Raw genomic sequence first — 56,468 nt, 5'->3', positions numbered from 1 at the left:
GCCCTCCAGCGCGGGGAGGTAGTTCTCGTCGGCCGCGAGAGCGCGGGCGTAGTGGGTGAGCGCGGTGGCGTAGTCGCCCTGGTTCCAGGCGAGCTGGCCGAGCTGGGCGCCGACGTAGGCGATGTCGCCGGGCGAGCTGGACGCGGCCAGCGCACGCTCCAGGACACGGCGGGCGGTGGTGACGTCGCCGCGCAGCTCGTGGACGTAGGCGTAGCGGGTGAACACCGGTACCCCGGGCCGCCGTTGGTCGGCAGTGCGGGCCGCGGCGTCGGCGTCGTCATAGCGGCCGAGCTCGACCAGGGCGTCGATCCGGGAGCTCAGGGCGCGTTCGTTGTAGGGGTTCTGCTTCAGCGTCCGGTCGGCGAAGGACAGGGCGCCGGCGAAGTCGTGGCGCGCGGCGGCGAGGGCCGCCCGGCCGGCCAGGGCCTGGTCGTTGTCCGCGCGCAGGGCCAGGGAGCGCTTGAGGGCCTGCTCGGCCTGCGGGTAGCGGGAAGGGTCGCCCTTGGTGCGGGCCTGTTCGACGTAGGCGAGCCCGAGGGTGGCCCAGCCGCCGAAGTCGTGCGGCTGGGCGCGCAGATGCGTCTGGAGGGCGGTGATGCTCGCGTCGAGGTCGCCGTCGGCGAGCAGCCCGGGGGAGACCGCCGCGGCCGCCGCCACGGGCAGCCCGCGCTGTTCGTGTACCGCCCCGAGCGCGACCGCCCCTGCGGTGAGCGCGACGGCCAGCATGGCGGCGCACGCCCCGAGGTGCACGGCCCGCCAGCGACGGCCCGCCGCGCCCACCCGCCGTACGGCGGCGACCCGCTCGTCGCCGGCGTCCGGCACCGGTTCCGCGGGCAGGGCGGGCTCGTCGCTCAGACGGGCCTCCGTCTGCGGCTCAGCCGGCCGGGCCGGCTCGTCGGACGTGCGGGCCTCGGCGGGTCCGACGGCGTCGCGCGCCTCGGCTTCCGTTGCGGTGCCGGAACCGGTGGCGCCGGTCCCGGGAGCGTCGTCCCCGCTCGTGGCGCGCCGGGCCTCCGGCTCCGACGCCGGCCGGCCCGTGGCGGGCTCCGGTCGTCGTGCCTGAGGTGCCGGCCGGCCGGCATCCGGTTGCCCGGGCTGCTCGCGCTCGCCGTCGTTCGTCCGCGGGGACATGCCCTCTCCTAGGTCAGCTGGATGGTTCGGTGTGCCGGTGTGGGGGTGGCGCGGCCCGCGCCGTGGGGGATGAGTTACGCGGGCCGCGCCAGTCGGTGGGGCAGGACCGGGGAGCGCAGGTTTCTCCCCGGTCCGCTGAGGGAGGGCCTAGTAGGCCCTGCGCCGCCCGCGCCACCACATCAGGCCGCCGCCGATGAGGAGGATGCCCGCCGCGCCGGCGCCCGCGGAGGAGGCGATCAGCGCGGTGTTGCTCTCCGAGCCCGTCAGGGCGTCGCCGAGCTGGCTGCGGACGTCGGCGCCGCTCTTGGCGGTCGCGCCGCGCGAGCCCTCGGTCGGCAGGGCCACGTACGGGAAGGACTTCTCGAAGCTCTTGTCGTTCTTGTCGACGGCGTCGCCGAGGTCGTTCTTGGAGCCGACCAGCTCACCCTCGACGACCTGCAGGGAGGCGTCGATGACGTCGTCGGTGAGGCGACGGCCGTTCGGGAAGCCCGCGTTGTCGCCGTCCAGGACGCCGAGCCGCTTGGGGCTGGCGGTCGGCTTGATGGAGGTGTTGAGGCGCAGTTCCTCCGAGGGCGTCACGTAGGGCGGCTGGTTGAGGCCCTTGACGCCCTTCAGGAACACGTCGACGAGGTCGTTGCGCGGCTCGGCCGGCGCCTTGATCTTGTAGATCGCCTCGATGAGCTTGGGCAGCTCGGGGTTGGTGACGTTCTTCAGGAACTGAGCGTCGCCCTTCGGCTGGGACGCGTTGAAGCGGTCCTTGTCCTTGATCGGGTTGACGACCTCGTTGACCAGCGGGTTGCCCAGGCGGGAGACCTGCGTGTAGTAGCCCTGGGCGTTCTCGCGCTGGGTGGTCGACCAGACGCCCACGATCGGCTGGTGCTTCGCCTCGGTGATCATGTCGCTCGGGACCTGCAGCGCGATCGAGTTGACGTTGTAGCCCTTGAGCGTGTCGTTGCCGACCTCGGAGAGGTTGCCGCCGTACAGCAGGTCGAAGACGCGCAGGTCCAGGAAGAACGGGTCGTCGGCCTGGCCGGCGAAGGTCTTGGCCCCGTTGGGCAGCTTGTAGATCGCCTGGTCGCGCAGCTTCTTGTAGTTGGGCATCGACGCCTTGCCCACGTTGGACGGGGCCACCGGCACATCGTCCGCGATCTTCGTCCGGTGCTGGACCTTCCCCTTCTTGAGCTTGATCAGCTCGAGGTCGTACGTCTGCGTGACGTTCAGGTCGGGGTCGTACAGACTGTCGACGGCGCCGGTGTTGTAGAGGAACGTCTTCTTGTTCTTCGTGTTCGTCTTGAACGTGTACCGGAAGGTCAGGTCCTCCTTCGCGTCACCGTTGTTGTCGATGTGCAGGTCGTACTGGGCGTCCTCGGCGAACGGGAAGAAGTTCGGGCCGCCCGCGGGTTCCTCGAACGGGATCCAGTTCGCGACGATGGTCGTCGTGTCCGGGTGGTCCGGGCTGACGAAGGCGTACACGTCCGTGTTGTCGTACTGGGGAGTGCCCGAGATAAGAGGAGCCTCACGGTGGCTGGAGGCGTAGGCGGCCCCTGGTGCCAGCGTGGCGGCGCCGGCGGCTGCGAGCCCCCCGGCGGCCAGTGCACCGCATATGAGGGTCGCGACGCTCCTGCGTCCGTTGCCGCTCCTGGAGATAGCTGTCATGCCGTCCGTCCTCTGTGCCAAGTTGCCTGACGGACAGTGATACGGACCGGAGGGGGTGTTCGGATTGGTCGAAACCAAAAAACTTTTTATTTCCTGCTCACCCGCGTTTTCGGCCCTCCCATCCGTACCCCCTCGACGGAGGTGTGTGCGTTGCGGATGCCGGGTGTGACGGGGCGGCCAGGATGCGGGGGCCGCAGGGAGGGGGACGGCATGGAGGCGGACGAGCTTCTGGTGCTCGTGGCGGGAGGCGATCAGAAGGCCTTCGAACAGCTCTACGGGCTGGTGTCCGGGCCGGTGTTCGGGCTCGTCCGGCGGGTCGTGCGGGACCCCGCCCAGTCGGAGGAGGTCGCGCAGGAGGTCCTTCTGGAGGCCTGGCGCTCCGCCGGCCGCTTCGACCCGAGCCGTGGCAGCGCCCTCTCCTGGATCCTCACCCTCGCGCACCGCCGCGCCGTCGACCGGGTGCGCAGCGCCCGTGCCGCGGTGGACCGCGAGCAGCGTGAGGGACGCCGCTATCACGACCCCGCCTTCGACCAGGTGACGGAGGAGGTCGAGGCCGGACTGGAACGCGAGTGGGTGCGCCGCTGCCTCGACCGTCTGACGGCTCTGCAACGGCAGTCCGTCACCCTCGCCTACTACGACGGCTACACGTACCGTGAGGTGGCCGACCGGTTGTCGTTGCCGCTGGGCACGGTCAAGACACGGATGCGCGACGGCCTCACGCGGATGCGCGACTGCCTGGGAGGCGCCGTATGAGCATCCTCGGGATCTTCCGCCGGGAGGATCTTCACTCGCTGGCCGCCCCCTACGCGCTCGACGCACTCGAAGGGGACGAGCGGCGCCGCTTCGACAGGCATCTGAAGTCCTGTGAACGCTGCTCGGACGAGGTGCGGGCGCTGACCGAGGACGCGGTGCGGCTCGCCTGGTCGACCGCCGCCCCGCCGCCGGCCGCCCTGCGCGACCGGGTGCTCGCCGCGGTGCAGAGAACCCCGCAGGAGTCCTCGCGCGCCCCGGCCCGGGAGCACGCGCCCCAACTGCCCCCGCACGTCTGGGGCACACAGCCTCCGCCCAAACGCTCCCGAGCGCCCCGCGCGCGCCGCCCGCTGTTCGTGCCGTTCGCGACGGCCACCGCCGCCGCGGCCCTCGTCGTCGCCTCGCTGTTCGCCGTCCAGGCCGACCGGACCCGGGACGAGCTGAACGCCGAGCGCGCCCAGGCACGTGAGATCGCCCACGTTCTCGCAGCTCCCGACGCCCGGGCGAGCACCGGGCGGGACGCCCGGGGCCGCAGTATCGGAGTGATCGCTTCCGCCGCGGACGGCGAGGCGATCGTGACCTTGAGCGGATACGGCGGTCTTCCGGCCGGGCGGGTGCATCAGCTGTGGCTCATGCGCCCCGGCGCGCAACCGCACTCCCTGGGGCTCTTCGCCGCCGACACGCCCTTGGTCGCCACCGGTCTCGACCAGGCCGCGACGTCACTGGCTGTGACCGTCGAGCCCGACGGGGGATCGCCGCAGCCCACTACACAGCCGGTTGTCCAACTCACCCTGAAATCGGTCGGATTCGGAGAGTGATCGCGGAGGAGTCGTCAACCCCCTTATGGGGAAGGTGAATCCTGTGAGCTCGATACATGTGTGCCTCGACGGGGCGATAGGGTTACCCTGCCCGGGCCGGGTGGACTCGTACGGGTGGGGAGTGACATGGAACAGATAACGATGCACAGCAGGGCGAGGGTCCCCGCGATCACCTGCGGGAGCAGCGCGACCAGTTCGCGGCTGGACCGACATCTCTCGGTACTGGCGGGTCCCGCCATTCCGCAGCGCGAGACGCTCGAGGCGACCTCGCTCATGCGCGAACTGACGGCCCGTGAGCCCGTACGGGACGCCGGCTCGAGGACGGTGCGGGCACGGGTGAGCCGCGTCTCGCTCTTCGCCCCCCTGCGTCGCCTGCGCCGCTCGCTCTTCGGCGGGCACAAGCACTGACCGTCCGGCCCGCCCGCCCCTGCTGAGTCCCGCGCTCAGGCGGTCACACCGTCCCGGCGCAGCACTGCGATCTCCTCGTCCGTCATCCCCACGGCACGCAGCACTGCTTCGGTGTGCTCCCCGAGCGCGGGCACGTCCCCCATCTGCGCCTCCGTCCCGCCCGGCAGTGTGATCGGGGGCAGCAGCGCCCGCAGCGGCCCGACCGGCGTCCCCACCTCCCGCCACCGTTCGCGGGCCGCCAGCTGCGGATGCTCCGCGACCTCGGTCAGATCTCTCAGGCGGGCGCAGGCGATGCCGGCGCCCTCCAGCCGCGCCACCGCCTGGTCGGCGCCCAGCGCGCCGAGCGCCTCCGCCACCAGCGCGTCCGTGTCCTCCCGGTGCGCCACCCGTGCCGCGTTCGTCGCATACGCCGGATCGGCGCCCAACTCGGGTCGGCCGAGCACCTGTTCGGCCAGCCGCCGCCACTCCCGGTCGTTCTGCACCGACAGCAGCACCCGTCCGCCGTCCGCCGTCGGGTAGGCGTCGTAGGGCGCGATCACCGCGTGCGCGAGACCGGTGCGCCGCGGCGGGACGCCTCCGTGCATCGCGTGGTGGAGCGGGTGGCCCATCCACTCCGCCAGCGACTCCAGCATCGACACCTCCACCGGGCCGCCTCGCCCGGTCGTGCCCCGCCGCACCAGCGCGGCCAGCACACCGGAGAAGGCGTACATGCCCGCCGCGATGTCCGCCGCCGGGATGCCCGCCTTGACCGGCTGCCCGGGCGTCCCGGTGACCGACACCAGTTCCGCCTCGCACTGCACGAGCATGTCGTAGGCCCGTTTGTCCGCGTAGGGGCCGCCGGCGCCGTACCCGGAGACGTCGACCGCCACCAGTCGCGGGTGCGCCGCGCACAGGGTGGCCGCGTCCAGGCCCAGCCGGGCCGCGGCCCCCTGTGCGAGGTTCTGCACGAACACGTCCGCCCCGGCGATCAGCCGGCGCACCACGGCCAGGCCGCGCGGATCCTTCAGGTCCAGCGCGATCGACTCCTTGCCGCGGTTGCACCACACGAAGTGCGAGGCGAGTCCGCCGGCGGCCGTGTCGTAGCCGCGCGCGAAGTCCCCGCCGTCGATCCGCTCGACCTTGATCACCCGGGCGCCGAGATCGGCGAGCTGACGGGTGGCGAAGGGCGCCGCGACGGCCTGCTCGACGGCGACGACGACGAGGCCCTCGAGGGGCAGGGGCTCGGGACGGGGCAGGCACGGGGCCTCGACCTCGGACTGAGGCTGGGTCTGGGGGCGGGACTTGTGCTGGGGCGGCTGGTCCATGGGGTGGATCATGACGTCCGGCCGCCCGGTCTGTCATGCGGGAGCCCCGTCCCGGCCGGGCGTCGCGGGCCGGTGCGCCTTTCCGGTCCCGCACTAGAGGAGGGCGAACTGGCCCTCCGGTCCCTCCTCGTGGTGGTCGAGGACCGTCGCCGGGTGACGTGCCGCGTCGGGGACGGGCAGGACGCCCGCCGCGTGCAGCTCCGCCGCGGTGACCGTGTCCGGGTCGGCCGCGGCCGGCTCGGCCCGCCGCGTGCCCGCTTCCGCGAGCAGCGCCAGCACCGTGATCAGCTCCAGCAGCTCGGAGGTCCACGTCTGCTGCCAGGCCGCCGGGCGGATCGCGGCCAGCGTCCCCGGCTCGGCCTCCTGGGCCGTCCGCGCGGCGAACCACTGTTCCAGGACCCGGACCCCGGGCTCCGACTCGGCGTCCCACGCCTCGGGCGGGACGGGCGAGACCCGGCCCTCGTCCAGCCGGAGCGTCTCCTCGTCGCGGTCGTACCGCAGGGTGAGCGGGCGGGCCGGGATCGGGGCGCGGACGTAGGGCCGGCGGCCGCCGGGCAGTTTGGGCCGCTCGCCGTGCCGTCTCAGCAGCCACAGCGCGCGCCGGCCCGACTCGACGCCGTGCGCCCACAGTTCCCGGTCCCGGGTGAGCGGCACGGTGAGATCGGGGCGGACGGCGGCGAGGGTCCACGCCAGGAAGTCCACCGGATCGGGGGAGTGGCCCAGCCGGCGCAGCAGGTCGGGCAGGCCGGGCGCCAGGTTCGGCTCCGCGCCGCCCGGCCGCCGGTACAGCGGCCGGATCCGGCCCCGCCGCAGCAGGGGCAGCACGGAGGTCGCCAGCAGGGGCCGTGTCGCCGTCTGCGGCGTCTCCACCACGAACACCTGCGCGTCGTCCGCGACCCGCCACAGCTCCGGCCGGGCGCTGTCCAGGAGACGGTGATCGGGGATGAGCCACTGCTCGTCGAAGGGCGCCGCCAGCACCCGTACGGGCTCGGGGCAGGGGCCGGAGGCGCGGGCCAGCCGTTCGGTGCCGCCCGACCGGCCGGGCAGCTGTCCGACCGCCGTGTGCAGGGTGCGCGAGCGCGTCGGCTCGAACAGGGCCTCGCGCTCGGGGCCCTCGGCCTTCAGCAGGGCGTCCCAGCGGGCCTTGAGGCACGCCGGATCGGGCGATGCCGGCCATCCCCGGCCGAGCCGCGGCGGTGCGACGGACCACGGCATGAGGTCCGCCAGCGGCGGGGCGTCGTCGGGCGTCACGCTGGGCATGTTACGACGGCCCGGCCGCGTCGCGGTCACGTCGCGTCGAGGGTGACCGTGAAGGAGAAACGGTCCCCGCGGTAGTGGATGACGGCCGCGTCCAGGGCCCGGCCGTCGGTGTCGTAGGTGACGCCCGTGTAGTGCAGGATCGGGCTCAGCAGCGGGACCCGGAGCAACTGCGCGGTCTCCGGGTCCGCGAGCCGCGCCTCGACCGTGTCGGTGATGCGGCCGATGTCCACGCCGACGACGTCCCGCAGCACCTTCGTCATCGGCCAGCGGACCAGATCGGCCGGATCGATGCGGGCGGCGAGCTCGGGACGGACGTAGTTGCGGGCGTGGTTGGTGGGCTCGCCCGTGTCCTCGTCGCTGCGCAGGCGGTGGTACGTGCCCACCTCCGCGAGGTCCGGGAAGTGCTCGGCGACCTCGGCGGGGACGGCCGCCCGGCCGTGGTCCAGCAGCTCGGTCGCCATCCCGGACTGCTGGGCCACGATCGCGTCGACCGAGCCCAGCAGCCGGACCGGGGTCCCCCGGCGCGCCGTGGGCTCGATGAACGTGCCGCGGCGGCGGTGCCGGCTGATCAGCCCCTCGTCCTCGAGCTCCTTCAGGGCCTGCCGCATGGTCAGCACGCTCACTCCGTAGTGCCCGGCCAGCTGCTCCTCCGTCGGCAGCCGGAGGGGATCCCGGGGTGAGCGGCCGAGTATCGAGGCGCGCAACGACTGCGACACCTGGTACCAGAGCGGCAGCTTTCGGGTGAGGACGATCGAGTCCGGGGCGAAGGAGGTCACTGGCCTATCCGTACCGGTCGGGAACGTTCAGTGCAATGTGCCGTCGGGTGTTCCGGCGGACGGACGGAAGTGGCGCTCGAGGCCCTGCCACACGTCGTCGTAGCGCTGCTGCAGATGATCCGCCCGCGCCGCCTGCGGGGTGAGGACGAGCGGCCAGCGCGTCTCGAACATGAACGCCAGCCCGTCGTCGACCTTGTGCGGCTTCAGGTCGGCCGTGCTCGCGCGGTCGAACGTCTCCCGGTCCGGGCCGTGCGCCGACATCATGTTGTGCAGGGAGCCGCCGCCCGGCACGAAACCCCCCTTCCCGGCCGTCTTGGCGTCGTAGGCGCCCTCGATCAGGCCCATGTACTCGCTCATCACGTTGCGGTGGAAGTACGGCGGCCGGAAGGTGTCCTCGCCGACCAGCCAGCGCGGGGCGAAGACCACGAAATCCACGCCGGCCAGGCCGGGGGTGTCGGACGGGGACGTCAGCACGGTGAAGATCGACGGGTCCGGGTGGTCGTAGGAGACCGACCCGATGACGTTGAAGCGGCGCAGGTCGTACACGTACGGCACGAGGTTGCCGTGCCAGGCGACCACGTCGAGCGGGGAGTGGTCGTAGGTCGCGCTCCACAGGTGGCCGCAGAACTTGTTGACCACCTCGACCGGCCCCTCCACGTCCTCGTACGCGGCGACCGGCGCCCGGAAGTCGCGCGGGTTGGCGAGGCCGTTGGCGCCGATCGGCCCGAGGTCGGGGAGCCGGAAGGGGGCGCCGTAGTTCTCGCAGACGTAGCCGCGGGCCGTGTCGTCCAGCAGGTCGACGCGGAAGCGGACCCCGCGCGGGATCAGCGCGACATGGCCGGGTTCGGCGTGCAGCAGTCCGAACTCCGTGCGCAGCAGCAGGCCGCCGTGCTCGGGGACGATCAGCAGCTCGCCGTCGGCGTTCCCGAAGACGCGGTCCATGTCCGCGTTCGCGTGGTAGAGGTGCACGGCCATGCCGCTGCGCTGGGCGGCGTCCCCGTTGCCGCCGACGGTCCACAGACCCGCGAGGAAGTCGGTGCCCCCGGGCGGCTCGGGCAGCGGGTCCCAGCGCAGCCGGTTCGGATCGGCGACGGTCTGGGTGAAGGGCCCGGTGCGCAGCGCCCCGTCGGGGGCCCGGGTGAAGGCCGGGTGCGCGGCCGACGGGCGGATCCGGTACAGCCAGGAGCGGCGGTTGTGGGCGCGCGGCTCGGTGAACGCCGTTCCGCTGAGCTGCTCGGCGTACAGGCCGAGGGGGGCGCGCTGGGGCGAGTTGCGGCCGTCGGGCAGGGCTCCGGGGACGGCCTCCGAGGCGTGTTCGTTGCCGAACCCGCAGAGGTGGGCCAGCCCCTCGGCCGTCTTGCGTGCGTCCCCGCTGCTCATCATGGCTCCCTTGCCGGCTGATTCCTATGCATCACCGTAGGATTGCGGTTTCCCGGATGCAAGAGGTCCGCCGGTCCTCCTCTCGGAGGACGATCACGGCACGGCCGGAACCAGACTTCAGGGGGATCCGTGGGCGCGAGCCGGTGCTCTAGTGTCCGGACCATGTCGTGGACGCGCCCCCTCCCCGCCGCGCTCGCGGTCTGTGTCCTGTTGGTGACCGGATCCGCGGGCTGCGCCTCCGGTGACGCGCGCGGACAGGGAACCGCGGCGTCGCCCTCGCCCGTCGGCAAGGTCCTGGACCACACGGACGACGACGGGCGCCACTACCGGCAGGTGGCGAGGAAAGGGGCTCCCGAGGTCGGTGTGGAGGTCCAGCCGGACGGCTCCGGCGGCTGGGACGTGCGGCTGAAGCTGGCCAACTTCCGGTTCTCGCCGGCGGGAGCACCGCAGCGGGCCGTCACCGGACGCGGCCTCGCCCGGCTCTACGTCGACGACCTGCCGGTCGCCGACCTGCGCACCCTGGCGTACCGCATCCCGGCCGGCTATCTCCCGCACGGCACCCATCACGTCACCGCCCGTCTGTACGCGGACGACGCGACGGTCTGGGCGGTGGAGGGCAAGCCGGTGGAGGCGACGGCCGACGTCACGGCGTCGGAGTCGTCGGCCGTGTCCTCCGCCCCGCCCGGCGGGCTTCCGGCAGGGTCGCCGAGCGGGACGCCGACGGGGTCGCCGTCCCCCTGAGCGTGGTTGAGTGCATCAGGCATGTTTCTTCGTACCCAGAGGTGAGGTTCACTCGGCCGCCGCGGAAAGGCATCATGAAGTCCGTGCCCCAAGCGACATCGCTCCGTCGTGCGCCCGTGCAGCGGCGCAGCGCCGAACGGCTGACCAGGATTCTCGACGCCTGCGCCGACCTGCTGGACGAGGTCGGCTACGACGCCCTGAGCACCCGCGCCGTCGCGGAGCGCGCCGGCGTCCCCATCGGCTCCGTCTACCGCTTCTTCGGCAACAAGCGGCAGATGGCGGACGCGCTCGCGCAGCGCAATCTCGAGCACTACTCCGAGCGCGTCACCGAGCGCCTGCGCGGAGCCCGGCCGGGCGACTGGCGGACCGCGATGGACGCCGTGCTCGACGAGTACCTCGCCATGAAGCGCACCGCGCCCGGCTTCTCCCTGGTCGACTTCGGCAACCAGATCCCGGTCGGCGCGCGGCACGCCGAGCCCAACCACCGGGTCGCCGACCGCCTCACCGAGCTGCTCGCCGGCCACCTCGGGCGCGAACCGGACGACGATCTGCGCCGGGTGTTCCTGATCGCCGTGGAGGCCGCGGACACCCTCGTCCACCTCGCCTTCCGGGTGGACCCGGAGGGGGACGCGAAGGTGATCGACGAGACCCGCGAGCTGTTGCGGGCGTATCTGGCGCGCGTGCTGGACTGACCCGCCCGCCCGGGGGCCGCCCCCGGGTGCGTGGGGACGACGCTTTCCGCCCGGCCCTCCCCAGAAGGCATACCGCTCGGTATGCTCGGCCGGGACGAGGCAACGCCGCCCCCAGGAGGACCCGTGTCCCGCACCGCCCTGCGAATCTGCCCCCTGTGCGAGGCCACCTGCGGGCTCACGCTGACCATCGAGGGAACGCGGGTCACCGGCGCCCGCGGCGACCGGGAGGACGTGTTCAGCAAGGGCTTCATCTGCCCCAAGGGCGCCGCCTTCGGGGCCGTCGACGGCGACCCCGACCGGCTCCGCTCGCCCCTCGTCCGCCGTGACGGCGAACTGCGCGAGGCCACCTGGGAGGAGGCCTTCGACGCGGTGGCCGCCGGGATCCGGCCCGTCGTCGAGCGGCACGGCCCGAACGCCGTCGGCGTCGTCCTCGGCAACCCCAACGTGCACACCGTGGCCGGCGGTCTCTACCCGCCGCTGCTGGTCGGCGGGCTGGGCACCCGCAGTCTGTTCACCGCCTCCACGGTCGACCAGATGCCCAAGCACGTCTCCAGCGGACTCCTCTTCGGCGACGCCCATGCGATCCCCGTCCCGGACCTCGACCGCACCGACCACCTCCTCCTCATCGGCGCCAACCCCCTGGAGTCCAACGGGAGTCTGTGCACCGCCCCCGACTTCCCCGGCAAGCTCAAGGCGCTCAAGGCCCGCGGCGGCACCCTCACGGTGATCGACCCGCGCCGCACCCGCACCGCGAAACTCGCCGACCGCCACATCGAGATCCGGCCCGGCGCCGACGCGCTGCTCCTCGCGGCCATGGCGCACGTGCTGTTCGAGGAAGACCTGGTGCACCTCGGGGACTTGACCCCGCATGTCGAAGGAGTCGCCGAACTCCGCGAGGCGGTAAGGGACTTCACCCCCGAGGCGGTGGCCCCCGCGTGCGACGTCGACGCCGGGGTCGTGCGCACGCTCGCACGGGAGCTCGCCGCCGCCCCGACCGCCGCCGTGTACGGCCGCATCGGCAGCTGCACGGTCCCGTTCGGCACCCTCGGCAGCTGGCTCGTCGACGTCCTCAACATTCTCACCGGCAACCTGGACCGGCCCGGCGGCGCTCTCTTCCCACAGGCCGCCACCGACCGCACGCCCCGCCCCGCCGGCCCCGGCCGCGGCTTCCGGCTCGGCCGCTGGCACTCCCGGGTCGGCAGGCACCCGGAGGCCAAGGGCGAACTGCCGCTCTCGGCGCTGGCCGAGGAGATCGACACCGTCACCGAGGAGGGCGAGCCGATCCGTGCGCTGGTGGTGGTGGCCGCCAACCCCGTGCTGTCCGCGCCCGACGGCGACCGGCTCGACAAGGCGCTGGAGTCGCTCGACTTCATGGTCAGCGTCGACCCCTACCTGAACGAGACCGCACGCCACGCCGACGTCGTCCTGCCGCCGCCCCCGCCCTCCCAGAGCCCGCACCACGACTTCGCCTTCAATACCCTGGCCGTGCGCAACCAGGTCCGCTACTCCCGCCCCGCCGTCCCGCTGGAGCCCGGCCGGATGGCCGAGACGGAGATCCTCGCCCGGCTGACGCTGGCGGTGACCGGCATGCACGGCGCCGACCCTTCGGCCGTGGACGAGCTGGTCGTCGGCCAGACCCTCGGCAAGGCCGTCGAGGAGCCGCACTCGCCCGTGCACGGCCGTGCCCCGCAGGAGCTCGCCGCGCAGCTCACCGGGGAGAGCGGCCCCGAGCGACGGCTCGACATGATGCTCCGCCTCGGCCCCTACGGCGACGGCTTCGGCGCCCGCCCGGACGGGCTGAGCCTCGCCCGGCTCCTCGAGAGTCCGCACGGCATCGACCTCGGACCGCTGCGTCCGCGCCTGCCGCAGCCGCTGAAGACGGTCTCCGGCCGGATCGAGCTGCTGCCGGCGCCGATCGCCGACGATCTCCCGCGGCTGCGCGAGTCCCTGGAACGCAGGCCGGACGGGCTCGTGCTGGTCGGCCGCCGCCATCTGCGGTCCAACAACAGCTGGATGCACAACGTCCCCGCCCTCACCGGCGGCACCAACCGCTGCACGCTGCAGATCCACCCCGAGGACGCCGAACGGCTGGGCGTGCGCGACGGCGCGCCGGTGCGGGTGACGGGCGGCGGAGGAGGAGTCACCGCGCCGGCCGAGGTCACCGACGGCGTGCGGCGGGGCGTCGTCAGCCTGCCGCACGGCTGGGGCCACGACCGTCCGGGCACCCGCCTCGGCCATGCCGCCGCCGACCCCGGAGTCAACGTCAACCAGTTGCTCGACGGCAGTCTCCTCGACCCCCTGTCGGGCAACGCGGTCCTCAACGGAGTGCCGGTCGAAGTGGCCGCGATCCCGGCGCTCTGACCTGAGCAAAGCTGTGACCTGGAGTTTTGCGCTTATTGCTCGCATGTCAACGTCTTGTTAACGCTGTTCGAACGGACCTAACGTCAACGCACCGCCGACCCCCAGGTGGGATGTTCAAGGGCGAACGTTAGGTATCCATTCATGTTGACCATCCTCGGCTTCGCGATGATCGCGACCTTCCTGGTCCTGATCATGCTGAAGAAGATGTCGCCGATCGCGGCGCTCGTCTTGATCCCGGCACTGTTCTGCGTCTTCGTCGGGAAGGGCGCCAAGCTCGGTGACTACGTCATCGACGGCGTCACCGGCCTCGCCCCCACAGCGGCGATGCTCATGTTCGCGATCGTCTACTTCGGTGTGATGATCGACGTCGGCCTGTTCGACCCGATCGTCCGGGGCATCCTGAAGTTCTGCAAGGCCGACCCGCTCCGCATCGTCGTCGGCACCGCGCTGCTCGCCGCGATCGTCTCCCTCGACGGCGACGGCTCCACCACCTTCATGATCACCGTCTCGGCGATGTACCCGCTGTACAAGCGCCTGAAGATGAGCCTGGTCGTGATGACCGGAGTGGCCGCCATGGCCAACGGCGTGATGAACACGCTGCCCTGGGGCGGCCCCACCGCCCGCGCCGCCACCGCGCTCAAGGTCGACGCCAGCGACATCTTCGTGCCGATGATCCCGGCGCTCGCCGTGGGCCTCGTCTTCGTCGTCGCCCTCTCCTACGTCCTCGGCCGTCGCGAGCGGGCCCGGCTCGGCGTGCTGACCCTGGACGACGTGCTGGTGGCGGAGAAGGCCGAGCAGACCGAGACGGTGCTCGTGGGGGCGGGCGGTTCCGGCGCCGGCTCCGGCAAGGCGGCCGCCCCGGCCGGCGGCTCCGGCGCCGCGGCCCTCGACGGCCCCGGCGAGGGCGACGCCGAAGGCGAGGACGACGACGGCTTCCAGGGCCTCGACCCGCACCGCGCCACCCTGCGCCCCCGGCTGTACTGGTTCAACGCGCTGCTCACGGTCGCGCTGCTGACCGCCATGATCATGGAGTACCTGCCGATCCCGGTGCTGTTCCTGCTCGGCGCCGCGCTCGCGCTCACCGTCAACTACCCGCACATCCCGGACCAGAAGGCCCGGCTCGCCGCCCACGCCGACAACGTCCTCAACGTCTCCGGCATGGTCTTCGCGGCCGCCGTCTTCACCGGCGTCCTCCAGGGCACCGGCATGGTCGACCACATGGCCACCTGGATGGTGGACGTCATCCCCGAGGGCATGGGCCCGCACATGGCCCTCGTCACCGGCGTGCTGAGCCTCCCGCTCACCTACTTCATGTCGAACGACGGCTTCTACTTCGGCGTCCTGCCGGTCCTCGCCGAGGCGGGCGCGGCGCACGGCGTCACCCCGCTGGAGATGGCCCGCGCCTCGCTCGTCGGCCAGCCCCTGCACATGTCGAGCCCGCTGGTCCCGGCCGTCTACGTCCTCGTCGGCATGGCCAGGGTCGAGTTCGGCGACCACACCCGCTTCGTGGTCAAGTGGGCCGTCCTGACCTGCCTGACGATTCTCGGCGCGGGCATCCTGTTCGGCATCATCTGACAATCCGGTGGAGGAACGTGTGAGGCCCGGCAGGAATCGCGGCTGGCTGCTCCGTCTCGTCATCGCCTTCGGCTTCGCGCAGGGGGCGGTGTCGATGGCGCGGCCCGCCGTCTCCTACCGGGCCCTCGCGCTGGGCGCCGACGAGGGGGCCGTCGGCGTCGTCGCGGGCGTCTACGCGCTGCTGCCGCTCCTCGCCGCCGTCCCGCTCGGCCGGCGCACCGACCACGGCCGGTGCGCCCCCCTGCTGCCGGTCGGCGTGGCCCTGATATCCGGCGGCTGCGTGCTCAGCGGGCTCGCCGCCTCGCTGTGGACGATGGCCCTGTGGAGCGGAGTGATGGGCCTCGGGCACCTGTGCTTCGTGATCGGAGCCCAGTCGCTCGTCGCCCGGCAGTCCGCGCCGCGCGAACAGGACCGCAACTTCGGCCACTTCACCATCGGCGCCTCCCTCGGCCAGCTGGTCGGCCCGGTGGCGGCCGGTGCGCTGATCGACCGTGCCGACATGGCGGGCAGCAGCGCGCTCGCCCTGCTCGTGGCGGGTGCGGGCTGCGCCGTCGCGTTCACGTCGCTGTGGCGCATCGAGCACCGCGACCCCGAGCCCGACTCCCGCGCCGGGCAAGGGGATCGGGTCCCCGTCCGGCGCATCCTGCGGGCCCGGGGCGTGCCCGGCGGCATCCTCATCAGCTGCTCCGTGCTGTCCGCGACCGACATCCTCACCGCCTACCTGCCGGTGGTCGGCGAGCACCGCGGCATCGCGCCGTCCGTCGTCGGGGTCCTGCTCAGCGCCCGCGCGGCCGCCTCCATCGCCTGCCGGCTCGTCCTCACCCCGCTGCTGCGGCTGCTCGGACGGACCGCGCTGCTCACGGTGACCTGTCTGCTGGCGGCGCTGCTCTGCGCCGGCATCGCGCTGCCGGCCCCGGTCTGGGGGCTGGGCGTGATCCTCGCGCTGCTCGGCTTCTGTCTGGGCGTCGGGCAGCCGTTGTCCATGACGACGGTCGTCCGGGCCGCGCCGGACGGCGCCCGTTCCACCGCGCTCGCGCTGCGCCTCACGGGCAACCGGCTCGGCCAGGTCGCCGCGCCGGCCGCCGCGGGCCTGGTGGCCGGGCTCGCGGGCGTGGCCGCGCCGTTCGCGATGCTGGGGGCGCTGCTGCTGCTCTCTTCGGGGGTGGCCCTCAGGTCGCCTCGGGAGGTCCGCGGCGTGGAGGGGGCGGGGGCGGACCCGTCCGCCGGTCGCCGGCCGGGGTCGGGGTTGCGCCGGTCGAGCGACGTCTGACGGCGCGTCGGGCGGCGGTCCCACCGTCGGGGCCGCCGATGTGAAAGAGAGTCAGATGCAAGAGCGATTTGTATGAAAATCGTCCTGACTCGGAGGAATGCGCATGTCCAGCTCGACGCTCCCGCCCGCCTTCGGCGCCCGCCTCGGCGCCACGGCTCTCACGGTGCTCGCCGCGGCGGGGTTCACCGCCCTCGCGGCACCGTCGGCCGTGGCCGTCGGGGAGGCCGGCGACATCAGGATCCACCGTGAGCACGTGCCCCCGGGCGTCTCGAAGGACGACCCGGTGGCCTGCCGGTTCTACCTCGACGCCGCCAACTTCGGCGAACTGCCGGCCGTCACCTACACCATCAAGGCGCGGCCCCCCGTCACCGGCACGGCCACCGTGACCGGCACCATCACCCTCACCAACGGCGCCGGCCACACCGACACCCTGGGACTGGCCGAGGGCTCGTACACGCTCGAGTGGGTCCTTCCCGCCGGGACGCCCCCGCCCACCACGAAGGTCTTCAAGATCCACTGCGATGAGGGCCGGCGCGGCGGGAACGAGGGCCCGAACCGCCCGATCACGGACGACGGCCGGGAGTTCGGGGCCGCGAACGGCCAGGGCGGTGGGGGCCAGAACGGCACCGCGCAGGCCGCCGACGGCCGGGAGAGCGGGGGCCGGGAGAGCGGGGGCCGGGAGAGCGGCGGCCGTGAAGGCGGCGCCCAGGGCGGCGGCGCCTGGAACGGCGAGAAGGGCGGCCCCGAGGGCGGCGTCCACGCGGGCGGCGGCGGTCTCGCCGACACCTCGCAGGCCTTCACCCCGCTGGCCGCCACCGCGGCCGTCGGCCTGGTGGCCGTCGGCGGGGTCGCCTACTTCCGTCTGACCCGCCGGCGCAACCATGGTGCCGCGTAGGCGCGGACGCAGGCCCTGGCACCGGACCCGTCTCTTCCGTCTCACCAGGACGACCGTGCTCGCGGTCGTCCTGGTGACGGCGGCAGTCCGGTGCGGGGGGCACGACGCCCCGGGCGCGCCGCCCGGGGGCGGGCGGACGACGGCCCACGGGTCCGTCGAGGGCCGGACCTCGGCGGGCGGCTCCGCGGAAGAGGGCGGGAAGGGACCGGAGAGCGCCGGACCGCCGCCCCGCCCGCTGCCCCGGTCCCCGGCGACCGTCCTGCGGGTGCCGTCCCTCGGCATCGACGCGCCGATCGTCCCGTTGCGGCTCGACCCCGACCGGCACCTCGGGACGCCGCCCCTCGACGAGCCCAAGCTCGTCGGCTGGTACGCGGGCGGCCCCACCCCGGGCGAGCGGGGCGCCGCCATCGCGGTCGGACACCGTGACACCAAGACCGGTCCCGCGGTCTTCGCCGGCCTCGCGCGCGTGGCCCGGGGCACCAGGATCGAGGCCCGGCGCGCCGACGGCCGCACCGCCGTCTACACCGTGGACCGGGTCCGGGTCTTCGACAAGGACACCTTCCCCGACAAGGAGGTGTACGGCCCGACCCGCCGGCCCGAGCTGCGCGTGCTCACCTGCGGCGGCCTCTTCCGGCGTGCGACCGGGTACACGAGCAACGTCGTCGTCTTCGCCCACCTGACGGCGACCCGCTGATCCGGCGCAGGGACGCCCCACCGTCCCCGCCCGGCCCCGGGACCGTGCGGAACCAGGCAGTCCGCGCAGTCGCCCGCCGGGAGCCCCCGTCCCGTCGCCCTCACCCTCCCCGCCGCGCACGGTCCGTAGGCTGCCGCGACGCGGCAGCGGCCTCGCGTTCGGCCCGCCCGAGCGGGGCGGGACCGCGGAACCGGTTGTGCATCGCGCCCGGCGAGTCCCCCGTGCCGCCCGGTCCAGGGGCCGCGGGCAGGTCCCGGCCGGCACGGTGACCGATCGGCTCGCCCCCGGACCGGCCGCGGACGCGGGCGAGTGGCCGGACGTCGTTCCCATGCTCCTCTGGCGCCGAAAAACTAACGACGCTAGTTTAGGTCGCGGACGACGAGGACCGCCCGGAGGGAACGCGATGAAGGCACACGACGGCATCTACCTGGACGGCGTGTGGCGCCCGGCCGCGGGCCAGGACGTCATCGAGGTCGTCGACCCGGTGGACGAGCAGGTGATCGCCCGCGTCCCGGCGGGCGTGGCCGCCGACGTCGACGCAGCGGTGCGCGCCGCCCGCGCCGCCCTCCCCGGCTGGGCCGCGACTCCGCCCGCCGAGCGAGCCGCCCGGCTGGGCGCCCTCCGGGACGTCCTCGCGGCCCGCAAGGACGAGATCGCCGAGACGGTCACCGCCGAACTCGGCTCACCGCTCGCCTTCTCCCAGGCGGTCCACGCGGCGGTGCCGATCGCGGTCGCCGCCTCCTACGCGGAGCTGGCCGCGACCCACTCCTTCGAGGAACGGGTCGGCAACTCCACGGTCCTGCACGAGCCGGTCGGTGTGGTCGGCGCGATCACCCCCTGGAACTACCCGCTGCACCAGATCGTCGCCAAGGTCGCCCCGGCCCTCGCCGCGGGCTGCACCGTGGTCCTCAAGCCCGCCGAGGACACCCCGCTGACCGCCCAGCTGTTCGCCGAGGCGGTCCACGAGGCGGGCGTCCCGGCCGGGGTCTTCAACCTGGTCACCGGTCTCGGCCCGGTGGCCGGCCAGGCCCTCGCCGAACACCCCGGCGTCGACCTCGTGTCCTTCACCGGCTCCACGGCCGTGGGGAAACGGATCGCGGCGACGGCGGGCGCGGCCGTCAAGAAGGTCGCCCTCGAACTCGGCGGCAAGTCCGCCAACGTCATCCTGCCGAGCGCCGACCTCGCCCGCGCGGTGAACGTCGGCGTCGCCAACGTGATGTCCAACTCCGGCCAGACGTGCAGCGCCTGGACCCGGATGCTCGTCCACCGCGACCGGTACGAGGAGGCCGTCTCGCTCGCCGCCGCCGCGGCGGCCAAGTACGGCGACCGCATCGGCCCCGTCGTGAGCGCCCGGCAGCGCGACCGCGTGCGCGGATACATCGAGCGGGGCGTGGCCGAGGGGGCGACGCTGGTCACCGGCGGCCCCGAAGCCCCCCGCGAGCAGGGCTACTTCGTCAGCCCCACGGTCTTCTCCGACGTCACCCCCGACATGACGATCGCCCAGGAGGAGATCTTCGGCCCGGTGCTGTCCGTCCTGCGCTACGAGGACGAGGACGACGCCCTGCGGATCGCCAACGACACGGTCTACGGGCTCGCCGGCGCGGTCTGGGCCGGCGACGAGGCGGAGGCGGTGGCCTTCGCCCGCCGCATGGACACCGGCCAGGTCGACATCAACGGCGGCCGGTTCAACCCGCTCGCCCCCTTCGGCGGCTACAAACAGTCGGGCGTCGGGCGCGAGCTCGGCGCGCACGGGCTGACCGAGTACCTCCAGACCAAGTCCCTGCAGTTCTGAGGAGTCCGAAGTGGTCCGCGCCGCCGTACTTCCCGCCGTCGGAGCTCCGCTGGAGATCGTCGGCATCGACCTCCCGGAACCCGGCCCGGGCCAGGTCCGCGTCCGTCTCGCCGCCGCCGGGGTCTGCCACTCCGACCTCTCCCTGTCGAACGGGACCATGCGGGTGCCGGTCCCCGCGGTGCTCGGCCACGAGGGCGCGGGCACGGTCGTGTCCGTCGGCGAGGGCGTCGCCACCGTCGCGCCGGGTGACCCGGTCGTCCTCAACTGGGCTCCCTCCTGCGGCACTTGTCACGCCTGCGGGCTGGGCGAGGTCTGGCTGTGCGCCAACGCCCTGAACGGCTCGGCGGACGTGTACGCCCGCACCGCCGACGGCAGGGACCTGCACCCGGGTCTGAACGTCGCCGCGTTCGCCGAGGAGACCGTCGTCCGGGAGTCGTGCCTGCTCCCCCTGCCGGACGGCGTTCCCCTCGCCGACGCCGCCCTGCTGGGCTGCGCCGTCCTCACCGGCTACGGCGCCGTCCACCACAGCGCGCGCGTCCGGGCCGGCGAGACGGTCGCCGTCTTCGGCGTGGGCGGCGTCGGCCTCGCCGCCCTCCAGGCGGCCCGGATCGCGGGCGCCGCGACGGTCGTCGCCGTGGACGTCTCCCCGGAGAAGGAGGGGCTGGCCAGGGCGGCGGGCGCCACGGAGTACGTGGTGGCCTCGGCGGACACCGCCCGCGAGATCCGCGCCCTCACCGGCAAGCAGGGCGTCGACGTGGCCGTGGAGTGCGTGGGCCGCGCGGTCGCCATCCGCACGGCCTGGGAATCCACCCGGCGCGGCGGCCGCACCACGGTCGTCGGCATCGGCGGCAAGGACCAGCAGGTCACCTTCAACGCCCTGGAGCTCTTCCACTGGGGCAGGACCCTCTCGGGCTGCGTCTACGGCAACTCCGACCCGGCGAAGGACCTCCCGGTGCTCGGCGACCACGTCCGGGCGGGTCGTCTGGACCTCGGCGCCCTGGTGACGGAGCGCATCGCCCTGGAGGACATCCCGGGGGCCTTCGACAACATGCTGGCCGGCAAGGGCGGCCGGGCACTCGTCGAGTTCTGACCACCCGCCCCGGCGTGCCCGGTCGGCCCGGGCGGGCGCGGCCCCCGGATCGCCGCCGGGAGGGCGTTCCCGGCCCCGACCCGCCCTGCTCCGGCGGTCGGGCGAGGCGGCGGGACGCTAGCGCGGGACCCGAGCCGGGAGCGGACAACGGGTGGGACGGCCGGGCGCGGCCGGCCGGGACAGCGGGCGGGCGGCTCGTCGGGACAGCGTGCGGGTGGCCGGGGTCAGCCGGTCCGGGGGCCGACCTCCCGGTCGGGCCCCGGCTCCGGAGCCCCCGCTTCCCCCGCCCCGGCCGCTCGCGCTTCCCCCGCCCCGGCCGCTCGCGCGGCCCCCGCCTCCCGCGTCCGCGGCACGTGCGGCACGCGCGGCGTGCGGGGCTTCGACCGCGACACGGCCACGCCGGCCAGGCAGAGCGCACCGCCGGCCAGGGTGAGCGCCCCGGGCACCTCGCCGAGCGCCAGCCAGGACATCAGGACCACCAGCGCGGGCACCGCGTACGTGGTCGCCCCCATACGGCTCGCGGTCGTCCGCGCCAGGGCGTACGCCCACGTGGTGAAGGCCAGCGCGGTCGGGAACACGCCCAGATAGACCATGTTGAGCGTGGCGGAGACCGGCGCGTCGGCCGCGTCGTGGGCCAGCTGCCCCGCGAACGGCAGACACACCACCGCCCCGACGACGCACCCGAACGTCGTCACCTGCAGCGCGCTCGCAGGGCCCAGAGCCGGCTTCTGCGCGACCACGCCGCCCGCGTAACCGAAGGCGGCGAGCAGGCACAGCACCACGCCGAGCACCGACGAACCGCCTTCGCCCGACATCGACAGCCCCACCGCGACCGCGCCGGCGAAGGACACCGCCATCCCGGCCAGCAGCCGCGGCGGCATCGCGTCCCCGAGCAGCCGTGCGCCGAGCAGCGCGATGAGGATCGGCCCGATATTCACCACCAGCGCCGCCGTCCCCGCGTCCACCTGCTGCTCGCCCCAGTTGAGGACGACCATGTAGAAGCCGAACCAGAGCACCCCCGACACGGCGATCCCGCGCCAGGCGGACCGCGGCGGCAGGCCCGCACGCCGTACGGCGCAGATGACCCCCAGCACCACCGCCCCGGAGAGCAGCCGGCCGAGCGCCAGCGCCCCGGGCGAGTAGGCGTCGCCCGCGCTGCGGATCGACACGAAGGCCGAGGCCCACAGCACGACGGTCACGGCGGCCGCACCGGCGGCGAGCATCTCGGTACGGCGTTCGGCAGGCCGGGAGCTGGTCATCATGGTCCTCAGGCTAGGTGGGTGGACGAAGCGGGGCTCGCGGATTTCGGACCGGTACCCGGCCAGGACGTTCCTGCAGGGTCGACGCGGGACCCGCGACCGCCGGCCGGGCGCGGACACCGGCGGGGCCCCGGTCCAGGGGCCCCGGTTCAGCGCAGGGCGGCGGGCTCGACGCCCAGCAGTTCGGCCAGCGCGCGCTCGCCTTGCGCCGTCACCTTCACGGCCCGCTCGGAACCGATGCGCACACACCACCCCGTATCGAGGGCGTGCCGGCACAGCGCGGCGCCGGCCGCGCCCGCCAGATGCGGCCGCCGCTCGGTCCAGTCGAGACAGGCGCGGGCGAGCGGCCTTCGGGTGGCGAGGTCCAGGGCGATGCCGCAGTCCTCGAACCACCGCATCCCCGCGGCGGTGAGCGCGAAGCCGGTGCTCCGCTCGCCGGGGGAGGGGCCACCGGGGGAGGGGTCGCCGCCGGTGGGCGGCGCACCGGCTGGGGCGCCCGGCCGGGGGCGCCGGGCGGGCGGAGGGGGCATGGGCGCCGGGGTGATCAGACGGCGGGCGGCGAGGGCGTCCGTCACGGCGATGCCGAGGCGGCCCGCGAGATGGTCGTAGCAGGTGCGCCCCCGGGCCATCGCGGAGCCGGCGGTCGCGGCGCGCAGGCCGCGCGGCCGGTGGGCCGGGTCCGGGGCCACCTGGGCGGCCAGGTCCTCCAGGAGCTGGGCGACCCGGGTGCCGGCGAGCCGCACATACCGGTGCCGCCCCTGTCTCTCCTCGGTCAGCAGGCCGCCCGCGACCAGTTTGCCCAGGTGCTCGCTCAGGGTGGACGCGGCCACGCCCGCGTGCCGGGCGAGTTCGCCCGCGGTCCAGGCCCGCCCGTCGAGCAGGGCGAGCAGGCACGAGGCCCGGGTCTCGTCGGCGACCAGGCCCGCGAGTGCGGCCAGCCCCGCCGCCCGGGGGTCCCCGCGGCTGCCGGTGTCCATGACGCTCATGCCGTCCAGCATGCGCGACGCACACTTCGGCAGGCGCCGAACCGTGTCAGGGCAGCTGCTCGAACTGCCGGGCGAGGCCGTCCAGCAGTGCCGTCAGACCGGTCTCGAAAGCCCGCTCGTCGATCTTCTCCTGCTGCTCGGCGAGCAGGTGGGCCTGCCCCAGGTGCGGGTAGTCGGCGGGGTCGTACGCGCTCACGTCGTCGACGAAACCGCCGGCGAACGAGCCGAGCGCGGAGCCCATGATGAAGTACCGCATCAGCGCGCCGATGCTGGTGGCCTGGGCCGCGGGCCACCCGGCGCGGACCATCGCGCCGTACACCGCGTCGGCGAGCCGCAGGCCGGCCGGGCGGCGGCCGGGTCCCTGGGCGAGCACCGGGACGATGTTCGGATGGTCGCGCAGGGCGGCCCGGTAGGAGACGGCCCAGTCGTGCAGCGCGGTCCGCCACTCCCGTCCGGCGTCCTCGAACATCGACAGGTCGACCTGGGCGCTCACCGAGTCGGCGACGGCTTCGAGGATCTCGTCCTTGGTGCGGAAGTGGTTGTACAGCGAGGGACCGCTCACCCCCAGTTCGGCGGCGAGCCGACGCGTGGAGACGGCCGCGAGGCCCTCCGCGTCCACGAGCGTCCGTGCGGTCTCGACGATCCGGTCGGTGCTGAGGAGGGGCTTGCGCGGTCGGGCCATGGCGCACATAGTAGGGCTGCACACCAGAAACTAGCAGTGCTAATTTAAAGTCCGACTTCCGGGCCGGCCTTTCCGGCCGGTCACCCGGCCGGCTTCCCGGGCCGCCACTCCGGCCGGCCTGCCGGTCCGGCTTCCCTTCAGTGAGGTGATCTCGTGGTGAACCTGGGGCTCAGCGAGGAGCAGACGGCCGTCCGGCAGCTCGCCAGGGAGTTCGTCGACCGCGAGATCGCCCCGCACGTCGTCGCCTGGGACCGGGCCGAGGAGGTCGACCGGTCCGTCGTGAAGAAGCTCGGCGAGGTCGGCTTCCTCGGGCTGACCGTCGACGAGGAGTACGGCGGCTCCGGCGGCGACCACCTCGCCTACTGCCTGGTCACGGAGGAACTGGGCCGCGGGGACTCGTCCGTGCGCGGCATCGTGTCCGTCTCCCTCGGCCTGGTCGCCAAGTCCGTCGCGGCCTGGGGGAGCGAGGAGCAGAAGCGCCGCTGGCTGCCCGGGCTGACGTCGGGCGCGTACGTGGGCTGCTTCGGCCTCACCGAACCCGGTACGGGCTCGGACGCCGGCAACCTCACCACCCGCGCGGTCCGCGACGGCGACTCGTACGTGATCAACGGCGCCAAGACGTTCATCACCAACGGCACCTGGGCGGACGTCGTCCTGCTCTTCGCCCGCTCGACCGACGCGCCGGGCCACAGGGGCGTCTCAGCGTTCCTCGTGCCCACGGACACCCCGGGTCTCGGCCGCCGCGCCATTCACGGCAAGCTCGGACTGCGCGGCCAGGCGACCGCCGAGTTGGTCCTCGAGGACGTCCGCGTGCCCGCCTCCGCCATGCTGGCGCCCGAGGGCAAGGGCTTCTCCGTCGCGATGTCGGCGCTGGCCAAGGGCCGGATGTCGGTGGCGGCGGGCTGTGTGGGCATCGCGCAGGCCGCCCTGGACGCGGCGGTGCGATATGCCGGCGAGCGCGAGCAGTTCGGCAAGAGCATCGCCCACCACCAGCTCGTCCAGGAGCTGATCAGCGACATCGCGGTCGACGTGGACGCGGCCCGGCTGCTGACCTGGCGCGTCGCCGACCTGATCGACCGGGGCCTGCCCTTCGCCACCGAGTCCTCCAAGGCCAAGCTGTTCGCCTCGGAGGCCGCCGTGCGCGCCGCCAACAACGCCCTGCAGGTCTTCGGCGGCTACGGGTACATCGACGAGTACCCGGCCGGCAAACTGCTGCGCGACGCCCGAGTGATGACCCTCTACGAGGGCACGAGCCAGATACAGAAGCTGCTCATCGGACGGGCCCTGACAGGGGTCTCGGCGTTCTGAGTACGACCTGAGTACGCGGACGGATGCGGCGCGGACCGCCGCCGCCGAAGCTTGTCCCCATGAGTGACACACCGGTCAAGCAGCAGAGCACCGCGGCGTTCTACGGACAGGCCGTCGCCTCCTTCGGTATCGCCATCGCGGCCACCGGAATCGGCATCTACAACCTCCACACCGACGGCTGGGTGCGCGGGTTCCTGGCGATCGCCGTCCTGTACCTGGTGACGTCCGCCTTCACGCTGGCGAAGGTGATCCGCGACCGGCAGGAGGCCGGGCAGATCGTGAGCCGGGTGGACCAGGCCCGCCTGGAGAAGCTGCTCGCCGACCACGACCCCTTCGAGAAGCTCTGAGCGGGCACGCTAAGCGAGCGCTCACCTTCGGCGGTATGGTGGGGACCCCGTACCGAGAGAGGCGACGCGCGATGACTACGGCGGAGGAGACGTCCAGCGGCGAGATCGAGCCGTGGGACGAGGTCACCCCTGACGCGGCCCGGCGACTCCTCGTCGCCGCCGTGGAGGCCTTCGCCGAGCGCGGGTACCACGCGACGACGACGCGGGACATCGCGGGGCGCGCGGGCATGAGCCCGGCCGCCCTCTACATCCACTACAAGACCAAGGAAGAGCTGCTGCACCGCATCAGCCGGATCGGTCACGAGCGTGCGCTGGACATCCTGCGCACGGCGGCCGCCGGCGAGGGCGGCGCCACCGAGCGTCTCGCCGAGGCCGTCAGCTCCTTCGTCCGCTGGCACGCCGGGCGCCGCACCACGGCACGGGTCGTGCAGTACGAGCTGGACGCCCTCGGCCCGGACGCCCGTGCGGAGATCCTCGGCCTGCGCCGCAAGGTCGACGCCGAGATCCGCGGGATCATCGAGGACGGTGTGGCGAGCGGCGAGTTCGCCGTGCCGGACGTGCACGGCACCACCCTCGCCGTGCTGTCCCTCTGCATCGACGTGGCCCGCTGGTTCAACGTCGGCGGGCCGCGCACCCCCGACGAGGTCGGCGAGCTGTACGCCGACCTCGTGCTGCGGATGGTGGGCGCGGCGAAGTAGCCGCGCCGGCGCCCGGCGGCCGGGCCTCAGAGGTAGTAGCGGGACACCGACTCCGCCACGCACACCGGCTTGTCGCCGCCGTCGCGCTCCACCGTGAACGCGACGCTGACCTGCACGCCGCCGGTGACGTCCTCGACGCCGGTGATCGTCGCGGTGGCGCGCACGCGCGAGCCGACGGGTACCGGGGCGGGGAAACGCACCTTGTTCGTCCCGTAGTTGACGCCCATCTTCACGTTCTCGACCGTGATCAGCTGCGGTCCGAAGAGCGGCAGCAGGGAGAGGGTGAGGTAGCCGTGCGCGATGGTCGTGCCGAACGGTCCGGCGGCGGCCTTCTCCGGGTCCACATGGATCCACTGGTGGTCGCCGGTGGCCTCCGCGAAGAGGTCGATCCGCTTCTGGTCCACCTCCAGCCAGTCGGTGTACCCCAGCTGCTCGCCCACCGCCGCCCGCAGCTCGTCGGCGGACGTGAAGATCCTCGGCTCTGCCATGTCTGCGGCCCTCTCGTGTCACTGGATGCCCATGCCACCCTGCCATAGGTCTAAGCAACTGCTTAGCATGGTCGGGTGGCGGGCCGATGTCAACGGACCCCGGGCCGAGGGGGATGGGTAGGCTTTCCGGGGTGCCCCAGATACCCGAGAAGATCCACGAGCTCACGGTCGGCCAGCTCGCCGCCCGCAGCGGCGCCGCCGTCTCCGCCCTCCACTTCTACGAGTCCAAGGGCCTGATCAGCAGTCGGCGGACCTCGGGCAACCAGCGCCGCTACCACCGCGACACGCTGCGCCGCGTCGCCTTCGTCCGGGCCGCGCAGCGGGTCGGCATCCCCCTGGCCACGATCCGTGAGGCCCTTGCCGGACTCCCGGAGGAGCGCACCCCGACCCGTGAGGACTGGGCCGGACTGTCGCAGGCGTGGCGTGCCGAGCTGGACGAGCGGATCAGGCAGCTCAACCGGCTCCGCGATCACCTCACCGACTGCATCGGCTGCGGCTGCCTGTCCCTCGCGACCTGCGTCCTGTCCAATCCCGACGACGTCCTGGGCGACCGGATGGCCGGCTCACGCCTGCTGGCCGAGCGACGCCGGGGAGACGGCCGAGGCCCGGACCAGAGCTGACCCCTACACCGCCCCGCGCCTGGGCCGTTCCGCCTACTCGTACTCCGTTCCGCCCTGTGGGGTCAGGTAGGCGCTGCTCACCGCCCTGGCGATGGCCCTGCCTCCGGTCACCGGGCTGTACCGCTCGACGGCAGGGCGGATCACCACGCCCTCGCGCAGATGCAGCCCGCGTCCGGAGACCGTCTCGCGGCCGCAGGCGAGCTCCAGCGCGTGCGCGCTGTCGTAGGGGCCCTTCGAACAGACGCGGCACCAGCGGCAGTTCGCCGCCCGGCAACTGCTCGGCGTCCAGCCGGCGGACGGTGCCGTCGATGTCCGCGCCGACGTCGAACACGGCGTATCCGAGCGTCTCGCGCCGGCCGTCCGCGCCGTACGTCAGATCCTGCACGCCCGCGCCGTAGACCTCGCCGAAGACGCAGACTCGGCGGGCGCCCAGCCGCTCGGCGAGCCGGGCGGCCGCCTCGGCCACGCCGTGCCCGCGCACGGCACGCCAGTACAGGTTGCGCGGGTCCTCCCTGAGGGCGAGGGACTTCGCGCCGAAGCCCTTCGAGGAGACGTACACGCGCTCCTCGCCGGCGACATACGTCAGCAGGCACGCCGATCCGTGCCGCTTCTCGGTCAGCACCACCGGCTCGCCCGGTTCGAAGACGCCGGGGTGGCGCTGGATGTGCTCGATGTCGACCCACGGCAGCAGCTCGGGGGCCGCTTCGGCCTCCCCGCTCATGGTCGGCGGGATCGGCGGCGCCCACTTGACGATGCCCAGCCGCTCCGCGAAGTCGACGCAGTCCGCCGCGGCCCGCGCCAGGTCGACGTCGGCCGGCGCCCTGGGCCGGCACTGTTCGGGAACAGGGGTGCGGCATCCCCGGCGCACCCCCTCCGCCCTCGCGGACCTGCCGGGGACGGGCCGCCGGCCTCGCGCGGAGCCGGGGCCGACGTCAGGCCGACAGCAGCAGCGGTCCTCGCCGGGCGTGCGCCAGCGCCTCGGGTGTGAGCACGGGGCGCGGGACGAGGATCCCGCAGTCCGCACAGACAGGACCGGCCGACGGTTCGTGGTCCAGTTCGTACTTCCAGGGAAGTCGTTCGCCGCCGCACACCGGGCAGCCGGAGCCCGGCGCGCGCTCCAGTGCGGCGATCAGCTTGCGCAGTACGTCGGCCAGCGGCTCACGAGGATGGAGCCGGGGGTCGTCGCACCAGGCGACGCCGAACCCGCCCCAGGTCAGGCGGTGCCAGTCGTCCACGCTTCCGGGCCGTCGCAGGCCGTCGTGCTTCTCCTTCCTGCGGCGTTCGGCGAACTCCCCCTCGTAGGTCAGCCACACCGCGCGCGCCGCCTCCAGCTCGTCCAACGCGGCCACGAGCCGCGCCGGATCGGGGGAGCGGTCCTCCGGGCCGAACCCGGCCCGGGAGCACAGGTGGTCCCAGGTCGCCCTGTGCCCGTAGGGGGCGAACCGCTCAAGGCACTTGCGGAGCGAATACCGCCGCAGCGCCAGATCGCACCGCGGGTCGCGCACCTGTCTCGCCAGACTCCGGAAACCGGCCATCGCCTTGCACCTCCGTCACATCTGCACCTGAGCTTCGGTCACTTCGGCTTCGTCGCACGGACGTCGTCGAATAGACGTATCGACAAGCGATTCGGCTCCATCCGATCTACGACGACCTCCACAAGCCGAAAACTTGACGCATGTTCATCTTCAATCCCGGGGATACCGGCGGTAACCTTTCGGCCACCCCCGTCGCTAGGAGCAGCCGATGCCTCGGCGAACCCCCCGCAACTCTCTCGACAGACTGAGAACTCCCGGCAGATTCCCCGGGTTCCTGAAGACCGCCTCCATATGCGTTCTGATCGCCGGACTTTTGTCGCCTCTTACCCAAGTGGCGGCTGCGGCCGAGGACACGGCCGCCAACGACTACTGCGGCGGACAGTGTTCCGACATCCTGCCGCCCGGCGAGAACGGCAACGCCACCCTGGCGCAGATCCTCCTCAACCAGGCGTTCGGCGCCCAGCCCGAACACGCGGAGGACCAGCTCGGCCCCTACGCCAACCTCGCCAAGGGGTACCCCACCCTCACCAACGCCACGATCAACACCTTCTTCAACGACGCGTCGTTCGGCGTCCCCGCCGATCAGGTCGCCTCGACCGTCAAGCCCGCGGGCCGCACCGACGTGACGATCGTCCGCGACAAGAAGACGGGCGTACCGCACATCTCGGGTACCACCCGGTACGGAACCGAGTTCGGCGCCGGGTACGCAGCGGCCCAGGACCGGCTGTGGCTCATGGACGTCTTCCGTCACGTCGGGCGCGGCCAGCTGACCGCGTTCGCGGGCGGCGACCCCTCCAACCAGGGTCTCGAGCAGCAGTTCTGGCGCAACGCTCCGTACACCGAGGCAGACCTCCAGGCCCAGATCGACAACGCCGTAGCCGTCAACGGCGCCCGCGGCCAGCAGGCGCTCGCCGACGCGGGCGCCTATCTGGCAGGCGTCAACGCCTACATCGACGCCTCCGACAGCGGCCGCTACTTCCCCGGTGAATACGTCCTGACCGGACACAAGGACTCAATCACCAACGCAGGCACCATCGACCACTTCAAGATCACCGACCTGGTGGCGCTGGCGTCGGTCATCGGCGCGCTGTTCGGCTCGGGCGGCGGCGGCGAGGTCAACAACGCCGTCTCGCTGCTCGCCGCACAGGAGAAGTACGGCGTGGAGCAGGGCACCCAGGTCTGGGAGGCGTTCCGCGAACGCAACGACCCCGAGGCCGTCCTCACCGTCCACAACGGCGAGAGCTTCCCCTACGGCGGCAAGCCCGCGACCCCGCAGGGCGAGGCGCTGCCCGACGCCGGTTCGGTGGCCTCGCAGCCGCTGGTCTACGACGCCACGGGCACCGGCGCCGACGCGAGCGCGACCGCCGCCACCGCCAAGGCGACCGCCGCAGCCGTCAGCTCGGCCAAGCGCGGCATGTCCAACGCCCTCGTGGTGAGCGGCAAGTCCACCGCGAGCGGCCACCCGATCGCCGTCTTCGGCCCGCAGACCGGCTACTTCGCCCCGCAGCTGCTCATGCTCCAGGAGATCCAGGGCCCGGGCATCAGCGCCCGCGGCGCCTCCTTCGCGGGCCTGAGCATGTACGTCGAACTCGGCCGCGGTCAGGACTACGCGTGGAGCGCCACGACGTCCGGCCAGGACATCATCGACTCCTACGCGGTCGAACTGTGCCAGGACGACTACCACTACCTGTACCACGGCGTCTGCACGGCGATGGACGTCATCGAGCAGAAGAACGCCTGGAAGCCGACCACCGCCGACGGGACGGCCGCCGGCTCGTACACCATGCGCGTCTACCGCACGAAGTACGGGCCCGTGGAGTACCGCGCGACCGTGGGCGGCAAGAAGGTCGCCTACACCACCCTGCGCTCGTCCTACATGCACGAGGCCGACTCGATCATCGGCTTCCAGATGCTGAACGACCCGGACTACGTCAAGAGCCCGCAGACCTTCCAGAGCGCGGTGCAGCACATCAACTACACGTTCAACTGGTTCTACGCCGACTCCACGCACACCGCGTACTACAACAGCGGCGACAACCCGGTCCGCGCGAGCGGCGTGGACGCCGAGTTCCCGGTGTGGGCGCAGGCGGCCTACGAGTGGAAGAACTGGACGCCGGCCACCAACACGGCCGAGTACACCCCGGCCTCTGCGCACCCCAACTCCGTCGACCAGGACTACTACATCTCCTGGAACAACAAGCAGGCCAAGAACTACACGACGGCCTCCTGGGGCGACGGGTCCGTGCACCGCGGCAACCTCCTCGAGGACCGGGTGAAGAAGCTGGTCGCGGCCGGCGGAGTCACGCGCGCGTCCCTGACGAAGGCGATGGGGGAGGCGGCGCTCACCGACCTGCGCGCCGAGGACGTCCTGCCCGACCTGCTGAAGGTGATCAACAGCTCGACGGTCACCGACTCCACCGCGGCGGCCGCCGTGACCAAGCTGCAGACCTGGCTGACGGCCGGCGGCAGGCGCACGGAGACCACGGCGGGCTCCAAGACGTACGCCGACGCCGACGCGATCCGCATCCTGGACGCGTGGTGGCCGCTGCTGGTCAAGGCCGAGTTCGAACCCGGTCTCGGCACGGCCCTGTACAACGCCTTCGGCGCCAACCTGCCCATCGACGAGGCCCCGTCGGCCGCCCACGGGCCGACCGGATCGCACGCCGGCAGCTCCTTCCAGTACGGCTGGTGGAGCTATGTCGACAAGGACGTCCGCGCCGTGCTCGGCGAGAGCGTGCAGGGCGGGCTGACCCAGAAGTACTGCGGCGGCGGCACCCTGAGCGGCTGCCGGGACGTCCTGATCAGCACCCTGAAGACGGCGGCCGGCAAGACCGCGGCCCAGGTCTACCCGGCCGACAAGCTCTGTACGACGGCCGGCAACCAGTGGTGCGCCGACTCGATCGTGCAGCGCACCCTCGGCGGCATCAAGCACGGCAACATCAGCTGGCAGAACCGGCCCACCTTCCAGCAGGTGGTGGAGTTCACCTCGCACCGGTGAGGCCCTGAGGAACGGCGGCGGGTCAGCGCACGCGGCCCGCCGCCAGCACCAGCCGCGCCAGCTCGGGGTGCACGATGTCGCTGTGCGCCCCGGCCGGCGCCCCGCCGCGCCGGACGACCGCGGCCGCGTCCACGTTCACGCACCCCGACGCCGGAAGCGGGCCGGCCAGCGCCTCGGCGAGCGTGCACGCACGCGTGCCGGGCACCGCCTGCACCCCGTCGTGCCCCATGGCGCCCCACTTGGCGCCCAGCAGGCTGCCGACGCCGAACTCCTCGACCGCCCCGCGTGCGTCGCCCGCCATCCGGGAGGCCAGCGGATACATGGTGCCGAGCGCCGCGTCGAAGGAGGAGTGACAGCACACCAGGGGTCCGTCGACGCGGTGTTGCTGTCCCTGCAGCGCTCCGCCCGCGCGCGCGTCGTGCGGCAGTCGGGCCGCGAACGCGTAGTGCGAGAAGGCCCCTTGGAGCAGCGTCACGGACTTCACCGTGCGCACGCCCTCGGGCAGTCCGCGTAGCGCGAACGACACCAGCCGCCCGCCGAAGCTGTGCCCCACCAGATGCACGCGCACGGCCGGCGCGATCGCGGCCAGCCGGCCCACGAACGGGCCGAGCCCGCGTTCGCCGACCGTCCCCGCCCGCCGCTTCATCGCGTAGTACGTCGCCTGGCGCACCAGTTCGTGCGCCCCGTCCCACGGGTTGGGCAGCGAGAACCCCGCGACGACGGCTCCGCGCTCCGGGCCGGCTTCCGACCCCCCGGACACCGACCCCCCGGACGCCGGGTCGCCGGACAGCGACCCCCCGGACGCCGGGTCGCCGGACAGCGATCGGGCGGACACCGGGTCGCCGGACAGCGTGCTTCCGGCATCGAGTCCGGCCAGGGCCCGCCCGAACTCCGCGCAGACCTCCGCCGTGGGCCCGGCGAACATCTCGGGCGGCCCGTCCTGCGGCAGGCCCTCCGCCAGGGTGTCCGCCGCCAACAGCGCCTGCGGCCCGTGCGGAGCCACGTCGGCCAGCAGCCGCACCAGCCCTCCGAACTCCTCCAGCGCGGCCTCCCCGGGCGGCCGCAGCTCCAGGAGCCGACCGATCCGGTCCACCACCGCCGCCCGGTCCGGGAAGGTCTGCGACAGCGCGTCCCGGGTCTCCCCGTCCAGCGCCCCGCACCGGGCGGCCCCCGCGGCGGCGGACCGCGGGAAGTCGGGGATCGGCTCGTCCGGGAACCGCATCGACGGCCACACCACCCCGACGTAACCGATCCGCGCGGCCGGGGCGAGGGCCGGCATCGGCGCGAAGAAGCGGCTGTAGAGTCCGGTCGCCGCGGAGCGGTCGGTGTTCCAGCCGTGCGCGAAGACGATCAGGTCACGGACGCCGCGCCGCGCCGCCTCGGCCGCCAGCCGGTCGCATCGTCCGCCGTCGGTGTCGCCGTCGGCGTCGAAGGTCAGCTCCCAGTAGGGCGTCACGCTCATCGCAGGTTCTGCCACGACAGGCCCCCTCGTTCCCGAAGCGGTGCGCCAGTTGCGCGCATCGTCCTGCGAACGGGAACGATTGGCCATACGTCATGCCTCATCACCTCTCGTCATGTCTTGTCGCGCCACGTCCGTGCGGAAGGCGGCCTCCCTGCTCCCGTGCGAGCCGCGCGCGCCGAACGGGCCGGGAATCCGGAACAGCCCTTCCGCCGCAACATACCGACTGGTTAGTCTGAGTCGTGGAGCCGGAGCGTGCCCGAGGGCCGCGATCCGAGCCGCAACCGCGTCGAAGGAGACCGAGGGTGGAAGCCGTGCAGGATGCCGGAGTGGTCGTGACCGGAGCGGGAGGCGGCATCGGCGCCGCACTTGCCCGCCGCTTCGCCGCCGAGGGCGCCCGGGTCGTGGTCAACGACCTGGACGCGGACCGGGCGCGGGCGGTCGCCGACGAGATCGGCGGCATCGCGGTCCCCGGCGACGCCTCGGCGGTGGTGGACCGGGCCCGCGAGGCGCTCGACGGCGTCGTCGACGTGTACTGCGCCAACGCCGGAGTCGCCTCGGGCGGCTCCGAGGCCGCCGAGGACGCGGTCTGGGCGCAGGCCTGGGACGTCAACGTGATGGCGCACGTCCGCGCGGCCCACGCACTGCTCCCGGACTGGCTGGAGCGCGGCCGGGGACGCTTCGTCTCCACCGTCTCCGCGGCCGGCCTGCTCACGATGATCGGCGCCGCCCCCTACAGCGTCACCAAGCACGGCGCGTACGCCTTCGCCGAGTGGCTGTCCCTGACCTACCGCCACCGCGGGGTCAAGGTCCACGCGATCTGTCCCCAGGGCGTGCGCACCGACATGCTGGACGCCACCGGAAGCGCCGGCGACCTGGTGCTCAAGCCGACCGCGATCGAGCCGCGGGACGTCGCGGACGCCCTGTTCAGGGGCATCGCCGAGGACCGCTTCCTGATCCTGCCGCACCCCGAGGTCGCCGGGTACTACCAGGTGCGGGCCGGCGATCCCGACCGCTGGCTGACCAACATGAACCATCTCCAGCAGAAGTGGGAGGCGGCCGGGTGACGGCGCCCGCCTCCCGCTACGGGGCCAAGCCCTGGCTGGCCCTCCTCGACGACGCCCAGCGCGCCCCGGTCGAGCCCGCCGACTCCCTGGTGCACGCCTTCCGCAGGTCCGCCGCCGAGGTCCCGGACCGCACCTGCCTCGCCTACTTCGACGGCCGGCTCAGCTACCGCGAGGCCGACGAGCTCAGCGACTCCGTGGCCGGTCACCTCGCCGCCCGCGGCCTGCTGCCCGGCGACCGGGTCGCCGTCCTGCTGCAGAACTCCCCGCTCTTCGTGCTCGCCGTGCTCGGCGCGTGGAAGGCGGGCGCGACGGTCGTCCCGGTCAACCCGATGTACAAGGCCGGCGAGGTCGCCCACGTCCTGCGGGACGGCGACGTCGCCGGACTGATCTGCTCCGACCGCGCGTGGGAGACCTATCTGCGCGAGACGGCCGCCGACTCGCCGGTGCGGATCGTCCTCACCGGCTGCGAGCTGGACTTCCAGACCCGCGGCGACGCGCGCGTGCTCGCCTTCGACAGGCTGCCGCAGGCCCCCGACGCCGACGACCTCACCGCCGTCGCCCGCGCCGGGCACCGGGCCCCCGAGGGCCGCGAGGCCGCCCCCGCCGACATCGCCCTGATCAGTTACACCTCGGGCACCAGCGGCGCCCCCAAGGGCGCCACCAACACGCACGGCAACATCATGTTCAACGCCGAACGGCAGCGCACCGGACTGCGGCTGCCCGAGGCGCCCGTCTACTACGCGCTCGCGCCCCTGTTCCACATCACCGGCATGGTCTGCCAGCTCGCCGCATGTCTGAACGGCGCGGGCACGCTCGTCCTGACGTACCGCTTCGAGGCGGGCGTGACGCTGGAGGCGTTCGCCGAGCACCGTCCGCACTACACGGTCGGCCCCTCGACCGCGTTCATGGCGCTGGCCGCACACCCCTCCTGCGCCCGGGACCACTTCGCGTCGTTCGCGCACATCTCCTCCGGCGGCGCGCCCGTGCCGCCGGCGCTGGTGGAGACGTTCCGCTCCGGCCTCGGGCCGTACATCCGCAACGGTTACGGGCTCACCGAGTGCACCGCCCCCTGCGCCTCGGTGCCGCCGCAGCTCGAGGCCCCGGTCGACCCGGTCTCCGGGACCCTCGCCGTCGGGGTGCCCGGCCCCGACACGGTCGTGCGCATCGTCGACGACCGGGGCGCGGAGACGCCGTTCGGCGAGCCGGGCGAGATCGTGGTGAGCGGCCCGCAGGTCGTCCCCGGGTACTGGCGGCGGCCCGAGGCCACCGCCGAGGCCTTTCCCGGCGGCGAGCTGCGCACCGGGGACGTCGGCTTCATGGACGAACAGGGCTGGCTGTACGTCGTCGACCGCAAGAAGGACATGATCAACGCCTCCGGCTTCAAGGTGTGGCCGCGCGAGGTCGAGGACGTCCTGTACACCCACCCGTCGGTGCGAGAGGCGGCCGTGGTGGGGGTGCCGGACGGCTATCGCGGGGAGACCGTGAAGGCGTACATCAGCCTGCGTCCGGGCGCGGACGCGGATGCCGATACGCTCGCGGCCTACTGCAAGGACAGACTGGCGGCCTACAAGTACCCGCGTCAGGTGGAGATCCTGCCCGACCTGCCGAAGACGGCGAGTGGCAAGATCCTCCGTCGGGAACTGCGTTCCCGCCCGCACGACGGTCAGTAGCGCGACAGCCGGCGAGACGCGCCGACAAGGCATCGAGGAAGGCAGGTGGCGGCAGTGCCCAGGACCACGGACGGCGACGGGACCCCCGTGCCGCAGCGGCTGCTCGCCGCCGCCACCCGGCTCTTCGCCGAGCAGGGCTACGACCGCACCTCGGTGCAGGAGATCGTCGAGGCGGCCGGCGTCACCAAGGGGGCCCTCTACCACTACTTCGGCTCCAAGGACGACCTGCTGCACGAGGTGTACGCGCGCGTGCTGCGCGTCCAGCAGGAGCGACTCGACGCCTTCGCCAACGCCGACGAACCGATCGAGAAGCGGCTGCGGGGCGCGGCGGCGGACGTCGTCGTCACCACCATCGAGAACCTCGACGACGCGATGATCTTCTTCCGCTCGATGCACCACCTGAGCCCGGAGAAGAACAAGCAGGTCCGGTCCGAGCGCCGGCGCTACCACGAACGCTTCAGAGCGCTCGTCGAGGAGGGCCAGGCCTCCGGCGTCTTCTCCACGGCCACCCCGGCCGACCTGGTCGTGGACTACCACTTCGGGTCGGTGCACCACCTGTCGACCTGGTACCGGCCGGACGGCCCGATGGGCGCGCAGGAGGTCGCCGACCACCTGGCCGACCTGCTGCTGCGGGCCCTGCGGCCCTGAGCGGCGCGCGCACGAGGAGCGGTCGCCCCCGCCGGAGCCGGCACGGGGCGGCCGCCCACCGGTAAGGGGCGACCGCACTGGCGACCGCCCCTTACCGGCGTCCCTGCCGGCGTTCCTGCCGGCGTTCCTGCCGACGTGCCTAGAGGTACTTCTTCAGCTCGCGCCGGGCCAGCGACCGCTGGTGCACCTCGTCCGGCCCGTCCGCGATCATCAGTGTGCGTGCCCCGGCGTACAGCTCGGCCAGCGGGAAGTCCTGGCTGACGCCGCCCGCGCCGTGGAGCTGGATCGCCCGGTCGATGATGTCGACGACCGCGCGCGGAGTGGCGATCTTGATGGCCTGGATCTCCGCGTGCGCGCCCCGGTTGCCGACGGTGTCCATCATCCAGGCGGTCTTGAGCACCAGCAGCCGCAGCTGCTCGACCGTCACGCGCGCGTCCGCGATCCAGTTGTGCACCACGCCCTGCTGCCCCAGCGCCTTGCCGAAGGCCGTGCGGGAGACGGCCCGGCGGCACATCAGCTCGATCGCCCGCTCGGCCATGCCGATCAGCCGCATGCAGTGGTGGATGCGGCCGGGGCCGAGGCGGGCCTGCGCGATGGCGAAGCCGCCCCCCTCCTCGCCGACGAGGTTCGTCGCCGGCACACGCGCGTGGTCGAACACCACCTCGGCGTGGCCGCCGTGCGAGTGGTCCTCGTACCCGAAGACCTGCATGGCGCGCCGGACGGTGACGCCGGGCGTGTCGCGCGGCACCAGCACCATGGACTGCTGGCGCCGGATGTCCGCGCCGTCCGGGTCCGTCTTGCCCATGACGATGAAGATCCTGCAGTCCGGGTTCATCGCCCCCGAGATGTACCACTTGCGGCCGGTGATGACGTACTCGTCGCCGTCCCGCTCGATGTGCGTGGTGATGTTGGTGGCGTCCGAGGAGGCCACCTCCGGCTCGGTCATCGCGAACGCCGAACGGATCTCACCGGCCAGCAGCGGCTCCAGCCACTGCTTCTTCTGCCGCTCGTCGCCGAACTGCGCGAGCACCTCCATGTTCCCGGTGTCCGGCGCGGCACAGTTCAGCGCCGTCGGCGCCAGCTGCGGGGAACGGCCGGTGATCTCGGCGAGGGGCGCGTACTGCAGGTTGGTGAGCCCTGCGCCGTGCTCGGCGTCGGGCAGGAAGAGGTTCCACAGGCCCTGGCGGCGCGCCTCGGCCTTCAGCTCCTCCACGACGGCCGGAGTGTCCCACGGCGAGGCCAGCTGCGCGCGCTGCTCCTCGGCCACCGCCTCGGCCGGGTAGACGTGCTCGTCCATGAAGGCGAGCAGCCTGGCGCGGAGGTCCTCGGTGCGTGCGTCGAACGCGAAGTCCATGCCGGTCAGCCTTCCTGGAGAGTGGTCAGTCCGTGCTCGATGAAGACGGGGACGAGCTCCCCGATGCGGTCGAAGCCGCGCCCGACGGTCTGGCCGAGCGTGTAGCGGTAGTGGATGCCCTCCAGGATCACGGCGAGCTTGAACCAGGCGAACGCCGTGTACCAGGCGACCGCCGAGACGTCGCGGCCGGAGCCCGCCGCGTACCGCTCGACCAGCTCGGACGGCGAAGGGTGGCCGGGCGCCGAGGCGGTCGTGGAGATCGGGGAGTTCGGCAGCTCCAGCGGAACGCTGTACATCACCAGGAGCCCGAGGTCGGTCAGCGGGTCGCCGAGGGTCGACATCTCCCAGTCGAGGATCGCGCGGATCGTGTCGTCGGGGCCGATCAGGACGTTGTCGAGCCGGTAGTCGCCGTGCACGACGGCGGCGCCGGGCGAGGCCGGCAGCTCGCGGCCGAGTGCCGCGTGCAGCTCGTCGATCCCGGCCAGCTCGCGGCTGCGGGAGGCGTCCAGCTGCTTGCCCCAGCGGCGCAGCTGCCGGTCCAGGAAGCCCTCCGGCCGGCCGAAGTCGGCCAGGCCGACGCCGGCGGGGTCCACCGCGTGCAGCTCCACCAGGGTGTCCACCAGCGACAGCACCGCGTCCCGGGTGCGCCGCTCGCCGAGCGGGGCGAGCTCGCCGGCCGTCCGGTAGGGCGTGCCCTCGACGAACTCCATGACGTAGAACGGGGCCCCGAGCACGTCGTCGTCCTCGCACAGCAGGACCGGACGGGGCACCGGCACGCTCGTCGGGTGCAGCGCGCTGATCACCCGGTGCTCGCGCTTCATGTCGTGCGCCGTGGCCAGGACGTGCCCCAGCGGGGGCCGGCGTACGACCCACTTCGCCTCGCCGTCGGAGACCGCGTAGGTGAGGTTGGACCGTCCGCCTTCGATCAGCCGTCCGGTGAGGGGGCCGTGGACCAGACCGGGACGCTCGCGCTCCAGCAGGGCGCGCAGCCGGTCGAGGTCGAGTCCGGGCGGGTGGTCGGGGCTCATGCGTCGCTCCTACGGACGGGACGGGTGAACAGGGGCTCGCCCCATGATGCCGACCGGTCGGTATGGAGTCCAGGGGTGATGCCCAACGTGATCGGGGCCACGATAGGCCGACGGCTTCCCGGACAGTACCCGCAGAGCCGTTCCGCAGACCCTTTTCGGTCGTTCCGGCTGTTCCGGCTTGTTCCGGCCGTTGCGGAAGCCGCGGTCGGCCACGGCGGTCCCGGCTTGCGCGGCGCCCGGGGACCCCGGAGGGTCGGACCCATGAAGGCGATCAGCTACGCAGCCTACGGCGGCCCCGAGACGCTCGAGTACGGGGAGGTGCGCGACCCCAGGATCGGCCCCGACGCGGTGCTGGTGAAGGTCCGCGCGGCCGCCGTCAACCCCGTCGACTGGAAGGCCCGGCAGGGCTACCTGGACGGGATGCTGGAGCCCGTATTCCCGGTGGTGCCGGGCTGGGACGTCTCCGGGGTCGTCGTCCAGCTCGGCGTGTCCGTCCCGGAGTACGCGGTCGGCGACGAGGTCATCGGCTACGTCCGCGAGGACTTCCTCTCCCGCGGCACCTTCGCCGAGTACGTCGCCGCGCCCGTGCGCACGCTCGCCCGCAAACCGCGCAACCTCACCTGGGAGCAGGCCGCGGGCCTGCCCCTCACCGGCCTCACCGCCTACCAGGTGCTGACGGGGGCCCTCCAGGTGAAACGCGGCGAGACCGTGCTCGTCCACGCGGCCGCGGGCGGTGTCGGCTCGATCGCCGTGCAGCTCGCGCGCCACCTGGGCGCCCGGGTGATCGGCACGGCGAGCGAGGCCAACCACGACTTCGTGCGCTCGCTGGGCGGCGAACCGGTGACCTACGGCGAGGGGCTGGCGGAACGGGTGCGCGGGCTGGCCCCCGAGGGCGTGGACGCGGCCTTCGACACGATCGGCGGCGAGACGCTGAGGGTCTCCGCCGACCTGCTGGTCCCGGAAGGGCGCCTGGCCTCTGTCGCCGACGGGGACGTGGTCGGCTACGGCGGCCGCTACTGCTGGGTCCGCCCCGACGCGGAGGACCTCACCCGCCTGGCGGAACTCGCCGAACAGGGCGTCGTCTCCGTGCACGTCTCCCGGACGTTCCCGCTCGAGCAGACCGCCGAGGCCCATCGCCTCAGCGAGGAGGGCCGCACCCGCGGCAAGATCGTCGTCACCGTGGACTGGGCGGAGGAGAGGGAGGAGACGGCGGGCGTCGCCGCCCACGCCGCCGAGACCGGGGACGGCGCGTAGAGGCCGGGCCGGGCGAAGCGGGCCCACCGGGCGAGGCCGAGGCCGGAGCGCGCCCGGCCCGCACGTCAGACCACGAGGACCACGGCGCACACCGCCGTCGCCACCGCGCACGCGGCGGCCGCCGCAGCGTGACGGGCGGTGAGGGCCGCCGGACTCGACGACACGGCCAGGGCGTGGATGCGCCGATGGGCGAGCAGCAGAAAAGCCAGCCACAGGGCGCAGCACAGCGCGCCCGCCAGGATCCCGGACGCCGACGGACCGCCGTGCAGCGCGGCCTTCACGGCCAGCACGGCCGAGACGGTGCTCGCCAGCGTCGTCCGCCGCCAGGCAAGCCGGGTCCGCTCGGGCTGGAGACCGGGATCCCGCTCCGGCGCCGGTCCGGCGCTCACCCCTCCCACCCCACCAGCACCACCAGCACCATCGCCACGGCCACCACCGCGACCAGCACGCCCAGCAGCGCCGGAAAGCGCGAGGACGGCAGGTCCTCGCCCCGGCGCATCGCCCGCTCGCAGCGCACCCAGTGGTTCACCGCGCGCAGGGAGCACAGCACACCCGCCGCGAGCAGCGCGAGCGCCAGCCCCACCCGCCAGCCCCAGCGCAGGTCCGGCAGGAACTGGTCCACCGCGAAGCCACCGCCGATCAATGCGAGCGCGGTGCGCAGCCAGGCCAGGAACGTGCGCTCGTTCGCCAGCGAGAACCGGTAGTCGGGCGTGCTGCCCTCCTGCCTGACCTGCTCGGGGGCGAACCACAACCGGACGTTCCGTGCGAACTCGATCACCCGCAGGACCCTACCCGTCGCCTCGGCGGGGCCGCGTCGGCGCGGTTCAGGCCGTCGTCCGGTGCGCCCTGAGCCGTTCGTACGCCGCCAGCCCGTCCGGCACCCACTGCCAGAGGGACAGGCGCCGTTCGACCTCCTCCTCGGGCAGGAAGGCGTACCACGCCACCTCCTCCACCTGCGGGGACACCGGCAGGTCGCACCGGACCTCGTACACAGCCGACCACCAGCTCCCCGCCGCGCCGTCCTCGTAGAGGAACCTGAACAGGTACTCCGGCCGGGGCAGCCCGCTCACCCCGAGCTCCTCCTGCGCCTCGCGCAGCGCGGCCTCGTCGTAGGCCTCGCCCGCGCCGACCACCCCGCCGACGAACATGTCGTACAGGGAGGGGAACACCAGTTTGGCCGCCGTCCTGCGATGGACGAAGATCCGCCCCTCGGCGTCCCTGACCTGGATGAACACGCAGCGGTGACGCAGGCCTTCGGCGTACACCTGCCCGCGCGGACGTCGGCCGATGACCCGGTCGTTCTCGTCGACCACGTCGAGGATCTCGTCAGCAGCGCTCATCGCCCCATCAAAGCAGCCCCGCGGGAGCGGGCGCCTACTGCGGCTGGAGCTTCGGCACCCGTTCCTGAGGGGCACCGCCCCGGGGCATCGCCGGGTGCAGCCCGAGCAGCACGATGCCCGCGACGATCGCCGCGAGTCCCGCCGCCTCCCAGGCCAGCGCGCCGGTGTCGGTGTGCAGCCGGTCGCCCAGGAAGCCGACGCCGCAGAGGATCCCGGCGAGGGGCTGGGCCGCCGTCAGTGCGGGCAGCGACATCCGCAGCGGCGCCGTCTCGAAGGCGCTCTGCACCAGCACCAGCCCGGTCACGCCGAGCGCGAGCACCGCGTAGGGCTCCCAGCCGGTCAGCAGCTCGCCGAGCCCGCCGGCCGAGAAGCGCTGTCCGCTGACCCGGGTCAGCGCGTCCTGCACGCCGTACAGCAGGCCCGCGGCCAGGGCCAGCAGCACCGGGCCCGCGCTGAGCCGGGAGCGCTTGGCGTACGTCGTGAGCAACAGCGCCAGTCCGATCATCGTGCCGATGATCGTCCAGTGCCGCAGGGGATCCGTGACCGCGCTGCCGCCGCGCGGCTGGCCCGCCACGATGAAGGCGGTCACCCCGCCCGCGAGCAGGACGAGTCCCGCCCAGCCCTGGCGGCCCAGCGACTGTTTCGTCTGATGCCGGGAGAGCGCGAGGGCGAACAGCAGGTTGGTCGCCAGCAGCGGCTCCACCAGGGAGATCTCGCCCTGGCCGAGCGCGATCGCGCCCAGGGCCATCCCGGCCACCATGAGGCCGAGGCCGCCCAGCCAGCGCGGCACCTTCATCAGGTCGAACAGCAGCCGCGGCGAGAGGAAGTCGCCGAGCGGCGCCCGCTGGGCCGCGTTCTGCTGGAGCACGAACCCGAAGCCCAGACAGCAGGCGGCGCTCACGGCGAGAACCAGAACCAGAACCGACACGCTGCGTACCTCGATCATCCGGTCGGGCCACGGACGGGGTGCGTAGTGGCCGACTGTAGCGTCCCGGCGCCCTCGGCACCCGGGATGTGCCCGAAGCGCCCGCTGCGGACCGCCCGGGGCGACGGTCTCGGGAGTACCCCGAACCGGGCTGCTGACCCGACCGCGGGGCCCGCGGCCCGAGCCGGGGGCGCGGGGGGCGCCCCTACGGCCATGGTGTGGGCTCGGGCCGGGCCGCGCCATGGCGCACGCCACACCCGCCGCGCCGTCCGCCGGTCGCGGACGCTCCCACCAGGGGCGGGCCGCCGCAGACCGTCCCGCGCCGCTGTGACCCGCCGGATCACCGGGGCCGGCAAGGCAAGAAGTGATGACGGAAGTCTGACGGCTGCCGGGGAGACCTGGCCCCGCCCGCCCGCGGGTGTTCGAATGGACGGGTGAATCCCGAACCGTCCGAGGAACGCGGCGCCCCCGTCGGCCGCCGGGTGTTCCTCGGCACCCTCGCCCTCGGCGCCCTGGGGGTCGTCGCCGCGCCCCCGCTCCAGCGCGGTCTGGAGGCCTTCCTCGGCAGTGCCGCGGACAAGGACCCCACGGGCCTGACCGGGCTGCTCCCCAACGGAGGCGGCTTCCGCTACTACTCGGTGACCTCGTCCGTCCCGCACAGGAACGCCTCGAACTACCGGCTCACCGTGGACGGCCTGGTCGACCGCCCGGGCGGCTACACCCTGGCCCAGCTGAAGGCCCTGCCGCAGACCCGGATGGTCAAGGACGTGCAGTGCGTCACGGGCTGGCGGGTCCCCGGCACCGCGTTCGAGGGCGTGCGGCTCTCCGCGCTCCTGGACGCGGCCGGCGTGCGGGCGACGGCCGGCGCGGTCCGTTTCACCTGTTTCGACGGCGCGTACAGCGAGAGCCTCACCCTGGAGCAGGCCCGCCGCCCCGACGTCCTGGTCGCCCTGCGCATGCAGGACAAGGACCTCGGTCACGACCACGGCGGTCCGGTCCGTCTCTACGTGGCGCCGATGTATTTCTACAAGTCGGCCAAGTGGCTCTCCGGCATCACCGTCACCGAGAAGGTGGAGCCCGGCTACTGGGAGGACCGCGGCTACGACGTCGACGCCTGGGTCGGCCGCTCGAACGGACGTGACGATGAGCCTACGAGCTGAGGCGCCGCCGGCCGCCCCGGAAGTGCGCCGCTTCAGCCGCGCGGAGCGCTGGGTGCACCGCACCACGGCCCTTCTGATGGGCGTGTGCGTGGTGACGGCCGCCTGCCTGTACATCCCCGAGCTCGCCCAGCTCGTGGGCCGCCGCGAACTGGTCGTACGGGTCCACGAGTGGGCGGGTCTGGCACTGCCCGTCCCCGTCCTCGCGGGTCTCGCCTCCCGCGCGTTCCGCGCCGACCTGCGCCACCTGAACCGCTTCGGCCCGTACGACCGCCGCTGGCTACGGGCCGTCCTGCGCCGGGACAAACGGCGGGAGTCGCGTCCGGCGGCCAAGTTCAACGCCGGTCAGAAGATCTACGCGGCCTGGATCGCCGGGGCCACCCTGGTCATGCTCGGCACCGGACTCCTGATGTGGTTCACCCACCTCACCCCGATCATGTGGCGCACCAGCGCGACCTTCGTCCACGACTGGCTGGCCCTGACCGTCGGCATCGTCCTGGCCGGTCACATCGGCATGGCGCTCGGCGACCCGGAGGCCCGGCGCGGCATGCGCACGGGTCGGGTGAGCCGTGAGTGGGCCGAGCGCGAGCACCGCCACTGGAAGCCGTGACCCGCACGGCCACGACCCTCCACCTCACCTCACCCCACGGCGGCCCCCGGAGAACACCGGCCGGGCCCTGCCCCCGGAGACCAGGCCCGCCCCGGAGGCGAGCCCTGTCCCCGGCGGCGAGGCCCCCCTGGAGGCGTCCCCCGGGTCCGCCGGTCAGCCGCCGAAGTCCAGCAGCACCTTGCAGGAGCGGCTGCGGTCCGCCGCCAGCGTGAACGCCGACTCCGCCTCCCGTACCGGAACGACCGCGCTGACCAGCGCGTCGAACGCGGGCTCGGCGGCCAGCAGCCGGAGCGCGTCGTCGAACTCGGTGTCGAAACGGAACGCCCCGCGCAGCTCGATCTCCCGGCTGACCAGCAGGTTCCCCGGAAACGGGCTCTTCCCCGGCGGCAGCATGCCGAGCTGCACGACGACCCCGCCGCGGCGCACCAGCCGCAGACAGCACTCCAGTCCGGCGGCGGTCCCGGAAGCCTCCACCGCCACGTCCACCGCCGGGTCCGTCTCCGACGGCCACCCGGGATCGGCCGGATCGTCGGCCCGGACGACCACGTCGGCGCCCGCGGCGCGCGCGTACCCGAGCGCGGCGGGCAGCAGGTCGGTCACCGTGACGTGGGCCGCGCCCGCCGCCTTCGCCGCCGCGACCACCAGGGTGCCGATGGGCCCGGTGCCGGTCACCAGCACCCGCCGTCCGGACACCGCACCGGCCCGGCGCACCGCGTGCAGCGCCACCGACAACGGCTCGGCGAGCACGGCCCGACGCAGTGGCAGCCCTTGCGGAAGCGGCCGTACCTGGTCGGCGGGGACGGCGATCTCGGCCGCGAAGCCTCCCTGGACGTGCGGTGTCCGGGCCGCGCTGCCGAGGTAGCGGGTGTCCCGGCAGACCTGCCGCCGCCCGTCCGCGCACTCGGGGCAGACCCCGCACGGCGTGGCGGGGTGCACGGCGACCGCGGCGCCGGCGAGCGGCCCGCTCGACGCGGCGCCGACGACTTCGTGCCCCGGCACCAGCGGCTCCCGCAGCCGGAAGTCGCCCACCCCGCCGTGCCGCCAGTAGTGCAGGTCGGAGCCGCAGATCCCGCCGTAACGGACGGCGACCAGCACCTCGCCGGGCCCCGGTGTGGGAGCCGCCCGCTCCTCGACCCGCAGGTCGCCCGGACCGTGGATCACACATGCCGGCATTCGTCGTCACGCCCTTTCACAGCACGCTCGTCATACCGCCGTCGACGTACAGCACCTGTCCGCCGACGAAGTCCGCCGCGGGGGAGGCGAGGAACAGCACCCCGCCCACCAGGTCCTCGGTGCGGCCCCACCGTCCGGCCGGGGTGCGCCGGCGCACCCAGGCGCTGAACTCCTCGTCCTCCACGAGGGGCCTGGTCAGCTCGGTCTCGATGTAGCCCGGGCCGAGGCCGTTGACCTGCACGCCGCGCGGGCCCCAGTCGGCGCACATGCCCTTGGTGAGCATCTTCAGCGCGCCCTTGGCGGCCGCGTAGGGCGCGATGCCGGGACGGACCACCTCGCTCTGCAGGGAGCAGATGTTGATGATCTTGCCGTGGCCGCGTCGGGTCATTCCCCGGGCCGCCTCCCGGCCCACCAGGAAGGCGCTGGTGACGTTCGCGTCCAGCACCCGGTGCCAGTCGGAGTCGGCGAACTCCAGGAGCGGGGCGCGCAGTTGCATGCCCGCGTTGTTGACGAGGACGTCCAGCGGACCGACCCGGTCCTCGACGTCGGCGATCCCGGCCCGCACCGAGGGCCCGTCGGTGACGTCGAACGCGGCGGTGTGCACCGCGCCCGGGAGTCCTGCGGCGGCCCGTTCGAGACGTTCCTCGTCACGCCCGTTGAGGACGACCGTGCAGCCGGCCTCGGCCAGACCCCGGGCCAGGGCGAGGCCGATGCCCCGGCTGGAGCCGGTGACCAGGGCCGTCCGGCCGCTGATGTCGAAGAGAGGATGGCTCACCATGGCTAGACCACCAGCGAGAGGAGCATGACGAGCCCGCCCGCGACCACCGAGATGATCGTCTCCATGACCGACCAGGTCTTCACGTTCTGGCCCACCGTCAGTCCGAAGTACTCCTTCACCAGCCAGAACCCGGCGTCGTTGACATGGCTGAAGAAGAGCGAGCCCGCGCCGATGACCAGCACCAGCAGGGCGGTGTGCGTCGTCGACATGTCCGCCGCGAGCGGTGCGACCAGGCCCGCCGCCGAGATCGTCGCCACGGTCGCCGAACCGGTCGCCAGCCGGATCGCCACGGCGATCAGCCAGGCCAGCAGCAGGGCGGGGACGGACCAGTCCTCGGAGATCTCCAGCACCATCCGGCCCACGCCGCAGTCGATCAGCGTCTGCTTGAAGCCGCCGCCCGCGCCGACGATGAGCAGGATGCCCGCGATGGGCGCGAGGCCCTTCTCGACCAGCCCGGAGATCCGGTCCTTGGCGAACCCGGCGGGCCTCAGCAGAGTGAAGATGCCGACGATCACGGCCGTGAGCAGCGCGATCAGCGGCGACCCGACGACGTCGAAGACGCGTTGCACGGTGTGCTCGGGGTCGTCCACCACGATGTCGACCAGCGCCTTGGACAGCATGAGCACGACGGGCAGCAGGATGGTGGCGAGGGTGGCGCCGAACCCGGGCCGCTTCTCCAGGTCCTCGGAGGGGCGCTGAGGGATCATGCGCTCGGGGGCGGGGACGTCCACCCAGCGTGCGGCGACCCGCGAGAACAGCGGCCCGGCGACGACGACCGTCGGTATGGCCACCAGCACGCCGAGCGCCAGCGTCACGCCCAGATTCGCGCCGACCGCGTCGATCGCGACCAGCGGACCGGGGTGCGGCGGGACGAGCCCGTGCATCACCGACAGGCCGGCCAGCGCCGGAATGCCGATCCGCATGAGCGAGTAGTTGCCGCGCTTGGCGACCATCAGCACCACCGGAATCAGCAGCACCACGCCGACCTCGAAGAACAGCGGCAGACCGATCACCGAGGCGATCAGGACCATCGCCCAGGGCATCGAGCGGCCGCCCGCCCTGGCGAGGATCGTGTCCACGATCTGGTCGGCGCCGCCGGAGTCGGCGAGCATCTTGCCGAGGATCGCGCCCAGCGCGATCAGCACGCCCACCCCCGCCACGGTGGCGCCGAGACCCGTGGTGAACGAGGCGATGGTCTTGTCGAGCGGCGCCCCGGCGAACGCTCCCAGCGCGAGCGAGCCGATGGTCAGCGCCAGGAAGGCGTGGAGCTTGAACGCGGTGATGAGCAGGACGATCACGGCGATGCCCGCCAGTACGGCGAAGCCCAGCTGTGCATGGCCGGCCGAGGTGATCGGCTCGACGGCATCCGCTGCCAGCGTCTCGACACTGAGTCTGGTCACGGGGGTTCCCTTGTCAGGTAGGGGAGGGGAGGGCGGGGTGGGGAGAGCGGGACCGCGGGCGCACGGCTGACGCCGGAGGGAAGCTCCGGTGCGAGGCGGCGAGCGCCGGCGACGAAGGCCGGCCGGCGGGACCGTCCGGCGGGGGTGGGCCGGACGGAGGGCTCAGTCCACGGGGTCGGCGAGCGCGAGCGCGGTCAGCGCCGTCGCCGCCCGTCCGGCGATGGTCTCCGGGGAGCCGGCGACGTCCACGACGACTCCGGCCTCGTCCGCGTCGAGGGGCTGGAGCGTGGCGAACTGGGAGTCCAGCAGGGCCGTCGGCATGAAGTGACCGCGCCGTTGCGCCATGCGGTCCTCGATCAGCGACCGGTCGCCCGCCAGATGGACGAAGACGACGGCGGGGGCGGCGGCCCTGAGCCGGTCGCGGTACGACCGCTTGAGCGCCGAGCAGCTGACCACTCCGCCGAGCCCCGCCCGCTCGTTCGCCCAGGCCCCGATGGCGTCGAGCCACGGCCACCGGTCGTCGTCGCCGAGCGGGGTGCCGGCGGACATCCTGGCGATGTTGGCCGGCGGGTGGAAGTCGTCGCCCTCGGCGTAGGGGACGCCCAGCCGGGCGGCGAGCAGGGGGCCGATGGTGGTCTTGCCCGTGCCGGCGACGCCCATCACCACGACGACGTGCGGGGTACGCATCTCTGCCTCGCTGTCTTCCTCGACATCCGGCGCCGGTGGACGCCGCCGACGACACTGAAGCCGATTACGTAGGACTATTACAAGACCCTGTGCCAAATAAGTCTGACTTTTTGGCTCGGTGATCTACCCCGTACGCTGAGTGCATGACCACTCCGGACCGGGGGCTTCACGGCCGTGTCCTGGACGCCCTGGGGCCCGCGATCACGGCGGGCGAGTACCCGCCCGGCAGCGTCCTGCGCACCGACGAGCTCGCCCAGCGCTTCGACGTCTCCCGGTCGGTGATGCGCGAGGCGGTCCGCGTCCTGGAGTCCATGGACCTGGTCGAGTCCCGCCGCCGGGTGGGCGTGACGGTCCGCCCCAGGTCCGCATGGAACGTCTACGACCCGCAGGTCATCCGCTGGCGGCTGGCCGGCGCCGACCGCCCGCACCAGCTGCGCTCGCTCACCGTGCTGCGCTCGGCGATCGAGCCGGTCGCGGCGGGTCTGGCCGCACGCCACGCCACGGCGGAGCAGTGCGCCGAGCTCACCGAGTGCGCGCTCGGCATGGTGGCCCACTCACGCGGCCACCGGCTGGAGGGCTACCTGGTCCACGACATGGCCTTTCACCGGGTGATCCTCGCCGCCTCGGGCAACGAGATGTTCGCCCGCCTCGGCGACGTCGTCGCGGAGGTCCTGGCCGGCCGCACCCATCACGAGGTCATGTTCGAGGACCCCGACCCGGCCGCCGTCACCCTGCACGTCCAGGTCGCGGAGGCGGTCCGGGCCGGGGACGCGGCCCGCGCGGAACGGCTCACCCGCGAGATCACCGTCGGCGCCCTCCACGAACTGGACATCCTGGCCCCCTGACGCGGCCGGCGCCCGGCGTCACGCCGGGAATTCCCCGTCCACGTACGCCCAGTCCCCGTCCACCCGCTCGAAGCGGCTGCGCTCGTGCAGCGAGCCGCCCCGGTGGTTCGCGCGGAACTCCACCGTCCCCGTCGGGTGGAACGCACTCCCGTCGGACACGGCGAGCACCTCCAGGCCCGTCCACCGCGTCCCGGGATCGAGCTCCAGCCGCTCCGGGCGCGTCCGCGGATGCCACGTCCGCAGCAGATAGCCCGCCTCGCCCAGGACGAACGCGCTGTAGCGCGACCGCATCAGCGCCTCGGCGGTCGGCGCGGTTGCGGCGCCCCCGTGATAGCGGCCGCAGCACGCCTCGTACGGTGCGGGACGACCGCACGGGCAGACGGCGGGGACGGCGGCAGAAGCGCGCTGCCGCGGGCGCGCGGAACGTCGGGCCATGACCCCATTGTGCCCGCCCGCCCACCCTCCCCCCGACGTCCCCCTCCGGCCGCCCCCGCCCTCCCGCGGACGTGTCACCGGCCCGGCCCGGCGGTCAGGCCGATGCCGCGCCGCGCTGCGCCGACGGCGTCGGCAACGGCGGCAGCGCCGTCCCGTACACCCAGGCCGCGAACAGCTCGTCCAGCGGTTCGGACGCGAACCGGGCGGCGTGCGCGGCGAACGTCGCCGTGGTCACCGACCCGCCCCGGTGCACCCCCAGCCAGGCCCGCACCATGTGGAAGAACGCCTCGTCGCCCAGCGCACAGCGCACGGCGTGCACGGCGAGACCGCCCCGCTCGTAGAGCCGGTCGTCGAACATCGACTTGCGCCCCGGATCGGCCAGCCGCAGGTCCTGCGGCCGCGTCGCCAGCAACCGGTGCGCGGCGGCGGCGAGTTGCTGCGCGCTGCGGCCGCCCGACCGCTCCGACCACAGCCACTCCGCGTACTTCGCGAAGCCCTCGTTCAGCCAGATGTGCCGCCAGTCGGCGATCGACACGCTGTTGCCGAACCACTGGTGCGCCAGCTCGTGCGCCACCAGCCGCTCCGAACCCCGCGCCCCGTCCACGTGGTTGGCGCCGAACAGCGACAACCCCTGCGCCTCCACGGGGACGTCGAGCTCCTCCTCCGTCACGACCACCGCGTACTCGTCGAACGGGTAGGGGCCGAAGAGCTGTTGGAAGAGGTGCATCATGCCGGGCTGGCGTGCGAAGTCCCGCGAGAACTCCGGCAGCAGCCGCGCCGGGATGTGCCCGTGCTGGGGGACGCCGCCGAGCCCCGGGTCGCCCAGCAGGACCGTCTGGTACTTGCCGATGGACAGCCCGATCAGATAACTCGACGTCGGCGCCGACTGCTCGTACACCCACGTGGTCGTCGACGCCTTCGTGGTCCGCGTCAGCAGCCGCCCGCCCGCCACCACCGAGTACGCCGACGGCGTCGTGACCGATATCAGGTACGACGCCTTGTCCGCCGGACGGTCGTTGCACGGGTACCAGGACGGCGCCCCCACGGGCTGGCTCGCCACCAGCGCCCCGTCGTCCAGCTCCTCCCAGCCGATACCGCCCCAGGGGCTGGGCACCGGCTTGGGGTTGCCCGACCACTGCACCTCCACCGTGAAGGCGGCCCCGGCGCGCACCGGCTTGGCCGGCCGGACCCGAAGCCGGCCGCCCCGGTGCGTGTAGTGCGCCGGACGACCGTCCACCCGGACCCGGCCGATCTTGAAGTCGGCCAGGTTCAACTGGAACTCGGCCAGCGCCGACCGCCCCGCGATCGCGTTGATCCGGGCCGCGCCCGACAGCCGGTTCGGGCCCGGCCGGTAGTCCAGCGTGAGCTCGTAGCGGTGCACCCGGTACCGGGAGTCACCGTTGGCCGGGAAATACGGGTCCGGCCCGACCGACTGCTGAACTGCCACTTCCCCGTCCGCTCCCTGCCCTGTGCTCGAACCGCCCGCCGCGGGTGCGTCGCCGCGCTCCGGCTCCGAGTAGCCCGTCCTCAGGGACGCCATGCCTCGATCGGGTTGCCGAGCCAGCGGGTGTCGTCCGGGACGGACTCCGCGGCCATGACGAGCGACGCGGGACCCAGGGTCGTCCGGGCCCCGACCGTGCTGCCGGGCAGCACGATCCCGCCAGGGCCCAGCGTGGCGCCCTCACGGAGGACCACAGTATCCGTCCGCAAGATCCGGTCGTGGAAGAGGTGAGTCTGCAGGACGCACCCGCGGTTGACCGTCACGGCGTCCTCGAGGGTGACCAGATCCGACTCCGGCAGCCAGTAGCTCTCCACCCACGCGCCGGTCCCGATCCGCGCGCCGAGCCCGCGCAGCCACGCCGTCATCACCGGCGTCCCCGGCACCGCACCGGCCAGCCACGGCACCGCCACCACCTCGACGAACGTGTCCGCCAGCTCGTTGCGCCACACGAACCCGCTCCACAGCGGGTGCTCGCCGCTGCGGTGCCGGCCGACCAGCAGCCATTTGGCGACCACCGAGACGAGGGCCGCCGCGCCCCCCGCCCCGAGCAGCACGAGCCCCGACAGCAGCGGCGCCCAGACGCCGAGCGCGCACAGCGCCGCCACCGTCAGGACGGCCAGCCCGGCCGAGCAGAACACCGGCACGATCCTGCACAGCTCCACCAGCGCGCGCGCCCACAGCAGCCGCGCAGGCGGCTCGTAGGTCCGGCTCCGGTCACCGTCCGTGGTGTTCCGCGGCAGCTTCACCGGCGGCAGCCCCAGATACGAGCTGCCCTTCTTCGCCTTCTTCGGCGTCGCCGACAGCACGCCCACCAGACCGCCGTCCGGCACGCTGCGCCCCGGCGCGGTCATCCCCGAGTTGCCGAGGAACGCCCGCCGCCCGATCTCCGCGCGCCCGATCCGCATCCAGCCGCCGCCGAGCTCGTACGGCGCGGTCAGCGTGTCGTCGGCGAGGAACGCGCCCTCGCCGACCGTGGTCAGACTGGGCAGCGCGAGCACGGTGGAGACCTCGGCGCCCTTGCCGATCCGCATCCCGAGCAGCCGCAGCCACACCGGCGTGACCAGCCCGGCGTACAGCGGGAACAGGGTCTCCCGCGAGCGGTCCATGAGCTGCGTGACCGTCCAGGCCTGCCAGCCCGTCCGGCTGTGCGTGGGGTGCGTGCCCTCACGCAGCCCCAGGCTCAGCGACCGCACGGCCGCCAGCAGCAGCGCCGCGTACGCCGCGCCGAAGGCGAGGGTCGCCGGGACGAGGGCGAGCGCCGCACCCGCCAGCGCGGCGGCGAGTCCGTCGCCGGGCCGTACGAACAGGCCCGCCACCAGCAGCGCCGCGCTGCCCGCCAGCACCGGAAGCGCGGTCAGCGCGAATCCGGTCAGGCCGTACATGAAGCGCCAGTACGTGCCCCGCGCCGGCCGCTCCTTGGGCCAGTTGCGCTTGGCCTTGCCGAGCTTGGCCGCCGGAGCGCCCGCCCAGCGCTGACCGGTGGGGACCTGACCGGTGACCGCGGAACCCGGCGCCACCTCGGCCCGCTTGCCGACCCGGGCCCCCGGGAACAGCATGCTGCGCGTGCCGACGACCGCGTGCGCACCCACCTTGACGGGCCCGATCTCGAGCCGGTCCCCGTCCAGCCAGTGGCCCGACAGGTCCACCTCGGACTCGACGGCCGCGCCCCGCCCCAGCTTGAGCATGCCGGTGACCGGCGGCAGCGAGTGCAGATCCACGTCCGGCCCGACCTTGGCGCCCAGCGCCCGCGCGTACCGCTCCAGCCAGGACCCGGTCAGCGAGGTCGCCCCGCTGAACTCGGCCAGCCGCTCCGCCGTCCACAGCCGCAGATGGACGCCGCCGCCGCGCGCGTACCGCCCGGGCCGCACCCCGCGCAGCAGCAGCCGCGCACCGCCGGCCGCGATCGCGAGCCGCCCGGGCGGGCTGAACAACAGCAGAGCGCCGCTCACGACCAGCCACCAGGGGGCGGTCGGCAGCCAGGAGTACATCGGCAGCAGATTGCCCACCAGGGCCAGCGGCACCGTCCAGCGCAGCCCCAGCAGCGTGAACAGCGGGAGGAGGAGCAGCAGCTGGATCACCTTGGCGCGCACCGGCACCGGCGCGACGACACGGGCGGCGCCGTCGTCCTGCGCGGACTCCTCCAGGTGGCGGGCCAGCTTGCGCAGCGTCGGCTGCTGGTAGACGTCGAGGACGGCCGCGCTCGGATACCGGGTGCGCAGCCGCGTGGTGAGCTGAGCGGCGGCCAGGCTGCTGCCGCCGATCGCGAAGAAGTCGTCGCGGGCGCCGGAGACGGGGATGCCGAGCACCTCCGTCCACTGCTCGGCGAGCCAGGCCTCCGTGCCGTACAGCTGCTCGGTCCTGCCGCCGGTCTCCAGCCCCTCCAGGGGCCAGGGCAGCGCGTTGCGGTCCACCTTCCCGGACGTCCGGGTCGGCAGGTCGTCGACCGGCGCGAGCAGCGGCACCAGGGCCGCGGGCAGCTCGGCGCGCAGCCGTCGCACGGCCGCCGCCTGGTCCCAGCCCTCCTGGACGACGACGTACCCCACGAGAAGCTGGTTGCCGCTGCGGGCGGTGCGCACGGCCGCCGCGGCCCCCGCGACCCCCGGCAGCGCCTGCAGCGCCGCGTCCACCTCGCCCAGTTCGATGCGCCGCCCGCCGAGTTTGATCTGCTCGTCGGCCCGGCCGAGGAAGACGAGCCCGTCGGCGTCGGCGCGCACCAGGTCACCGCTGCGGTACGCCCGGTCCCAGCCCAGCGACGTCAGCGGCGCGTACTTCTCCGCGTCCTTCTCGGCGTCGAGGTACCGGGCGAGCCCGACCCCGCCGATCACCAGCTGCCCGCTGCCGCCCATCGGCACCGGTTCGCCGGCCTCGTCCACGACGGCCAGCTCCCAGCCCCGCAGCGGCAGTCCGATGCGGACCGGCTCCTCGCCGGACATCAGCGAGGCGCAGGCCACCACGGTCGCCTCGGTCGGCCCGTAGGTGTTCCACACCTCCCGGCCCTCGGTCACCAGCCGCTGCACGAGCTCCGGCGGGCAGGCCTCGCCACCGAAGATCAGCAGTCGTACGTCGTTGAGCGTCTCGGGCTCCCACAGCGCGGCCAGCGTCGGCACGGTGGAGACCACCGTGATCTCCTGCTCGACCAGCCAGGGCCCGAGGTCGGCGCCGCTGCGCACCTGGGAGCGCGGCACCGGGACCAGACAGGCCCCGTACCGCCAGGCCAGCCACATCTCCTCGCAGGAGGCGTCGAACGCCACCGACAGCCCGGCCATCACCCGGTCGCCGGGTCCGATCGGCTCCTCGGTGAGGAACAGCGCGGCCTCGGCGTCCACGAACGCGGCGGCGCTGCGGTGACTGACGGCGACGCCCTTGGGCTTCCCGGTCGAGCCGGAGGTGAAGATGATCCAGGCGTCGTGCCCGGCGCCGGGGCGGCCGGCGGCCGCGCCCGACCCGCCGTGGACGGCGATCGTGTGCCCGGCGCTGACCACCGCCCGCACGTCCGCCTCCCCGAAGACCAGCTCGGCCCGCTCGTCGGGGTCCTCGGCGTCCACCGGCACATAGGCCGCGCCGACGGCGAGGACGGCCAGGATCGCGACGTACAGGTCGTTGGTGCCGGAGGGCACGCGCACGCCCACCCGGTCGCCGAGCCCGACCCCGGCCGCGGCGAGCCGGCGCCGGAGCCTGTCCACCTCGACGGCGAGAGCACGGTAGGTCAGCGGCGTGCTGCCGTCGTCCAGGGCGAGTTCGTTCGGGAACGACCGCACGGACGCGTCGAAGACGTCGACGAGGGTGCGCGCAGATGCGGCGGGACCGCCGGAGAAGCGGGCGGTGTCACCGAGTCGAGCGTGGATTTCTTCGTCGAGCAGGCCGAGAGCGCTGCTCTCGTGAATGGCTGCCATCGGTCCTCGCGTCTCGAACCCGGAAGCCTCCGGGGCGCCGGCGGGCCCGCAGGTCTGCCTGGGGTTGTCCGGTCCAGCTCCGTAACAAGCCGGAAATTTTAGTACGAAGCTAGGCTCGTCGGCTTGCGGCGGCCACTCGGGGAGACCGTCCGGCGTACCGGGGAAGATCGTTCGCAGGCCTCCGACCTGCACGTCCCACAGGTCGGAGAGATGTGCCCCACATCGGCCGGGAAGAGGCTCGCGGAGCGCCCGGGAGGGGTGCCGACGGGGCCGCAGAACGCGAAGAGGGCGGCCCGGCCAACGGCCGGAACCACCCTCTTCGCTGCTGTGTCCGAGGGGGGACTTGAACCCCCACGCCCGATAAAGGGCACTAGCACCTCAAGCTAGCGCGTCTGCCATTCCGCCACCCGGACAAGGTGTCTGTCGTGCGGGGTTTCCCTCGCGGCGACGTCGTAAACATTACCAGGCTTTCCCGGGTGCCCGATCACAGCCGGCGGACGGCGGCGGACCGTGCCCGCGTGAACGGTCCGTGTCGGGCCGGGACCGCTCTTGGGCGCGGACCCGCGGGCGGGGGAGGATGAGCGGGACCCACCAGCAGTGACAGCGGGAGGAAGCAGCGTGAGCGCGACGGACGACCATGCCAGCAGCGTCACCGGCGAGGACGAGGTCGTGGACCTCTGCCGCGACCTGATCCGGATCGACACCAGCAACTACGGCGACCACTCCGGTCCCGGCGAGCGCAAGGCGGCCGAGTGGGTCGCAGAGAAGCTCGCCGAGGTGGGCCTGGAGCCCAGGATCTTCGAGTCGCACCCGGGCCGGGCCTCCACCGTGGCCCGGATCGCCGGCGAGGACCCCTCCAGGCCCGCACTGCTCATCCACGGCCACCTCGACGTCGTCCCGGCCAACGCCGCCGACTGGACCCACCACCCCTTCTCCGGCGAGGTCGCGGACGGGTGCGTGTGGGGCCGGGGCGCGGTCGACATGAAGGACATGGACGCGATGACGCTGGCGGTCGTCCGCGACCGGCTGCGCTCCGGGCGCCGGCCGCCCCGCGACATCGTGCTCGCGTTCCTCGCCGACGAGGAGGCCGGCGGCACGTACGGCGCCCGGCACCTCGTCGACCGCCATCCCGACCTGTTCGAGGGCGTCACCGAGGCGATCAGCGAGGTGGGCGGGTTCTCGTTCACCGTGAGCGAGGAGCGGCGGCTGTACCTCGTCCAGACGGCCGAGAAGGGCATGCACTGGATGAAGCTGACCGTGGCCGGCACCGCCGGACACGGCTCGATGATCCACCGGGACAACGCCATCACCGAGCTGTCCGAGGCCGTCGCCCGGCTCGGCCGGCACACCTTCCCGGTACGGGTCACCAAGACGACCCGGGCCTTCCTCGACGAGCTCGGCGACGCCCTGGGCACCCCGCTGGACCCCGAGGACATGCAGGCGACCCTGGCCAGGCTCGGCGGCATCGCCAAGCTGATCGGCGCGACGCTCAGCAACACCGCCAACCCGACCCAGCTGGGCGCCGGCTACAAGGTCAACGTCATCCCGGGGGAGGCCACCGCGCACGTCGACGGGCGGTTCCTGCCTGGCTACGAGGACGAGTTCCTCGCCGACCTGGACCGGATCCTCGGCCCGAACGTGCGCCGCGAGGACGTGCACTCGGACAAGGCCCTGGAGACGTCCTTCGACGGGGCGCTCGTCGACGCCATGCAGTCCTCGCTGCTCGCCGA

50 protein-coding genes, 1 tRNA gene and 1 pseudogene (2 of these 52 only partly in view) are annotated in these 56,468 nt (G+C 73.3%); 25 read left to right on the top strand and 27 right to left on the bottom strand.

Annotated features, from left to right (window positions below):
• Positions 1–1,131, bottom strand: the 5' portion of a protein-coding gene (locus tag ACH4ZA_RS17135; RefSeq protein WP_398430140.1) for a tetratricopeptide repeat protein. The gene continues 567 nt to the left of window position 1, outside the view; 1,131 of the gene's 1,698 nt are visible here — the first part of the coding sequence; its start codon is at positions 1,129–1,131; its stop codon lies off the left edge, out of view.
• A gap of 147 nt (positions 1,132–1,278) precedes the next feature.
• A complete protein-coding gene (locus ACH4ZA_RS17130) occupies positions 1,279–2,787 on the bottom strand; it encodes a DUF4331 domain-containing protein (RefSeq protein ID WP_319279408.1) in 1,509 nt (502 codons plus the stop codon).
• 210 nt (positions 2,788–2,997) lie between these two features.
• Here ACH4ZA_RS17130 and ACH4ZA_RS17125 point away from each other — a divergent pair, with 210 nt between their 5' ends.
• From ACH4ZA_RS17125 to ACH4ZA_RS17115, 3 genes are all read left to right on the top strand, one after another.
• Positions 2,998–3,540 carry a sigma-70 family RNA polymerase sigma factor gene (locus ACH4ZA_RS17125; protein ID WP_319187058.1) on the top strand — a complete coding sequence of 181 codons (543 nt, stop codon included), beginning with the start codon at positions 2,998–3,000 and terminating at the stop codon, positions 3,538–3,540.
• A complete protein-coding gene (locus ACH4ZA_RS17120; RefSeq protein WP_319279410.1) occupies positions 3,537–4,355 on the top strand; it encodes an anti-sigma factor in 819 nt (272 codons plus the stop codon). The genes ACH4ZA_RS17125 and ACH4ZA_RS17120 overlap by 4 nt, the downstream gene beginning before the upstream one ends.
• A gap of 126 nt (positions 4,356–4,481) precedes the next feature.
• Positions 4,482–4,763, top strand: a complete 282-nt coding sequence (locus ACH4ZA_RS17115) for a hypothetical protein (protein WP_319279411.1) — start codon at positions 4,482–4,484, stop codon at positions 4,761–4,763.
• 35 nt (positions 4,764–4,798) lie between these two features.
• Here ACH4ZA_RS17115 and ACH4ZA_RS17110 read toward each other — a convergent pair whose 3' ends face one another.
• From ACH4ZA_RS17110 to hmgA, 4 genes are all read right to left on the bottom strand, one after another.
• Positions 4,799–6,067: a CaiB/BaiF CoA transferase family protein gene (locus ACH4ZA_RS17110; RefSeq protein WP_398430138.1), complete on the bottom strand. Its 1,269-nt coding sequence runs from the start codon at positions 6,065–6,067 to the stop codon at positions 4,799–4,801.
• Between the two features lie 93 nt (positions 6,068–6,160).
• Positions 6,161–7,327, bottom strand: coding sequence for a type ISP restriction/modification enzyme (locus ACH4ZA_RS17105; RefSeq protein WP_319279413.1), 1,167 nt, complete (start codon positions 7,325–7,327; stop codon positions 6,161–6,163).
• A gap of 26 nt (positions 7,328–7,353) precedes the next feature.
• Positions 7,354–8,103 (bottom strand): GntR family transcriptional regulator, encoded by a 750-nt coding sequence (locus ACH4ZA_RS17100; protein WP_319279414.1) that lies wholly within the window; start codon positions 8,101–8,103, stop codon positions 7,354–7,356.
• A gap of 27 nt (positions 8,104–8,130) precedes the next feature.
• A complete protein-coding gene (hmgA, locus tag ACH4ZA_RS17095) occupies positions 8,131–9,483 on the bottom strand; it encodes a homogentisate 1,2-dioxygenase (protein WP_319279463.1) in 1,353 nt (450 codons plus the stop codon).
• Between the two features lie 162 nt (positions 9,484–9,645).
• Here hmgA and ACH4ZA_RS17090 point away from each other — a divergent pair, with 162 nt between their 5' ends.
• From ACH4ZA_RS17090 to ACH4ZA_RS17050, 9 genes are all read left to right on the top strand, one after another.
• A complete protein-coding gene (locus ACH4ZA_RS17090) occupies positions 9,646–10,224 on the top strand; it encodes a hypothetical protein (RefSeq protein ID WP_319279415.1) in 579 nt (192 codons plus the stop codon).
• A gap of 74 nt (positions 10,225–10,298) precedes the next feature.
• Entirely contained in the window at positions 10,299–10,916 is a 618-nt protein-coding gene (locus tag ACH4ZA_RS17085; RefSeq protein WP_398430135.1) for a TetR family transcriptional regulator, read from the top strand.
• Between the two features lie 123 nt (positions 10,917–11,039).
• Entirely contained in the window at positions 11,040–13,277 is a 2,238-nt protein-coding gene (locus tag ACH4ZA_RS17080) for a molybdopterin oxidoreductase family protein (protein WP_398430133.1), read from the top strand.
• A 141-nt stretch (positions 13,278–13,418) separates the two neighbouring features.
• Positions 13,419–14,852 (top strand): CitMHS family transporter, encoded by a 1,434-nt coding sequence (locus ACH4ZA_RS17075; protein ID WP_398430132.1) that lies wholly within the window; start codon positions 13,419–13,421, stop codon positions 14,850–14,852.
• A 19-nt stretch (positions 14,853–14,871) separates the two neighbouring features.
• Positions 14,872–16,122: an MFS transporter gene (locus tag ACH4ZA_RS17070; protein WP_398430130.1), complete on the top strand. Its 1,251-nt coding sequence runs from the start codon at positions 14,872–14,874 to the stop codon at positions 16,120–16,122.
• 103 nt (positions 16,123–16,225) lie between these two features.
• The gene (locus ACH4ZA_RS17065; protein ID WP_319279421.1) at positions 16,226–17,017 is read left to right on the top strand and encodes a hypothetical protein; all 792 of its coding nucleotides are present in this window, start codon (positions 16,226–16,228) and stop codon (positions 17,015–17,017) included.
• A gap of 55 nt (positions 17,018–17,072) precedes the next feature.
• Entirely contained in the window at positions 17,073–17,711 is a 639-nt protein-coding gene (locus ACH4ZA_RS17060; protein ID WP_398430128.1) for a class F sortase, read from the top strand.
• Positions 17,712–18,114: 403 nt separating this feature from the next.
• A complete protein-coding gene (locus ACH4ZA_RS17055; protein WP_398430126.1) occupies positions 18,115–19,503 on the top strand; it encodes an aldehyde dehydrogenase family protein in 1,389 nt (462 codons plus the stop codon).
• 10 nt (positions 19,504–19,513) lie between these two features.
• The gene (locus ACH4ZA_RS17050) at positions 19,514–20,593 is read left to right on the top strand and encodes a Zn-dependent alcohol dehydrogenase (protein WP_319279424.1); all 1,080 of its coding nucleotides are present in this window, start codon (positions 19,514–19,516) and stop codon (positions 20,591–20,593) included.
• 224 nt (positions 20,594–20,817) lie between these two features.
• Here the strand turns inward: ACH4ZA_RS17050 and ACH4ZA_RS17045 are convergent, their stop codons facing one another.
• The 3 genes from ACH4ZA_RS17045 to ACH4ZA_RS17035 form a co-directional block, all read right to left on the bottom strand.
• On the bottom strand, positions 20,818–21,855 hold the full coding sequence (locus ACH4ZA_RS17045; protein ID WP_398430124.1) for a DMT family transporter: 1,038 nt from the start codon (positions 21,853–21,855) through the stop codon (positions 20,818–20,820).
• Between the two features lie 146 nt (positions 21,856–22,001).
• Positions 22,002–22,850, bottom strand: coding sequence for an ArsR/SmtB family transcription factor (locus tag ACH4ZA_RS17040; RefSeq protein ID WP_398430123.1), 849 nt, complete (start codon positions 22,848–22,850; stop codon positions 22,002–22,004).
• A 34-nt stretch (positions 22,851–22,884) separates the two neighbouring features.
• Complete coding sequence (locus ACH4ZA_RS17035) at positions 22,885–23,520, bottom strand: TetR/AcrR family transcriptional regulator (protein ID WP_319279428.1); 636 nt, start codon at positions 23,518–23,520, stop codon at positions 22,885–22,887.
• Positions 23,521–23,676: 156 nt separating this feature from the next.
• Here ACH4ZA_RS17035 and ACH4ZA_RS17030 point away from each other — a divergent pair, with 156 nt between their 5' ends.
• The 3 genes from ACH4ZA_RS17030 to ACH4ZA_RS17020 all read left to right on the top strand — a co-directional run bounded on the left by ACH4ZA_RS17030 (position 23,677) and on the right by ACH4ZA_RS17020 (position 25,873).
• Positions 23,677–24,828, top strand: a complete 1,152-nt coding sequence (locus tag ACH4ZA_RS17030; RefSeq protein WP_398430169.1) for an acyl-CoA dehydrogenase family protein — start codon at positions 23,677–23,679, stop codon at positions 24,826–24,828.
• A 59-nt stretch (positions 24,829–24,887) separates the two neighbouring features.
• Positions 24,888–25,175 (top strand): YiaA/YiaB family inner membrane protein, encoded by a 288-nt coding sequence (locus ACH4ZA_RS17025; protein WP_306953687.1) that lies wholly within the window; start codon positions 24,888–24,890, stop codon positions 25,173–25,175.
• 71 nt (positions 25,176–25,246) lie between these two features.
• Entirely contained in the window at positions 25,247–25,873 is a 627-nt protein-coding gene (locus ACH4ZA_RS17020) for a TetR/AcrR family transcriptional regulator (protein WP_319279429.1), read from the top strand.
• Between the two features lie 26 nt (positions 25,874–25,899).
• On the opposite strand, the gene ACH4ZA_RS17015 is transcribed toward ACH4ZA_RS17020, so the two are convergent.
• Entirely contained in the window at positions 25,900–26,361 is a 462-nt protein-coding gene (locus ACH4ZA_RS17015; RefSeq protein WP_057579718.1) for a MaoC family dehydratase, read from the bottom strand.
• Between the two features lie 131 nt (positions 26,362–26,492).
• Here ACH4ZA_RS17015 and soxR point away from each other — a divergent pair, with 131 nt between their 5' ends.
• Positions 26,493–26,981 carry a redox-sensitive transcriptional activator SoxR gene (gene soxR / locus ACH4ZA_RS17010; protein WP_319279431.1) on the top strand — a complete coding sequence of 163 codons (489 nt, stop codon included), beginning with the start codon at positions 26,493–26,495 and terminating at the stop codon, positions 26,979–26,981.
• 33 nt (positions 26,982–27,014) lie between these two features.
• Here soxR and ACH4ZA_RS17005 read toward each other — a convergent pair.
• Both ACH4ZA_RS17005 and ACH4ZA_RS17000 read right to left on the bottom strand, forming a co-directional pair.
• A pseudogene (locus ACH4ZA_RS17005) lies at positions 27,015–27,816 on the bottom strand (RNA ligase (ATP)); the annotation flags it as partial.
• 97 nt (positions 27,817–27,913) lie between these two features.
• Positions 27,914–28,516 (bottom strand): hypothetical protein, encoded by a 603-nt coding sequence (locus ACH4ZA_RS17000; protein WP_319279432.1) that lies wholly within the window; start codon positions 28,514–28,516, stop codon positions 27,914–27,916.
• Between the two features lie 208 nt (positions 28,517–28,724).
• On the opposite strand from ACH4ZA_RS17000, the gene ACH4ZA_RS16995 reads away from it, so the two are divergent.
• Positions 28,725–31,514 carry a penicillin acylase family protein gene (locus tag ACH4ZA_RS16995; protein ID WP_319279433.1) on the top strand — a complete coding sequence of 930 codons (2,790 nt, stop codon included), beginning with the start codon at positions 28,725–28,727 and terminating at the stop codon, positions 31,512–31,514.
• Positions 31,515–31,536: 22 nt separating this feature from the next.
• On the opposite strand, the gene ACH4ZA_RS16990 is transcribed toward ACH4ZA_RS16995, so the two are convergent.
• On the bottom strand, positions 31,537–32,991 hold the full coding sequence (locus ACH4ZA_RS16990) for a serine-threonine protein kinase (protein ID WP_398430121.1): 1,455 nt from the start codon (positions 32,989–32,991) through the stop codon (positions 31,537–31,539).
• 287 nt (positions 32,992–33,278) lie between these two features.
• On the opposite strand from ACH4ZA_RS16990, the gene ACH4ZA_RS16985 reads away from it, so the two are divergent.
• From ACH4ZA_RS16985 to ACH4ZA_RS16975, 3 genes are read left to right on the top strand one after another with little or no spacing between them, the layout of a single operon-like run.
• Positions 33,279–34,040 (top strand): SDR family oxidoreductase, encoded by a 762-nt coding sequence (locus ACH4ZA_RS16985; protein WP_398430120.1) that lies wholly within the window; start codon positions 33,279–33,281, stop codon positions 34,038–34,040.
• On the top strand, positions 34,037–35,710 hold the full coding sequence (locus ACH4ZA_RS16980) for an AMP-binding protein (protein WP_319279436.1): 1,674 nt from the start codon (positions 34,037–34,039) through the stop codon (positions 35,708–35,710). The genes ACH4ZA_RS16985 and ACH4ZA_RS16980 overlap by 4 nt, the downstream gene beginning before the upstream one ends.
• A gap of 54 nt (positions 35,711–35,764) precedes the next feature.
• Positions 35,765–36,358 (top strand): TetR/AcrR family transcriptional regulator, encoded by a 594-nt coding sequence (locus ACH4ZA_RS16975; RefSeq protein WP_319279438.1) that lies wholly within the window; start codon positions 35,765–35,767, stop codon positions 36,356–36,358.
• A 139-nt stretch (positions 36,359–36,497) separates the two neighbouring features.
• Here ACH4ZA_RS16975 and ACH4ZA_RS16970 read toward each other — a convergent pair whose 3' ends face one another.
• Entirely contained in the window at positions 36,498–37,712 is a 1,215-nt protein-coding gene (locus ACH4ZA_RS16970; RefSeq protein WP_398430119.1) for an acyl-CoA dehydrogenase family protein, read from the bottom strand.
• Positions 37,713–37,717: 5 nt separating this feature from the next.
• Positions 37,718–38,740 carry a phosphotransferase family protein gene (locus ACH4ZA_RS16965; RefSeq protein ID WP_319279441.1) on the bottom strand — a complete coding sequence of 341 codons (1,023 nt, stop codon included), beginning with the start codon at positions 38,738–38,740 and terminating at the stop codon, positions 37,718–37,720.
• A gap of 261 nt (positions 38,741–39,001) precedes the next feature.
• On the opposite strand from ACH4ZA_RS16965, the gene ACH4ZA_RS16960 reads away from it, so the two are divergent.
• Complete coding sequence (locus ACH4ZA_RS16960; protein WP_319279442.1) at positions 39,002–39,994, top strand: NADP-dependent oxidoreductase; 993 nt, start codon at positions 39,002–39,004, stop codon at positions 39,992–39,994.
• A gap of 65 nt (positions 39,995–40,059) precedes the next feature.
• Here the strand turns inward: ACH4ZA_RS16960 and ACH4ZA_RS16955 are convergent, their stop codons facing one another.
• Genes ACH4ZA_RS16955 through ACH4ZA_RS16940 form a run of 4 tightly spaced genes read right to left on the bottom strand, consistent with a single transcriptional unit; the run spans position 40,060 to position 42,262 of the window.
• Complete coding sequence (locus ACH4ZA_RS16955; RefSeq protein WP_319279443.1) at positions 40,060–40,383, bottom strand: DUF202 domain-containing protein; 324 nt, start codon at positions 40,381–40,383, stop codon at positions 40,060–40,062.
• A complete protein-coding gene (locus tag ACH4ZA_RS16950; protein ID WP_319279444.1) occupies positions 40,380–40,772 on the bottom strand; it encodes a DUF202 domain-containing protein in 393 nt (130 codons plus the stop codon). The genes ACH4ZA_RS16955 and ACH4ZA_RS16950 overlap by 4 nt, the downstream gene beginning before the upstream one ends.
• 46 nt (positions 40,773–40,818) lie before the next feature.
• Positions 40,819–41,334: an NUDIX hydrolase gene (locus ACH4ZA_RS16945; RefSeq protein WP_398430118.1), complete on the bottom strand. Its 516-nt coding sequence runs from the start codon at positions 41,332–41,334 to the stop codon at positions 40,819–40,821.
• Positions 41,335–41,368: 34 nt separating this feature from the next.
• Positions 41,369–42,262 (bottom strand): DMT family transporter, encoded by an 894-nt coding sequence (locus ACH4ZA_RS16940; protein ID WP_319279446.1) that lies wholly within the window; start codon positions 42,260–42,262, stop codon positions 41,369–41,371.
• Positions 42,263–42,693: 431 nt separating this feature from the next.
• Between ACH4ZA_RS16940 and ACH4ZA_RS16935 the strand changes: the two genes are divergently transcribed.
• Positions 42,694–43,419 carry a molybdopterin-dependent oxidoreductase gene (locus ACH4ZA_RS16935; protein ID WP_398430117.1) on the top strand — a complete coding sequence of 242 codons (726 nt, stop codon included), beginning with the start codon at positions 42,694–42,696 and terminating at the stop codon, positions 43,417–43,419.
• Positions 43,403–44,026, top strand: a complete 624-nt coding sequence (locus tag ACH4ZA_RS16930; protein ID WP_319279448.1) for a cytochrome b/b6 domain-containing protein — start codon at positions 43,403–43,405, stop codon at positions 44,024–44,026. The genes ACH4ZA_RS16935 and ACH4ZA_RS16930 overlap by 17 nt, the downstream gene beginning before the upstream one ends.
• Positions 44,027–44,179: 153 nt before the next feature.
• Here ACH4ZA_RS16930 and ACH4ZA_RS16925 read toward each other — a convergent pair whose 3' ends face one another.
• From ACH4ZA_RS16925 to ACH4ZA_RS16910, 4 genes are all read right to left on the bottom strand, one after another.
• The gene (locus ACH4ZA_RS16925; RefSeq protein ID WP_398430116.1) at positions 44,180–45,199 is read right to left on the bottom strand and encodes an L-idonate 5-dehydrogenase; all 1,020 of its coding nucleotides are present in this window, start codon (positions 45,197–45,199) and stop codon (positions 44,180–44,182) included.
• Positions 45,200–45,215: 16 nt separating this feature from the next.
• On the bottom strand, positions 45,216–45,977 hold the full coding sequence (locus tag ACH4ZA_RS16920; protein ID WP_398430115.1) for an SDR family oxidoreductase: 762 nt from the start codon (positions 45,975–45,977) through the stop codon (positions 45,216–45,218).
• Between the two features lie 2 nt (positions 45,978–45,979).
• Positions 45,980–47,377: a gluconate:H+ symporter gene (locus ACH4ZA_RS16915; protein WP_398430114.1), complete on the bottom strand. Its 1,398-nt coding sequence runs from the start codon at positions 47,375–47,377 to the stop codon at positions 45,980–45,982.
• Positions 47,378–47,539: 162 nt separating this feature from the next.
• The gene (locus tag ACH4ZA_RS16910) at positions 47,540–48,064 is read right to left on the bottom strand and encodes a gluconokinase (protein ID WP_398430113.1); all 525 of its coding nucleotides are present in this window, start codon (positions 48,062–48,064) and stop codon (positions 47,540–47,542) included.
• Between the two features lie 143 nt (positions 48,065–48,207).
• Here ACH4ZA_RS16910 and ACH4ZA_RS16905 point away from each other — a divergent pair, with 143 nt between their 5' ends.
• Positions 48,208–48,909 (top strand): FadR/GntR family transcriptional regulator, encoded by a 702-nt coding sequence (locus ACH4ZA_RS16905; RefSeq protein WP_307041373.1) that lies wholly within the window; start codon positions 48,208–48,210, stop codon positions 48,907–48,909.
• 18 nt (positions 48,910–48,927) lie between these two features.
• On the opposite strand, the gene ACH4ZA_RS16900 is transcribed toward ACH4ZA_RS16905, so the two are convergent.
• The 4 genes from ACH4ZA_RS16900 to ACH4ZA_RS16885 form a co-directional block, all read right to left on the bottom strand.
• Positions 48,928–49,344, bottom strand: coding sequence for a YchJ family metal-binding protein (locus ACH4ZA_RS16900; protein WP_319279454.1), 417 nt, complete (start codon positions 49,342–49,344; stop codon positions 48,928–48,930).
• 94 nt (positions 49,345–49,438) lie between these two features.
• Positions 49,439–50,791 carry a M1 family metallopeptidase gene (locus ACH4ZA_RS16895; protein ID WP_319279455.1) on the bottom strand — a complete coding sequence of 451 codons (1,353 nt, stop codon included), beginning with the start codon at positions 50,789–50,791 and terminating at the stop codon, positions 49,439–49,441.
• 80 nt (positions 50,792–50,871) lie between these two features.
• Positions 50,872–54,738, bottom strand: a complete 3,867-nt coding sequence (locus ACH4ZA_RS16890) for a Pls/PosA family non-ribosomal peptide synthetase (RefSeq protein ID WP_398430112.1) — start codon at positions 54,736–54,738, stop codon at positions 50,872–50,874.
• Between the two features lie 328 nt (positions 54,739–55,066).
• Positions 55,067–55,151, bottom strand: a tRNA-Leu gene (locus ACH4ZA_RS16885).
• A gap of 205 nt (positions 55,152–55,356) precedes the next feature.
• Here ACH4ZA_RS16885 and ACH4ZA_RS16880 point away from each other — a divergent pair.
• A protein-coding gene (locus ACH4ZA_RS16880) for a M20/M25/M40 family metallo-hydrolase (RefSeq protein WP_319279457.1) crosses the window boundary here: on the top strand, positions 55,357–56,468 show its 5' portion. The gene runs 217 nt beyond the window's last position; 1,112 of the gene's 1,329 nt are visible here — the first part of the coding sequence; the start codon lies at positions 55,357–55,359; its stop codon lies off the right edge, out of view.

Origin of the sequence: Streptomyces sp. NPDC020597 (genome assembly GCF_044335095.1) — a bacterium.
In the GTDB taxonomy this organism is placed as follows: Bacteria; Actinomycetota; Actinomycetes; order Streptomycetales; family Streptomycetaceae; genus Streptomyces.
Note: the sequence above shows the minus strand (reverse complement) of the source record. Positions and strands in the feature narration are given on the sequence as shown.

Excerpts from the sequence above, each read along its gene's own strand:
- ACH4ZA_RS17045 (WP_398430124.1), bottom strand. The coding sequence starts at position 21,855 with ATGATGACCAGCTCCCGGCCTGCCGAACGCCGTACCGAGATGCTCGCC.
- ACH4ZA_RS16905 (WP_307041373.1), top strand. The coding sequence starts at position 48,208 with ATGACCACTCCGGACCGGGGGCTTCACGGCCGTGTCCTGGACGCCCTG.
- ACH4ZA_RS16920 (WP_398430115.1), bottom strand. The coding sequence starts at position 45,977 with ATGGTGAGCCATCCTCTCTTCGACATCAGCGGCCGGACGGCCCTGGTC.
- ACH4ZA_RS17015 (WP_057579718.1), bottom strand. The coding sequence starts at position 26,361 with ATGGCAGAGCCGAGGATCTTCACGTCCGCCGACGAGCTGCGGGCGGCG.
- hmgA (WP_319279463.1), bottom strand. The coding sequence starts at position 9,483 with ATGAGCAGCGGGGACGCACGCAAGACGGCCGAGGGGCTGGCCCACCTC.
- ACH4ZA_RS17125 (WP_319187058.1), top strand. The coding sequence starts at position 2,998 with ATGGAGGCGGACGAGCTTCTGGTGCTCGTGGCGGGAGGCGATCAGAAG.
- ACH4ZA_RS16960 (WP_319279442.1), top strand. The coding sequence starts at position 39,002 with ATGAAGGCGATCAGCTACGCAGCCTACGGCGGCCCCGAGACGCTCGAG.
- ACH4ZA_RS16930 (WP_319279448.1), top strand. The coding sequence starts at position 43,403 with ATGAGCCTACGAGCTGAGGCGCCGCCGGCCGCCCCGGAAGTGCGCCGC.
- ACH4ZA_RS17035 (WP_319279428.1), bottom strand. The coding sequence starts at position 23,520 with ATGGCCCGACCGCGCAAGCCCCTCCTCAGCACCGACCGGATCGTCGAG.
- ACH4ZA_RS17075 (WP_398430132.1), top strand. The coding sequence starts at position 13,419 with ATGTTGACCATCCTCGGCTTCGCGATGATCGCGACCTTCCTGGTCCTG.
- ACH4ZA_RS17020 (WP_319279429.1), top strand. The coding sequence starts at position 25,247 with ATGACTACGGCGGAGGAGACGTCCAGCGGCGAGATCGAGCCGTGGGAC.
- ACH4ZA_RS17110 (WP_398430138.1), bottom strand. The coding sequence starts at position 6,067 with ATGGACCAGCCGCCCCAGCACAAGTCCCGCCCCCAGACCCAGCCTCAG.
- ACH4ZA_RS17055 (WP_398430126.1), top strand. The coding sequence starts at position 18,115 with ATGAAGGCACACGACGGCATCTACCTGGACGGCGTGTGGCGCCCGGCC.
- ACH4ZA_RS17000 (WP_319279432.1), bottom strand. The coding sequence starts at position 28,516 with ATGGCCGGTTTCCGGAGTCTGGCGAGACAGGTGCGCGACCCGCGGTGC.
- ACH4ZA_RS16925 (WP_398430116.1), bottom strand. The coding sequence starts at position 45,199 with ATGCCGGCATGTGTGATCCACGGTCCGGGCGACCTGCGGGTCGAGGAG.
- ACH4ZA_RS17065 (WP_319279421.1), top strand. The coding sequence starts at position 16,226 with ATGTCCAGCTCGACGCTCCCGCCCGCCTTCGGCGCCCGCCTCGGCGCC.
- ACH4ZA_RS17115 (WP_319279411.1), top strand. The coding sequence starts at position 4,482 with ATGGAACAGATAACGATGCACAGCAGGGCGAGGGTCCCCGCGATCACC.
- ACH4ZA_RS17105 (WP_319279413.1), bottom strand. The coding sequence starts at position 7,327 with ATGCCCAGCGTGACGCCCGACGACGCCCCGCCGCTGGCGGACCTCATG.
- ACH4ZA_RS17085 (WP_398430135.1), top strand. The coding sequence starts at position 10,299 with ATGAAGTCCGTGCCCCAAGCGACATCGCTCCGTCGTGCGCCCGTGCAG.
- ACH4ZA_RS16965 (WP_319279441.1), bottom strand. The coding sequence starts at position 38,740 with ATGAGCCCCGACCACCCGCCCGGACTCGACCTCGACCGGCTGCGCGCC.
- ACH4ZA_RS16945 (WP_398430118.1), bottom strand. The coding sequence starts at position 41,334 with ATGAGCGCTGCTGACGAGATCCTCGACGTGGTCGACGAGAACGACCGG.
- ACH4ZA_RS16900 (WP_319279454.1), bottom strand. The coding sequence starts at position 49,344 with ATGGCCCGACGTTCCGCGCGCCCGCGGCAGCGCGCTTCTGCCGCCGTC.
- ACH4ZA_RS17130 (WP_319279408.1), bottom strand. The coding sequence starts at position 2,787 with ATGACAGCTATCTCCAGGAGCGGCAACGGACGCAGGAGCGTCGCGACC.
- ACH4ZA_RS16890 (WP_398430112.1), bottom strand. The coding sequence starts at position 54,738 with ATGGCAGCCATTCACGAGAGCAGCGCTCTCGGCCTGCTCGACGAAGAA.
- ACH4ZA_RS16970 (WP_398430119.1), bottom strand. The coding sequence starts at position 37,712 with ATGGACTTCGCGTTCGACGCACGCACCGAGGACCTCCGCGCCAGGCTG.
- ACH4ZA_RS16910 (WP_398430113.1), bottom strand. The coding sequence starts at position 48,064 with ATGCGTACCCCGCACGTCGTCGTGGTGATGGGCGTCGCCGGCACGGGC.
- ACH4ZA_RS17090 (WP_319279415.1), top strand. The coding sequence starts at position 9,646 with ATGTCGTGGACGCGCCCCCTCCCCGCCGCGCTCGCGGTCTGTGTCCTG.
- ACH4ZA_RS17025 (WP_306953687.1), top strand. The coding sequence starts at position 24,888 with ATGAGTGACACACCGGTCAAGCAGCAGAGCACCGCGGCGTTCTACGGA.
- ACH4ZA_RS17040 (WP_398430123.1), bottom strand. The coding sequence starts at position 22,850 with ATGCTGGACGGCATGAGCGTCATGGACACCGGCAGCCGCGGGGACCCC.
- ACH4ZA_RS17120 (WP_319279410.1), top strand. The coding sequence starts at position 3,537 with ATGAGCATCCTCGGGATCTTCCGCCGGGAGGATCTTCACTCGCTGGCC.
- ACH4ZA_RS16995 (WP_319279433.1), top strand. The coding sequence starts at position 28,725 with ATGCCTCGGCGAACCCCCCGCAACTCTCTCGACAGACTGAGAACTCCC.